Here is a 57671-nt window from a genome sequence, read left to right as displayed (position 1 = left end):
CCCGGCGGGGTCGTGCTCTGCGAGACCGAGCGCGAGGCCGACCTGCCCGAGCAGGCGGGCGCTCTGACGCTGGTGAAGCAGTACAACTACGGCAAGATCAAGGTCAGCCGCTATGAGAGAGGGGAAGAGGTATGAACGTTGAAGAACTGTTGGAGATGATGGAAGAAACGCTGGAGGCCGGGACGATAGTTCCGTTCTCCGCTTCCAAGCGCATGGTCGATGTGGACCGTATGCGCGATATTATCGATGAGGTGCGCAACAATCTGCCCGACGAGATCCGCGAGAGCAAAAAAATCGTGAATGACCGCGAGCAAATCATGCAGAACGCCCGCATTGAGTCCGAAAACATCATTCAGCAGGCAGAGGAGCGCGCCCGCGTCCTGACCAGCGAGCAGGAGATCGTCAAGCGCAGTCAGCAGCACGCGGCGGAGATCCTGTCCGCTGCCCAGAAGAGCGCCAAGGAACTGACCCGCAAGGCGACCCTGTACTGCGAGACGATCCTGAAGAACTCCGAGGAGGTGCTGGGCCGAAGCATGGCGGACATCAAGAACACCCGTATGAATCTGCGCAGCGCCGCCCGCCCCAAGAATAATATGCCCAAGTAAAAAAATGCAGAGGTGTTGTTATTCACGGCACATTTCTGCCCATGGCAACACAATATGAAAAAACAACGCCGCACCGTGCAATATGGTGCGGCGCATTTCTTTGCCCGGGGGCAGGAATTTTGCCGCGTGCGCATTTGCTGCAAACTGCTGACCTGTATCCCGATCCCTTTGTACAAACTGTGAAAAATCAATTCATGGCGCAGTTTTTCCCCGCCTGCCCTTGCTTTTTGCTGAATAAAATGGTACTATTATTTTACCACAGGTGGGTAATTGTGGTGTGAATAACAACAAAAGTGGGGAAGAATGGGTAGTTTTCCACGTTCTCCACAGAGTTATTAACAAACTGAACGCAGCGACGTAAAAAATCTTGCCGAAGATTTGTGCAGTATGACGAAGGGAGGGAAAGCCGGATGCTCGTCGGTCAGTATGATTACGCAATCGACGCAAAAGGACGTCTGAACTTTCCCGCCCGCTTCCGGGACGCGATGGGGGAGACCTTCATCGTGACCCGGTGGCTGGATCACTGCCTGGCCGCCTTCCCGGCGGAGGAGTTCGAAAAGGTCGCCGCCAAAATTGAGGAAAAGGGCCTCGTCAAGGGCCGCAAGGTCAGCCGTATGCTCTACGCCTCCGCCGTCGAGGTCACCCCGGACAAGCAGGGCCGCATTCAGCTGCCCGCCAAGCTGCGGGAGTACGCGGGCCTCGACCACGATGTGACCATCATCGGCAGCCGCAGCTTTGCCGAGATCTGGAACACCGAGGCGTGGAACGCCAACCAGGAAACGAGCGATGAGGACTTCACCGCTGCGATGGAAGACCTTGATTTTTAACAAAACAGGACGATAACACATGGAATTTTCACATATCCCCGTACTGCTGCAGCCCTGTCTGGACGGGCTGAACATCGACCCTGCCGGTATCTATCTGGATGGCACCGCCGGCGGCGCCGGTCACAGCAGAGAAATCGCCAAACGCCTGACCACAGGACGTCTGATCTCGCTCGATCAGGACCCGGATGCGGTGGCAGTCGCCACCGAAAGGCTCAAGGGTCTGCCGGCGCAGGTGGTGCAGGTCAATTTCCGTGAGGCCGCCCGGGTCCTTGCGGAGCTTGGCATCCCGGCGGTCAATGGGGCCCTGCTCGATCTCGGCGTGTCCAGCCACCAGCTGGACGACGCGGCCCGCGGCTTCTCTTACCATGCCGACGCGCCGCTCGATATGCGCATGAGCCAGCAGGGCCCCACCGCCGCGGATCTGGTCAACACGCTGGATCGTGAGGAGCTGACCCGCATCCTGCGTGACTACGGTGAGGAGCCGTATGCCTGGCAGATCGCGGGCAAAATTGTCGCCGCGCGGGCGGAGCAGCCCATCCTGACTACGCTGCAGCTGGCCGAGATCGTCGCCGCCGCCGTGCCCCCGGCAGAGCGCCGCAAGGCGAAGAATCCGGCGCGCCGCACCTTCCAGGCCATCCGCATTGCGGTCAACTCCGAGCTGGACGCCCTGAACGAGGGGCTCGACGCCATCTTTGACTGTCTGGCCCCGGGCGGGCGGCTCTGCGTCATCACCTTCCACAGCCTGGAGGATCGGCTCGTCAAGAACAAGTTCCGCCGCTGGGCACAGCGCTGCACCTGCCCGCCGGAGCAGCCCATCTGCACCTGCGGAGGTGTGGCCAAGGCCAAGCTGATTACCCGCAAGCCCATTGAGGCTGACGCCGCGGAGCTGGAGACCAACCGTCGCAGCCGCAGCGCCAAATTGAGAGTGTTGGAGAAAGCATAATAGGCATTATTCATGACAACTGTTTTGCTGCACGAGGGCTCGGCAGCACCGAAACTGGAGCCCCCGCCGCGCCCGCAGGTGCGTGCGGTGCGCGGCGGCAACCACGGCCTGAACCGCGTCCGCCATGTGATGCGGACTGCCGTGATCGTGCTGATCCTTGCCGTGTTTGGCGGGCTGGCAATCAGCAGCCTGATGAGCGGTGCAACGCTGATGGAACTGAACGCGCAGGTCGATGAGGTCAGCGTCCAGCTGGCCGAGGCCCAGAGCGAATACGACTACCTGAACACCCGGATGAACGACATCACGAGCCGCGCCAGTCTGCAGCAGGTGGCCGAGGGTGAGCTGGGACTGGTCAAGGCCGATCCCAGCCAGATCACCTACGTCCAGCTGGAGGACCAGAGCATCATTGAGCGGAACACCGGCGCCGCGGGCCGCCTGTTGGATGAGGTGCGCACGGCAGCGCTGAGCCTGCTGGACAGCCTGAATCCGTAAAACAACCAGAAATATGCAGCTACGAGCCTTTTTGCTGCACGGCCTTGCTGCCGTCGGCAAAAAGGCTTTTGAAATAACAAGGTGTATCCATGACAGAGCAACGACCCAACCATTCCCCCCGGCATCGTCCCCGGGCAAGCAAGCGCATAAAATACTGGACGCTGTTTTGCATGATAGCATTTATCCTCGCCTGCTACGGCGTGCTGGTCTACCAGCTGTATGTGTGGCAGGTGCGTGATGCCGAGAGCTACCGCGCCGAGGCTGTGACCCAGCAGCTGAAGGACACAACGCTGCCCGCTGTGCGCGGCTCAATCTACAGCGCCAACGGCAAGCTGCTGGCCAAGAGCAGCACGGTATGGAACATCGTGGCCGACCCGTCCTCCATTTTAGAGAGCGGGGCGACGGAGGACCAGATCCGCACAGCGGCAGAGCACATTGCCGAGCTGCTGGACGACGGCACAACGGCGGATACTGTGTACAAGGCGCTGACGGCGTCCAACAAGGATACCGGTGAGCCGTACCAGTACCGTGTGGTGAAAAAGAGTGTCGAAAAGCCCGTGGCGGATGCTATCCTGGCCTATGCAGACAGCTACCGCCTCAAGGACGGCGCTGCGGTGGACACGAGCCTGCAGACCGAGGAAAAGGAGGATAAGGAGGACAAGAAGGACGGCGAGTCCAAAACCAGCAAGGCAACCCGTATCCTCTACCTGACCAGCGAACAGGCAGCCTCCCGCACTTACCCCTATGGGGAGTTCCTGGCCTCGGTGCTGGGCTTCTGCAATGAGGACGGCTCGGGTGCCTACGGACTGGAAAAATATTACGACGAGACGCTGGCCGGTACGCCGGGCCGCAGCGTGGCCGAAACGGACGCCTACGGTGACCCGCTGGCCAGCGGTCAGGCCGACGTGCATGAAGCCATCGACGGCAGCAACCTGAACCTGACCATCGACGAGAACGTACAGTCCATCGTCGAGGAGTACCTGACCGAGGCGATGAGCACCTTTACGGTCCATGGCCGCGGGAGCGCCATTGTCATGAATGTCAAGACCGGCGCGATCCTGGCGATGGCGTCCCTTGAGCAGTTTGACCCCAACGACCCCAAGACGATCACCGACCCCAAAATGAACGAGATCCTGGCCAAAACAGAGATCGACGCGGAGGACATTGACTGGCTGGAAAGCCGTCTGGGCGAGAAGGCCGTCAAGGACATCATTGCAGACGGAATCATCAGCCATGAAAAGACGACGAACGAGAAGGGCGAGGAGGTCTCCAGCGAGGCTACCCAGCTGCAGGGTATGATGCGCGAGGCCCAGTGGAAGAATAAGAACATTACCGAGCTGTATATGCCCGGCTCGGTGTTCAAGCTCATCACGGCCTCGGCAGGGCTGGACTCCGGTGTTATGAGTGCGGAGCAGACCTTCTACTGCAACGGAAGCCTGACCGTCAACGAGGGCAGCGAGCTGTGGGAGCACACCTACCGCTGTGCCAACGGCGAGGTCCACGGCCTGCTGGATATGGCAGGTGCGCTGAACCACAGCTGCAACCTCTGGTTCATTCAGGCGGCAGAGACGCTCAAGCCGCAGATCTTCTACGACTATATCCAGGCGTTCGGCTTTACCCAGCCCACCGGCATCGACCTGCCCAACGAGACCCGCTGGACCAGCGTCTACAACGCCGAGCAGATGGCAGAGGTCGATACAAACCTGTACACGGCGGCCTTCGGCCAGAACGAGTCCATCACCCCGATGCAGATGGCTACCGCCGTAGCGGCCATTGCCAACGGCGGCTACCTTGTTACGCCCTATGTCGTGGATTCCATCTCTGACAAGGACGGCAACATTATCTCCCAGACCGAGACGAACATCCGCCGCCAGGTCATCTCCGAAGAAGTCAGTCGGCAGCTGCTGTCCATGATGGAAAACAACGTCTACGGGGCAGGGGACTACCACTCCTGCGCCAACGCCTACGTGGCGGGCTACCGCATCGGCGGCAAGTCCGGTACGGCAGAGCGCACGGACCGCCATCTGCGCGGCGACGGCGACTATTATAAAATGATGAGCTTTGCCGCTGTGCTGCCCATCGACGATCCCGAGATCGAGGTTTTCGTCCTGCTGGATGACCCGCGCTGGGTCAAGGACTATGCCAGCCAGGTCGTGGCCCCCGTCGTTGGCAACATCATCAGCGAGATCGCGCCCTATCTGGGCATCGAGCAGGACGCTGACTACAACCCCACCGGCACTGTGACCGTGCAGACCTGCCTGGACTACACCTGGACGAACGCGCAGGTCACGCTGAACCGCCTGGGCCTCAAGCATAAGCTGATCGGCCCCAGCAGCGGCAATATCGTCTACCAGTACCCCGTCGGCGGCAGCGTGGTGCCCGCGGGCTCCACCATTTACCTGTACACGGCTACCGACCAGAACTCGATGACCACAACGCCCGACGTCGTCGGCAAGACCGGCACCTTTGCCGAGCAGATGCTCAAGGCCGCCAACCTGAACGTGCAGTTCGCCGGCGACAGCAGCGGCAAGGTCGTGGCGCAGGACGTCGAGGCCGGAACCTCCGCTGCCTACGGCACGATCATAACGCTGACGATGGACAGCGGAGAGGATACCACCAATGACGCCCCGACGGTGACCGAGGAGATCGACCCGGCAAACGAGGAGGGGTAAGCATCCCCGCAGGGGCACCCGGGCTTTTGCAAAACGCTGCATTTCTGTATAGGAGGTCTTTTTCATGCAAACCATTCCTGCCAATCAACTGCTGGCCGGACTGACGCTGGCCGAGCCGGTCACCATCCGCGCCGTTGTGACCGACAGCCGCAAGGTCGAGCCGGGCTGCGTTTTTGTCTGCTTCCCCGGCGAGCGTGTTGACGGCCATGACTACGCCGCCGGTGCCTACCGGAGCGGCGCAGAATATATCGTTGCCAACCATCCCGTCGAGGGCGTGCCTGCGGACCGCACGGTCATTGTGCCGGACAGCGGCAAGGCCATGATCCGCATGGCGTCCAACTACCGGATGCTGTTCAACCCCAGAATGATCGGCGTCACGGGCAGTGTCGGCAAGACGACGACGAAGGAGTTCTGCTACGCGGTGCTCTCCGCCTTCGGCAAGACCCTCAAGACCGAGGGCAACCAGAACAATGACATCGGTGTGCCCAACACGCTGTTCCGCCTGACCAACGACACCGAGTACGCCGTTGTCGAGATGGGCATGGACCACGCGGGCGAGATCGAGCGTCTGACCCGCTGTGCCCGGCCCAGCGCGGGCATCATCACGATGATCGGTGTCTCACATCTGGAAAATCTCGGCACGCGCGAGAATATACTGAAGGCAAAGCTGGAGATCTGCACCGGCCTGCCCGACGGCGCACCGCTGGCCCTGAACGCGGACAACGACCTGCTGCCCACGGCAAGCATCCCCAGCCGCCTGCGGCCGGTCTGGTTCGGCATTGACGCCGCGAATGCCGATGTCCGCGCGGTGGATGTCGTCACCGGCGCAAACGGCACGACCTTCAAAATCATCGATACGCAGTATGGTACGTTCGATGCCGCCATCCCGACAGCGGGCATCCACACGGTCTACGACGCGCTGGCCGCCTACGCCGCCGCGACCCGCCTGGGTCTGGACGCTGCCCGCTGCGCTGCTGCGCTGGCGACCTACCGGACGACGGGCATGCGCCAGCATATTGTGGAAAAGGGCGGCATCACCTTCATTGAGGACTGCTACAACGCCAGCCCCGACAGCATGAAGGCTGCGCTCTCTGTCCTCAAGGCACTGCCCAATGCCCGGAAGATCGCGCTGCTCGGCGATATGCTTGAGCTGGGCGGTGCGAGCGAGGAGGGGCACCGCCATACCGGCGAGTGGGCTGCTGACGCGGGCGTTGATGCACTCATCGCCTACGGCCCGCGCAGCGCCGCCATGGCCGAGGCCGCAAAAGCGCGCGGGGTTGCAGCGGTGCATTGCCAAACGGCGGAAGAAGTGCTACAATATGTACGGCAATTCGTGCGCCCCGGTGACGCTGTGCTGGTCAAGGCCAGCCACAGCATGGGCCTGGAGCAGCTGCTGCAGGAATACTATAAGGAATTGCCGCAGGGGTAAGCACCCCAACACACGTTTGGAGGAATCAACGGCATGGAGCAAATCTCATCCCTGTTGGCGGCGGCAGCCGTCGGCGGCTTTGCCATCACGGCGGTGGCGGGCAAATTTATGATCCCGGCGCTGCACCGGCTGCACTTTGGCCAGACCATCCGCGAGGAGGGCCCCACATGGCACAGCAAGAAAAACGGCACCCCCACCATGGGCGGCCTCTGCTTTATTCTGGGCATTCTGGCCACACTGGGCATCGTCTGGGTCATGTACAGCCCCAAGCTGCCGGAGGTGCTTGGCATGCCGCAGCTGCAGGCCGGTATGCTGGTGCTGTTTCTCGCGTTCGGCTCGGGCCTCATCGGCTTTCTGGATGACTTTATTAAGGTCGTCAGGCATCGCAACCTCGGCCTGACCGAGGCACAGAAGATGATTTTGCAGATCGCGCTGACCTTCGGGTTCATGTTCGGCCTGCACAGCCTCGGTCTGCTGACCACGCAGGTCCAGTTCCCGATTTTTGGGCTGGTGGATATGGGCTTGCTCTACTATCCCATCGCCTTCTTTGGCATCATCTTCCTTGTCAACGCTGTCAACCTGACAGACGGTCTGGACGGCCTGTGCACCGGCGTGACCTTCGTGTCGATGATCGGCTATCTGCTGGCCGGCAGTCTGCTGGGCTTTGTACATGTTTCGCTGATCGCCGCTGCCACGGCGGGTGCCTGCGCGGGCTTTCTGGTCTGGAACTTCTACCCGGCCAAGGTCTTTATGGGCGACACCGGCAGCATGTTCTTCGGCGGCATCGTTACGGCGCTGGCCTTTGTGATGCAGCGCCCCGAGCTGGTGCTCTTTTTCGGCATTGTCTACATCTGGGACGCGATGACCGTCGTCATCCAGCGCACGTATTTTAAGGCGACCCACGGCAAGCGCATCTTCCGCATGACGCCGATCCACCACGCCTTTGAGATGCGCGGCTGGCGCGAGGTAAAGATCGACGGCTTCTTTGCGCTGATCGCTGTCATCGGTGTGGCAATGGGAATTTTTTACATCTGCGTGGCATAAGCAGCGGGGCCGGGCCTACCCGGCCTCTGCCTGTTTCTGCCCCTAAGGGAGGTGACCGCCCATGAGCACTGCCGTGAGCATTGTGCGTACACTGCTGGGCCTTTTGTTTGACCATACCATCGGAAATATTGTGCGCATGGTACCCATCATACGCCTGCCCAAGCTGGAGCGGGGGCCGGTCTCCCGGGGCTTTCTCGCCCTGCTGCTGGGCATTTTGTTCTTCGGGCTGACGATGCTGTTCTCGGCCAGTTATTCCAGCGCTTACGCCAGCAGCGGTAAACTGTACAGTATCATTAAACCGCAGGTCATGATTGCAATTGTAGGGCTGTTCTTTATGTGGGTCCTGTCCAACATCAACTACCGCGCACTGCGTTTGATGAGTGAGAGTCTGTACATCATCACCATTGTGCTGCTGATCCTGGCGCTGCTCAGCCCGGAGGACACCAACGGTACCTACCGCTGGGTGTATCTGCCGGGCGGTGCCTCCTTCCAGCCGTCGGAGCTGGCAAAATTCTCACTCATGATCTGGACGGCAGATATGCTGGACCGCGACTATGACAAGAAGAACAGGCTGTGGTACGGCGCGATAAAGCCTGCGCTGCCGCTGCTGCCCATCCTGTATCTGTTGCACAAGGAGCCGCACAACTCCGCCATGATCCTGCTCTGCCTGATTTTTGCCACGATGCTCGTCTGCACCCTCTCACCTGGCCGCTGGCTGCTGCCGCTCATTCCGGCGTGTGCAGTAGCCGGCAGCTACTTCCTGAAGGGGCTGGCCAGCGGGGAAGGCTACGCCGCGGGCCGTATGGACGCTGCCTGGGGCCTTGCGCCGCTGGATACTGCCGGTATGGGGTGGCAGACCCTTCAGAGCATCTATGCCATCTCCACAGGCGGCATGTTCGGCGTGGGCATCGGCGCGAGCGTGCAGAAGCACCAGTGGCTGCCCTACGCCGAAAACGACTTTATCTTCGGCGTCATCGGTGAGGAGCTGGGCTTCTTCGGCTGTGTTATCCTCATCGGTGCGTTTGCGGTGCTGCTGATCATGGGCATTATGATCGCCCTGCGCGCGCCCGACCTGTACGGCACGGTGCTGGGCATCGGCATCATCTCGCAGATCGCCTGGCAGGTGTTTCTGCATATCGCCGTCGGCACGGCACTGATCCCCAACACCGGCATCAGCCTGCCATTCTTCTCCTCCGGCGGCACTAGTCTGCTGCTGCTGCTGAGCGAGATGGGCGTGCTGTTGAGTATCTCGCGCGCCGGAAATGCCCGGGAACAGCGCTTGGCAGAGCAGCACCGCGCCGAGACAGAACGGATGCTGCAGCGCACCCGCTACCGCAGCAGAGCCGCGCGGTAAGGGGGACGCCCGGCGCCCGCGGCACGGCGGGCACAGCCTATATTTTATTCTCATGGAGGTCCATCATGCGCGTTTTAATTGCTGCCGGCGGTACAGCCGGTCACATCAACCCGGCGCTGGCGATTGCCGGTGCCCTGAAGGCCGCGGACCCGACGGCGGAGATCCACTTTGCTGGCCGCCGCGAGGGGATGGAGTACGGCCTTGTCACCAAGGCAGGCTACCCCTTCCATCACATTGAGATCAACGGATTCCAGCGCCATTTGAGCCTGGAAAACATTGGCCGCAACATCGTAGCCATCTGGCATCTGGCGCTGTCTGGCCCGCGCACCCGAAAGATTCTGAACGAGGTCAACCCCGACCTTGTCATCGGCTGCGGCGGCTACGTCAGCGGGCCCATCGTCCGCGCGGCAGCCCGGCGCGGCATCAAGACAGCCATCCATGAGCAGAACGCCTTCCCGGGCGTGACCAACAAGCTGCTGGCGAAGGAGGTCAACATTGTGCTGGCCGCCAGCGCGGACGCGGTTGAAAAGCTCGGCGCGCCGGAAAAAACCACCGTCGTGGGCAACCCTGTCCGCCCCGAGGTGCTGACCGCGGACCGCGCCGCAGCGCGCGCCAAGCTGAACGCCGGAAACCGCACCGTGATTTTGAGCTTCGGCGGCAGCCTCGGTGCGGACCGCATCAATCAGGTCGTGGCCGACCTTTGCGCCTGGGAAAAGCAGACGCACCGGAACGTGCTTCACCTGCACGCCACCGGCAGCCGCGGCGTCAAGCTGTTTGAAGGGCTGGAAAAGGAAAAGGGCTTTGCCCCCGGCGAGAACCTCGTCGTGACGGAGTATATCAACAACATGCCCCAGCTGCTGGCCGCGGCAGATCTCGTCATTGCCCGCTCCGGCGCACTGACGCTGGCCGAGCTTGAGGCCGTGGGCCGCGCATCGGTGCTGATCCCCAGCCCGAACGTGGCCGAAAACCACCAGTATTACAATGCCCTTGAGCTGCAAAAGGCCGGTGCGGCAGTCGTCATCGAGGAAAAGAACCTGACCGGTGACGGTCTTGTCAAAACTGTCGAGACCCTGCTGACCACCCCCGGCAAGCTGGCCGAGATGGGCGCCAACGCCAAGACCCTCGGCAACCCGCACAGCCTTGATTTGATTACCGAAAAGCTGCTGAAGCTGGTCAACGGCTAAGCAAGGCTGCATACACCCTGTAGGGGCGCACATCGTTCGCCCGTCCGCTGCGACGAGCGTCGCCGGGGCACACCTCGTAGGGGCGCATTCTATATGCGCCCGCCCAACGTACCATCCACCCACGGGCAGCCGCCCCAAAATTCACCGGAAAGGAGCCGCTTATGGACCGCAACCAGCGCAGCCGCAGGCAAAAATCCGCAAACGGCTCCTACGCCCAACAGCCCCGCCGCAGTATGGGCAGCCGCTTGGGCCTTGAAAAAAGGAACGCCCCGCGCCCCAAAGCGCCGCCTGAAAAGGCCGCGCCTGCTCTGCATGCGCCCCCGCGGCAGCGCCCTGCGCAGGAGATCAATCCCCAGAAGGCAGGCTACCGCCCCGGCACGCCAAGGCGCACGCGCCGCGTCACACAGGCGGAGATCATACGGGCAAAGCGCCGCCGCCGTCTGCTGGGGGCACTCGGCGTGCTGGCCGTGCTGGCCGTGGGTGCGTTTGTGTCGATCAACCTTCTGTTCAAGGTCACGATCTTCCGGGTAGAGAGCTATGACCGCTCCCAGCCCGTCGATACCGGCATCTACACGTCCGACGAGCTGATCGAGGCGCTGGGCATCGAGAAAAACTCCAACCTGTTCGCCTTCTCCACCGCGGAAAAGACCCGGCAGCTGGCGCTTCAGTTCCCGTATTTGGAGCATGTCGCTGTGGAGATTCAGCTGCCCGCCGCGGTCATCATCAAGGTCGAGCCCGCCACGGAGAGGTTCGCCTGTATGTACTCCGGCGGGTGGATGGTCTTGAGCGACTCCCTCAAAATTCTGCGCACCGACGTCAGCCAGCCGGACGGCCTGATTCTGCTGACCATGTCGCTGCCCACAGATTTCTCCCCCGTGGTGGGGCAGAACATTGAGCCCAAGAGCTATAACTCACTCCTTAGCGAGACCCAGCAGGCCACAGCGGAGACAGCGGGTCTGCAGGCCAGCGCACTGCAAACGCTGACCGAAATGCGGGACGGCCTGCAGGAGAACAACCTGTTTGACGGCACGACGGCGCTGAACATCCAGGATCTGAGTGATATTGAGTTCACCTACCAAAACCGCGTTCAGGTGCTGCTGGGTAGTGAGACGAACCTCGCCTACAAGCTGCGGCTGGCCGCTGCCGCGCTGACCGACCCGGAAAAGGGTCTGGCTACCGGTGATAAGGGCGTGCTCGACATCTCGACCCAGCGCAGCGACGGCGACATCCGCGCCTACTTCGACCCCGATATCCCTGAACCGACACCCGCCCCGGAGCCGACCCCGTCCCCCGAGGAGGAGACCGACCCCGAAGGGCCCACAGAATAACCCCAACGCCCCGACAAACCGTCGGGGCGTTTTTTGTACAAGCCGACAGAAAAAATCGTATAAAAAACACCCCGCAGCGCCTTACACATGAGCTACCTTGGGGATTGTTGTTGTTCACCGATTCAGAAAAATCCGCAACGCACATGTGTCTAACACATCCAAATTCTTTCTCCGTTTGTGATGAATTCAAACAGGCGATATTTCTGCGCATTATTGGTCGGCACCAGCCGAGGCCCTGCCCGTTGCAAAGTTGCCGTCTGTGGTCAAGGTGGCATTGTAGCAGTTGATGGCAGCAGTGTCGTGTTCGTACATCGTGGCGAGAGTAAGCGAAAACCAAAAAGGGCAGAGCGAAATTAGCGCGGATGCTATCAGACTATTGTGGAGAATGCAGGAAACTATATTAAGATAATAAGCAAAAAATCAAGGAGTTAACATAAAGTAGTCATAAAAGTGCTTGAAAGTATGCGACGAATTTGATTTAATTAGTATTAGAAGAAGATAATAGAAAGGAGATGTGTAGTGCATGTTGTCGGGAAAACAAATTGCCGAGGCAAGAAAGCGAAAAGGACTAACGCAAGAGGCCTTGGCGGCAGAACTTGGAGTATCGAGACAAACGATTGCAAAATGGGAACAAGAAATTTCAACACCCAGTGTTACAAATGCACATAGACTGATAGATATTCTAGGCCTACAGGAAATGGAGAATAAATCGTCTACCGAAGATGAAGGCAATGCAAGAACTATTTGTAAAAAGAGATTAACAAAGAGATTGTTGATTGAACTTTGGGCAGTATATGTTGGGATAGCATTTCTCTGCTTTTTTTCTATTGGAATTGTGGCATTGTTTTTTATCCCTGCAATATCGGTTGTCCTAATATTAGTTGCTATTGTAGTGCAGGAAGTAAGGGGAAAGAAGACAGATTCACCGATGAAGATTCTTCTCGGCGGAATATGCTTTATTGGGCTTGCCATACTGGCAGTAGTTGCTATACTTGCAAGTGGGTTTGTTCTAAGAGAAAATTATCAACATAAAGCTTTTTATTCTGTTCCTGCTATACAACTAAAAAAATATTCGGCAATTAATGAGTGGATTGATGAATGCAAAACGATAGGACCTGATATTTATGGGCAATGTATTGAATTGCCGTCAGATAAGACAATCTGTCTCTATATTGTATATAGACATCAGGTGACGGACGCATCGGATGCAAGCCTCGTTTCAGATCCGCTACATATGCGATTCATTGCAAAATACCGTGGTGGTACTGAATATGATGGGGTGGATTTGTATTTTCTCCAAGGGAGAAGTAGTTATCAGATGCTTTTCTCTATTGACGGAAGTGAACCTTATTATAACAGTATGGCAACTGTTAATCCAATGCTTATAGATGATGTGAAGGCACTATTTAACAATCTGCAAGGAGATGAAAAAAATGCTTAAAAAGGTTAAAAAGATAGTTGCACTGATGATGTGAACTGCACCCCATTTGTTAGACAGTATGGTATACTATCTAACAAGTGGGGTGTTTTGCTATGCCAAAAGGAGTACCAAACAAACGATATACGCCAGAATTCAAAAAATGAACAGCACCCCATTTGTTAGACAGTATGATATACTATCTAACAAGTGGGGTGCTGTTCAACAAAAGACGCTGCGGGGCTTTTACTATGTTGTAGGGGGCGATGCTTGTCATCGACCTGCGGGCGGATGCAAACATTCGCCCCTACAATTTACGATGCAATCAATCAGACGTTCAGCTCCACATGCTGGCCCAGGTCCTCTTTGTTGGCGTCCAGCACGGGCTGGATGACGTCGCGCAGGAACTCGGTGACCTGCTCGGCGCTGCGGCCCGTAAAGGCTTCGGGGGAGAGCTCGGCCTCGATTTCCTCGCGGGTCAGGCCGAACGCGGGGTCAGCCTCGACGCGGGCAATCATGTCGTTGGGCTTGCCCTCCTGCTTGACAACGGCAGCGGCGGCCACGGCGTGCTCACGCAGACGCTCGTGCAGCTCCTGACGGTCACCGCCCTTCTTGACGGCCTTCATCATGATGTTCTCGCTTGCCATGAACGGCAGCTCGGCCATGACGCGGGCACGGACGACCTTCGGGTAGACGACCAGCCCGTCGGAGACGTTCAGCAGGATGTTCAGGATGGCGTCAGCAGCCAGGAAGCCCTCGGCCATCGCAATGCGTTTGTTGGCGGAGTCGTCCAGCGTGCGCTCAAACCACTGGGTACCGGCAGTGATGGCGGGGTTCAGCACATCCACCATCAGGTAGCGGCTCAGCGCACAGATGCGCTCGCAGCGCATGGGGTTGCGCTTGTAGGGCATAGCGGAGGAACCGATCTGGTTCTTCTCAAACGGCTCCTCCATCTCCTTGAAGTTCGCCAGCAGGCGGATGTCCGTTGCCATCTTCATGGCGGACTGGCCGATGCCCGCCACGGCGGACAGCACATTGTAGTCCACTTTGCGGCTGTAGGTCTGGCCGCAGACCGGCACGACCTTGGTAAAGCCCATCTGGGCGCAGACGTCGGCCTCGACGGCCTTGATCTTGGCGGAGTCGCCGTTGAACAGCTCCACAAAGCTGGCCTGGGTGCCGGTGGTGCCCTTAACGCCGCGCAGCGCCAGCTGGGAGATCTGGTGGTCAAGCTCCTCCAGATCCATGTACAGCTCGTTCATCCAGAGTGTGGCGCGCTTGCCGACGGTGGTCAGCTGTGCGGGCTGGCAGTGGGTGTAGGCCAGGCAGGGCATGGCCTTGTACTCGTCGGCGAACTTGGCCAGATTTGCCAGCACGCCGATGACCTTTTTGCGCACGAGCTGCAGGCCCTCGCGCATGATGATGACGTCGGTGTTGTCACCGACATAGCAGCTGGTCGCGCCCAGATGGATGATGCCCTTTGCCTTGGGGCACTGCAGGCCGTAGGCGTAGACGTGGCTCATCACGTCATGGCGGACGAGCTTCTCGCGCGCAATGGCGTCCTCATAGTTGATGTCGTCCTTGTGTGCCTCCAACTCGGCAATCTGCTCATCGGTGATGGCCAAGCCCTGCTTCTGCTCGGCCTTAGCCAGCGCGATCCACAGCCGGCGCCAGGTGCGGAACTTGTTGTCGTCAGAGAAGATGTACTGCATCTCATCCGACGCATAGCGGGTAGAGAACGGCGAAATATATTTGTCGTGTTGTGCCATTGGGTCAAATCCTCACAATCTTTTAAGCTGATAGTTCCAGTATAGCAGAAACTTCCCGAAATATCAAAGCTTGAAATAATTCACGCCGCCCTCAAAGATCGGCTGGTATTTGTCACCGGTGACGTTCTTATAGAGCTGCTCGCCGCTGCGCTCGCTGTGGCCCATCTTGCCAAAGACACGGCCATCCGGGCTCGTGATGCCCTCGATTGCCAGCACGGAGCCGTTCGGATTGTAGCGCATGTCCATCGTCGGGCGGCAAAGCAGGTCAACGTACTGGGTCGCAATCTGGCCGTTGTCGATGAGCTGGTTCAGCAGCTGCTCGTTGCAGACAAAGCGGCCCTCGCCGTGGCTGATGGCGATCAGGTGCTCGTCGTTGATGTCGCATTTGCTCAGCCAGGGGCTCTTGTTGCTGGCCACGCGGGTACGCACCAGCATGGACTGGTGGCGGTGGATCGTATTAAACGTCAGCGTCGGGTCGCTTTCGGTGATGGGACGGATCTCGCCGTAGGGGACCAGGCCCAGCTTGATGAGTGCCTGGAAGCCGTTGCAGATGCCCAGAGCCAGACCGTCGCGCTGGTTCAGCAGACGGTTGACTGCGTCGGCCACCGACGGATTGCGGAAGAACGCCGCAATGAACTTGGCGCTGCCGTCCGGCTCGTCGCCGCCGGAGAAGCCGCCCGGCAGCATCAGGATCTGCGCCTCGTCCAGCTCCTTCACCAGCGCCTCGCAGCTCTCGGCCACGTTGGCGGGGGTCAGGTTTTTCAGCACCAGAACATGCGGGTCGCCGCCTGCGCGGCGGAACGCGCGGGCCGTGTCGTACTCGCAGTTCGTGCCGGGGAATACGGGGATGACGACCCGCGGCGTCGCCAGGCGCACAGAGGGAGCCACGCGCTTGTTGGCGGGGCAGTCATGCTCCAGCGCGGGGACGAACTCACCGGCCTTGCGGTAGGGGAATACCGGCTCGAGCTTTTGCTCCCACAGCTCCTGCAGACGGGCCAGGTCAATGGCCTTGCCCTCGGCCTCCAGCGTGTAGTCCACGGTGGTGAAGCCGAGGAACTCACCGGCGGAGGCATCAAGCAGCTCCAGAATGACCGCGCCGTAGGCGGGCTTGAACAGATCGTTCAGGTCGATGTCATTGGACAGCTGCAGACCCACATGGTTGCCGACGCACATCTTGAACAGTGCCTCGGCCACACCGCCGTAGCCCGGCGTGGCGGCAGCCAGCACCTTGCCCTCGTCGATCATCTGCTCGACGGTCTTGTAAATGGAAATCAGGCTGCCGATCTCGGGCAGACCGTTCTTGTAGTTGGGGCGCAGGATGACAACGGAGCTGTTGGCCTTCTTGAACTCGGGGCTCTGCACGTCGCGGGTGTTGCCGATGGCCGTCGCAAAGCTGACGAGCGTCGGGGGCACGTCCAGTCCCTCAAAGCTGCCGGACATCGAGTCCTTGCCGCCGATGGACGCAATGCCCAGACCCATCTGGGCATCCAGCGCACCGAGCAGGGCGGCCAGCGGCTTGCCCCAGCGCTCGGGCTTATCGTTCATATGTTCAAAATATTCCTGGAACGTCAGGTACATATCCTCGTGGTGGAAGCCCGCGCAGACCAGCTTGGTCACGCTCTCGACCACGGCCATATACGCGCCGCGGTAGGGGTCAGCCTCGGTCAGGTAGGGGTTGAAGCCCCACGCCATGCCGGAGCAGGTCGTCGTCTCGCCGTCCACGGGCAGCTTGGCGGCCATGGCCATCGTCGGGGTCAGCTGGTACTTGCCGCCGTAGGGCATCAGCACGGTGGCTGCGCCGATGGTGGAGTCGAACCGCTCGCCCAGGCCCTTCTGGCTGCATACGTTCAGGTCGCTGACCATGGATTCCAGCTTCTGCTCAAACGTGGCACCGGCAAACTGGGGCTGCCAGACATGGCCCGGCAGGATGTGCGCATCAGCGTGGCGCTCGGCACCGTTGGAGTTCAGGAACTCGCGGGAGAGGTCAACGATGGTCTTGCCGTTCCAGACCTCGCGCATACGCTTTTCTTCGGTGACGGTGGCAACGATCGTCGCCTCGAGGTTTTCCTCGGCGGCGTACTTCATAAAGGTCTCGGCGTCCTCGGCAGCGACGGCCACGGCCATGCGCTCCTGGCTCTCGGAGATGGCCAGCTCGGTGCCGTCCAGACCCTCGTATTTGCGGGTGACCTTGTTCAGGTCGATGTGCAGACCGTCGGCCAGCTCACCGATGGCAACGGAGACACCGCCCGCGCCGAAGTCGTTGCAGCGCTTGATAAGGCGGCAGGCGTCCTCGCGGCGGAACAGGCGCTGCAGCTTGCGCTCGATGGGCGCGTTGCCCTTCTGCACCTCGGCACCGCAGGTCTCAAGGCTTGTCAGCTTGTGCGCCTTGGAGGAACCGGTGGCACCGCCGACACCGTCGCGGCCCGTGCGTCCGCCCAGCAGGATGACGACATCACCCGGGGCGGGCTCCTCGCGGCGGACATGGCTGGCAGGCGTCGCGCCGACAACTGCGCCGATCTCCATGCGCTTGGCGGCGTAGCCGGGGTGGTACAGCTCTGCGACCTGACCGGTGGCAAGGCCGATCTGGTTGCCGTAGCTGGAATAGCCCGCGGCAGCCGTCGTGACCAGCTTGCGCTGGGGCAGCTTGCCGGGCATTGTCTCGGAAACAGGCTTCAGCGGGTCAGCCGCACCGGTCACGCGCATGGCCTGATAGACATAGCTGCGTCCGGACAGCGGGTCACGGATGGCACCGCCAATGCAGGTCGCCGCGCCGCCGAAGGGCTCGATCTCGGTGGGGTGGTTGTGGGTCTCGTTCTTGAACAGGAACAGCCAGTCCTGCTGCTCACCGTCCACGTCACACTTGATCTTGACGGTGCAGGCGTTGATCTCCTCGCTCTCGTCAAGGTTCTTCAGAATGCCGCGCTGCTTCAGCGCCTTGGCACCGATGGTCGCGCAGTCCATCAGGGTGCGGTTTTTCCTGTCGCGGCCCGTCTCGGCGCGCAGTGCCATGTAGCGGTCAAATGCGGCCTGCACCAGCTCGTCGTCGATCTTCACGTCGTCCAGGATCGTGCCGAACGTCGTGTGGCGGCAGTGGTCGGACCAGTAGGTGTCGATCAGACGGATCTCGGTGATGGTCGGGTCGCGGTGCTCGGATTTGAAGTAGTTCTGGCAGAACACGATGTCCGCATGGTCCATCGCCAGGCCCTTCTCATTGCGGAATGCTTCCAGCGCGTCGTCGTCCAGTGCGGTGAAGCCGGTCAGCGTCTCGACCTCCGTCGGGATGGCAAACTCCATTTTCAGGGTGCTGCGCTCGTCAAGGCTTGCCTCGCGGGCCTCGACGGGGTTGATGACATACTTCTTGATGGCGGCCAGGTCGGCGTCGGTCAGGTCGCCGTCCAGCAGATAGACGCGGGCGGAGCGGACCGCGGGGCGCTCGCCCTGGCTCAGCAGCTGGATGCACTCGCTGGCAGAGTCGGCGCGCTGGTCAAACTGGCCGGGCAGGTACTCGACGGCAAAAACGGTCTTGGCGTCGGGCAGCTTGTCGTAGGTCACGTCAACAGGCGGCTCACTGAACACGGTGGGCACAGCCTGCTGGAACAGCACTGCGTCGATGCCCTCGACGTCATAGCGGTTCAAAAGGCGCAGACCGGTCAGATTCTGGATGCCGACCAGATCGACCAGCTCATGCAGAAGCCCCTGTGCCTCGCCGTCAAAGCCGGGCTTTTTCTCAACATAAATGCGATATACCATTGTATTTCCTCCTGAGAGTTGAATTTGCAGGAAGTGACGGACGGAAAGCCTTCCCCCTGGGGGAAAAAAGGTGGCCGAGGCCCCGTCCGAGGTCGGATGAGGGGAAAGTGCACCGCTGTATCCCGTTGACGGATCGCTGCGGGAAGTTTGCCCTCATCAGTCACCTTCGGTGACAGCTTCCCCCGATGGGGAAGCCTTTTTACTGCGTTGCTGCCAGCGCTCTTGCCCCAATGTCACTGCGCTTGTGCAGCTTGTCAAAATGGATGCTCTCCGTGGCAGCATACGCCTTTTTCAGCGCCTCGGGCAGGGTGTTGGCCGTGGCGGTCACGCCCAGCACGCGCCCGCCGTTCGTGACGAGGCTGCCGCCCTTGATGGCCGTGCCGGCGTGGTAGACCGTCACATCGGCGGCGTCCAGCTGGCCCGCGGTCAGGCCGGTGATTTCCTTGCCCTTCTCGTAGGCGAGGGGGTAGCCGCCGCTGGCTAAGATGACGCAAGCCGCCGCGCCGTCGCTGAATTTGACATCGGTCTTGTCCAGCGTGCCGTTCGTTGTGGCCTCCATCACGGTCAGCAGGTCGCTTTCCAGCAGGGGCAGCACGACCTGCGTCTCGGGGTCGCCGAAGCGGCAGTTGTACTCGATGACCTTCGGGCCGTCGGGGGTCAGCATCAGGCCGAAATACAGGCAGCCCTTGAAGGGGCAGCCCTCGGCCTGCATGGCCGCAACCGTGGGCAGGAAAATCTCCTGCATGCAGCGCTCGGCGACTGCGGGCGTGTAGTAGGGGTTCGGGGCCACGGTGCCCATGCCGCCGGTGTTCAGGCCCTCGTCGTGGTCGAGAGCACGCTTGTGGTCCATGCTCGAGACCATCGGTTTGACGGTCTTGCCGTCGCAGAAGGACAGAACGCTGACCTCGGGGCCGGTCAGGAACTCCTCGACGACCACATGGTTGCCGGATGCGCCGAACTTTTTGTCCAGCATGATCTCCTTGACGCCGTCGGCAGCCTCCTGCTCATTCTGGCAGATCAGCACGCCTTTGCCCAGCGCCAGACCATCCGCCTTGATGACGACGGGGTATTTGCCCTCGGCTTTGATGTAGTCCATGACCTTCTCTGGGTCGTCGAACGTCTCATATTTGGCCGTAGGAATGCCGTATTTCTTCATCAGGTCCTTGCTGAACACCTTGCTGGCCTCAATGCGGGCCGCGGCCTTGTCGGGACCGAATGCCGGGATGCCCACAGCGGCCAGCGCATCGACCATGCCCAGCGCCAGCGGGTCGTCCTGGGCGACGACGACATAGTCAAAGGCTTCTTCCTTGGCAAATTTGACCATGGCGTCCACGTCGGTGGCCGGGATGGCCTTGCAGTGGGCGTCATAGCTGATGCCGCCGTTGCCGGGCGCACACCAGATCTCGGAGCAGCGGGGGCTTTTTTTCAGCGCGCGGATGATGGCGTGCTCACGCCCGCCGCCGCCGACAACCAGAATTTTCATAAGCGTCCTCCTTGACAGCACAACAGCCCGCGACGAAAAATCGCCGCAGGCGAGTTGTTTTTTGCGTTTAATGATGGAACAGCCGGATGCCGCAGAACGCCATCGCAATGCCGTACTTGTTGCAGGTGTCGATCACCTGTGCGTCGCGGATGGAGCCGCCCGGCTGTACAATGGCGGTCACGCCGCTGCGGCGCGCGCGCTCGATGTTATCGCCGAACGGGAAGAAGGCATCACTGCCCAGGCTCACACCGGTCACGGCATCCAGCCAGGCGCGCTTTTCCTCGGCGGTCAGCGGGGCCGGCTGCTCGGTGAAGGTCTCGGCCCAGACATCGTCGCCGATGACATCCTCCGGCGTGTCGCCGATGTAAACATCAATCGCGTTGTCGCGGTTCGGCTTGGCAATGTCAGCGCGGAACGGCAGGTCCAGCACCTTCGGCATGTGGCGCAGCTGCCAGTTGTCGGCCTTCTGGCCCGCCAGACGGGTGCAGTGCACGCGGCTCTGCTGGCCCGCACCGACGCCGATGGTCTGGCCGTCCTGCACGTAGCAGACGCTGTTGGACTGGGTGTATTTCAGCACGATCAGGCTGATGATGAGGTCGCGGCGCTGCTCGTCGCTGATGACCTTGTTCTCGGTCACAACGTTCTGCAGCATCGTCTCATTGGAAATGTCCAGGTCCTGACGGCCCTGCTCGAAGGTCACGCCAAAGACCGTGCGGGTCTCCAGCGGCTTCGGCTCGTAGTCGGCGTCGATCTGGACGATGGCGTAGCCGCCCTTCTTCTTGGATTTCAGCACCTCCAGCGCGTCGGCGTCGTAGCCGGGCGCAATGATGCCGTCGGAGACCTCGTGCTGAATCAGCTTCGCGGTGCTCAGGTCGCAGACATCGGACAGCGCGATCCAGTCGCCGAAGCTGGACATACGGTCCGCACCGCGGGCACGGGCGTAGGCGCAGGCCAGCGGGGAAAGCTCGGTCTCCGGCGCAATGTGGTACATGGCGCGCAGGGTCTCATCCAGCGGCAGACCGATGGCCGCACCGGCGGGGGAAACGTGCTTGAAGCTGGCGGCAGCGGGCTGGCCGAGTGCCTTCTTCAAATCGCGCACGAGCTGCCAGGAGTTGAACGCATCCAGAAAGTTGATGTAGCCCGGGCGTCCGTTCAAAATCTGCACAGGCAGGTCACTGCCGTCCGCCATGTAGATGCGGGCGGGCTTCTGGTTGGGGTTCGTGCCGTATTTCAGCTGAAATTCGTTCATATTAACCCTCCACAGCGGTGTATTTATTCAGGATAATGTCCTCGTACTCGCCGGTTTCCAGCTCGATGCTGCGGACAAACAGGCTGACCTTATTGTCCTCGTTCAGGCTCGCCCACAGCTTGTCGGCAAACTTGTCCGCGTTGTTCGTGTCGATGGCGACGCGCAGCGGCTCACCCGCAAAGCTGGGAATCGGCGCACCGTTCTTGACGTAAGTGCTGATGAAGTGTCCCTCACCGGCCACAGGCTGCGGGTAGTCGAAGGTCTGGCGCTGCACGCTCTCGGCGTTGCCCTCGTCGGACTTGACAATGGACAGCTTGTAGCCGCCGCGGCGCATATCGACGACGCCGGAGATGCGCGGGGTAAAGTTCGGCGCGTCGTCCTCATAGGTGCGGGTCGCCAGCGCAGCCTCAAAGCTGTAGCCGGGGAAAAGGTTGCCGTTCATGAAACGGGCAATCGTGTCGGTCTGGTCGCCGTTCGTGACCACGGTGGTCTCCCGCAGGGTCAGCACAGCGTTGTAGATAATGAGGTGCGGGTCCTCGAGCTTGGCCGGGTCAGCGGCCACCGTGCGGATGCCGCCGTCGATAGGCTCAAACACACGGTTGCGGCTGTTGGCGCTGCGGCCCATGATCCAGTAGGCGACGAACGCCTTCTGGCCGTCGGGGCTTTTGCCCAGCACAATGCCGCGCCCGGGGTAGTCATTCCCGGCAAGATATTTGTAGATGTTTTTTTTCATAATTGACCTCGTTTTGGTGTATAGAAAAACATAAAACGGGATGTGGTGGCAAGGCTCTCTCCCTCAGTCCGCTGCGCGGACAGCTCCCTCGCAGAGGGAGCCTGGAAGCCTTGGCCCCCTCTGCGAGGGGGCTCCGCCCGCAGGCGGTGGGGGAGAGAACTTTGCCATTGTTGCGATTTTACACCTCGTCACTGCACACCATAGCCAGCGCCTTGGGCAGCAGCTGCCACTCGGCCTCGACCATGACGCGCTTCTGCAGCGTCTCGGGGGTGTCGCCAGGCTCCACAGCCACGGCCTTCTGCAGCAGAATGGGCCCGCCGTCACATTCCTCGTTTACAAGGTGGACGGTAGCGCCGGTCAGCTTCACGCCGCGGGCCAGCGCAGCCTCGTGCACGCGCAGTCCGTAGAAGCCGGGGCCGCAGAAGCTGGGGATCAGGCTGGGATGAACATTGATGATTTTATTGCGGTAGGCCGCAATGACCTTTTCGCCCAGCACGCTCAAAAAGCCTGCCAGCACGACCACGTCAATACTGTGCTTCTGCAGGGTGTCCAGCAGGGCGGCGTCAAACGCTGCGCTGTCAGCGTAGTCCCTGCGGCTGACAACAGCAGATTCTACACCGAAATTGGCGGCGCGCTCCAGCGCGTAGACGCCGGGCTTGCTGGCAACGACCAGCTCGATTTTGCCGTTCGGGTTCTCGCCGCGGCGCTCGCTTTCCAGCAGGGCTTGCAGGTTCGTGCCGCCGCCCGATACCAGTACCGCTACACGCTTCATACCAGCTCGACCCCGTCGCCCTCGACGATGGTGCCCAGACGGTAGGCGTCCTCGCCGTGGGCCTTCAGAATGGCAATGGCTTTGTCCGCATCCTCGGGCGCGACGGTCAGCACCATGCCGACGCCCATGTTGAAGGTGTTGAACATATCGTGCTCGGAGATGCCGCCCTCGCGCTGCATGACGTCGAACAGGGCAGGGATGCGCACATCGGCCTTGGCGATGCGGGCCGCACAGCCCTTCTTCAGGCTGCGGGGAATGTTCTCATAGAAGCCGCCGCCGGTGATGTGGGACACGCCCTTGACCGTGATCTCGTCCATGACAGCCAGCACGGGCTTGACGTAGATCTTCGTGGGGGCCAGCAGGGCCTCGCCCAGGGGCTTGTCCATGCCGTCGAATGTCTTTTTCAGCACATCGGGGTTGTTGTCGATGTCAAAAATTTTGCGCACCAGCGAGAAACCGTTGGAGTGTACGCCCGTGGAGGGCAGTGCGATGATGACATCGCCCGGCTGCATCGTGGAGTTGTCCAAAATCTTTGCCTTGTCCACGACGCCGACGGTGAAACCGGCCAGGTCGTACTCATCCTCGGGCATCATGCCGGGGTGCTCGGCGGTCTCGCCGCCCACGAGGGAGCAGCCCGCCTGGACGCAGCCCTCGGCCACGCCCTTGACAATCTCGGCAATCTTCTCCGGGATGTTCTTGCCGCAGGCGATGTAGTCGAGGAAAACCAGCGGCTTGGCACCGGCGCAGATGACGTCGTTGACGCACATGGCCACGCAGTCGATGCCGATGGTGTCGTGCTTGTCCAGCAGCATGGCAATGCGCAGCTTGGTGCCGACGCCGTCAGTGCCGGAAATCAGAACGGGATGCTCCATGCCGGTGCAGTCCAGCTCAAACAGGCCACCGAAGCCGCCCAGACCGCCGATGCAGTTCTCGGTCATCGTGCGGGCCACATACTGCTTCATCAGCTCAACAGAGCGGTACCCGGCGGTAATATCCACGCCTGCAGCGGCGTAGCTGGCAGAATAGCTTTTTTCCATGTTGAACTCCTAAATGTGTTACATTACTCGGAAAATCGGGTGGCAGCGGCAAGCTCTCTCCCTCCGGCGCTGCGCGCCACCTCCCTCGCAGAGGGAGGCAAGGAGGCTTGGCCCCCTCTGCGAGGGGGCTCCGCCCGCAGGCGGTGGGGGAGAGAAGTTTGCGCTACTGCTGCGCTTCCGTCGTTATGATTACAGCTTTTTATTCGTCTTAGACTGGCTCAGCGGCTTGTCGTAGACAATGTCCATCGTCTCGGTGGGCGGGGCGACGGGGTATTTGCCGGTAAAGCAGCCCGTGCAGAAGCCGCACTTGCTGTGGATGGCCAGCTGCTGCACATGCTCAATGCTCAAATAGCCCAGCGTGTCAGACCCGACCAGCTCGTTGATCTCCTCCACCGTGTGGCCGGTGGCAATCAGGTCCTTCTCGTCGGGAATGTCGGTGCCGAAGTAGCACGGGTGGGCGAACGGCGGCGCACTGATCCGGTAGTGTACCTCGGCAGCACCGGCCTCGCGCAGCAGGCGGATGGTGCGGGCGCTCGTCGTGCCGCGGACGATGGAGTCATCGACCAGCACAACGCGCTTGCCCTTGACCGTGGACGTGATGGCGTTCAGCTTGATGCGCACGCTGCTCTCGCGCTGGGCCTGGCTGCCCTGAATGAAGGTGCGGCCTACATATTTGTTCTTGATAAAGCCCACGCCGTAGGGGATGCCGCTCTCCTGCGCATAGCCGAGAGCTGCATCCAGACCGGAGTCCGGCGCGCCGATGACGACATCGGCCTCCACGGGATGTTCCTGCGCCAGGAACCGGCCCGCCTGCAGACGGGCCTCATGCACACAGGTGCCCTCGATGACGGAATCCGGGCGGGCAAAGTAGATGTACTCAAAGACGCACATCGTGTGCGGCGCGGCGCCGCAGTGATCCTCCATCGTGCGCAGGCCGTTGCGGTCGGCAATAACGATCTCGCCGGGGCGCACGTCACGGACGAACTTCGCACCCACGGCGTCCAGCGCACAGCTCTCGCTGGCAAAGGCATAGCCGTTGCCGTCGGGCAGCTCGCCGATGCACAGCGGGCGGAAGCCGTTGGGGTCGCGCGCCGCGATCAGCTTGGTGTGGGTCATAATGACGAGGGAGTATGCACCCTCGATGTCGTCCATCGTGCGGCTGACGGCCATCTCAATGTTCGGCGTCAGCAGACGGTTCTGGGTCAGCAGATAGGCGATGACCTCGGTGTCCGACGTGCCGTGAAAGATCGAACCGCTCATCTCGAGCTTGCGGCGCAGCTTCGGCGCGTTGACAAGGTTGCCGTTGTGGCAGACCGCCATAGCGCCCTTGCAGTGATGCAGAACCATCGGCTGCGCGTTGGAACGGCTGCGCTGGCCCGCCGTGGCATAGCGGACATGGCCGGTAGCCATCTTTGCGCCGCGGGGCAGCTCCTCCAGCACGCGCTTGGTAAAGACCTCGCTGACAAGGCCCAGATCGCGGTAGCCGGACAGCACGCCGTCGACGTTCAGCGCAATGCCGCAGCTCTCCTGGCCGCGGTGCTGCAGGGCGTACAGCGCACTGTAGACGGCGCTGACCATATCGGTCTCGCCGGTCTTGTCATACATACCGAACACGCCGCACTCCTCGTGCAGGGACTCGGTGTATTGGGAAATTTCGCTCATTTATTTGCTCCAATTGTCGGAATGGTAAAGCCGTAGGGGCGGATCCTATATCCGCCCGTGGGTCGGTTGCCTCTTGCGGGCGCATAGGGAATACGCCCCTACGGGAAAGCGCACGGTAAATTATGCGGGTGCAATCAGCCCAGCAGGCGCTTCATGACTTCCTGGTAAGCGTCGGCTTCGCCGCCCATGTTGCGGCGGAACAGATCCTTGTCCAGATGTGCGCCGGTGGTGGCGTCCCAGAAACGGCAGGTGTCGGGGCTGATCTCGTCGGCCAGGATGATCGTGCCGTCGGACAGGCGGCCAAACTCGAGCTTAAAGTCCACCAGACGGATGTTGGCGTCCAGCATGATCTTCTTCAGCACCTCGTTGACCTTGAAGGCATACTTCGCGATGGTGTCCAGCTCCTCCTGGGTAGCCAGGTCGAGGGCCAGGGCGTAGTAGTGGTTGATGAACGGGTCGTGCAGATCGTCGTTCTTGTAGCTGTACTCGAGGATGGGGGTCTTAAAGACCTTGCCCTCGGGCACGCCCATGCGCAGGCTGAAGTGACCGGCTGCAACGTTGCGGACGATGACCTCCAGAGGCACGATCTCGACCTTCTTCACAAAGGTGTCGCGGTCATTGACCTCCTGCACGTAATGGGTGGGGATGCCCTCCTTCTCGAGCTTCTGCATCAGAGCGTTGGACAGCTTGTTGTTGACAATGCCCTTGTCGCGAATGGTGCCCTTCTTCTCACCGTCACCGGCAGTGGCGTCATCCTTATAGTGGACCATGACGATCTCGGGATCGTTGGTAGCGAAAACCTGCTTGGCCTTACCTTCGTACAGCTGCTCTTTGACTTCGTAATTCATGAGAAACGCTCCTTTTTATAGTATAATATAGTAAAGTATGTATGTGTACCTGTCTTTGGCTTCCCCTTTTGGGGAAGGCCCTTTTACAGTGCTGCGGCTTCGGCGGCAATGGCGGCGTCCTTCTTGGCAATCGCGGCGGCGGTGTCGGCGCGGAAGCTGTCAAGCTTCGCGGCCAGCTCGTCGTCGGCCACGGCCAGAATCGCCACAGCCAGATACGCGGCGTTCTTCGCGCCGTTCAGCGCTACGGTAGCCACGGGAAAGCCGCTGGGCATCTGCACAGTGGCCAGCAGGGCGTCCAGACCGTCCATGGCGCCGCCCTTCATCGGGATGCCCACAACGGGCAGGGTGGTGTTGGCGGCAAAGGCACCGGCCAGGTGCGCGGCCATGCCGGCAGCGCAGAGAATGACGCCGTAGCCCTCGGCACGGGCGCTCCTGGCGAACGCGGCGGCGGCCTCCGGTGTGCGGTGGGCCGAAAGAATGTGCGCCTCATACGGCACGCCGAAATCCTTCAGCACCGTGCAGGCACCCTTGACCACCGGCCAGTCACTGTCCGAGCCCATGATGATCGCAACTTTTTTCATACGTTTTGAAACCTCCCTTACAAAGCAAACAGCGCAGTGCTCCGCATCAGGATACACTGCGCTGTGGTGTCGACGTAAAAAGGGTATGATGGTACAGAACACCCGCGAAGAAGCCAATACGCTGCATTGCGTTTGCCACGGAAGATCCCCCTTTAATAAAAGTAAGATGTGCCCTGTACTTGTAGTGTAAACGCTGGACAAAAAAAATGCAAGCGCCCGGCGGACATTTCAGCCAAAAAACGGTGCAAAAGGGTTTTGACCGTCGCTTTTTGTCGTTTTTGATGGGTCTTGGGGGGCAGTTGTCATACTTTAAAACGGCCTGTAAAATTATGCTGGTACAGGGCACAAAAATATGATAAAATAGAAAAAATACATAAACAAGGAGCTTTGTATGATTGCACCCAAACGACGCCTGACAAATCACGCCCTGCACGGCAGGGAGGAATGGTTCAAGCGCATCTTCCGCGACCAGATCGCCGAGGCTGCGGGCATCCTCGAAGTCGTGCTCTCCGGCATTGTGCTGGTGGCCCTGCTCATGAGCATTGTCCCGCTGGTGGAGCTGATGCCCGGTCTGCTGACCGATGCCGACAGCCTGGAGATCCGCACCTTTCTGGAACGTGCGCTGGACATCGTCATCGGCATCGAGTTTATCAAGATGCTGGCCAAGCACAGCCCCGGCAGCGTGCTGGAGGTACTGCTCTACGCCATTGCCCGCCACATGATCGTCGGCCATGAGGACGCCGTGCAGAACCTGGTCAGCGTGGGGGCCATCGCGCTGATCTTCATCATCCGCAAGTATTTCTTTGTGCCGTCCTTCGGCTACAAGATGCCCGGCGGTAAAATTGCCCCGGACATGGAGCAGAAGGCCGCAGAGACCCCGGAAGCAAAAGCGGGAGACATGGCGGAATAACGCCGGCCTGCCCCCGGGGACAGCGCCGCATGGTATGCCGGGACCATTGGTGCGAACGGCGAAAATTTGTAAGCCTGTGTGATAACTATCAATAAGAATCCCCCTTCCGGGAACTCTGTAGGGGCGGATGCTCGTCATCCGCCCCTACAGCCTCCCGGAAGGGGGATTCTCTATTTTACGATTTTACCAAATTTACCAATCAGAAAAGACCCGTGATCTTCCCGTGTACATCCACGTCAATGTCCATGGCGGCGGGGTGCTTGGGCAGGCCGGGCATCGTCATGATGCTGCCGCAGACAACGACCACAAAGCCCGCACCGGCGCTCAAACGCACCTCGCGCACATTCAGCGTGTGACCCTCGGGCGCACCCGTCAGTTTGGCGTTGTCGCTGAAGGAATACTGCGTTTTGGCAATGCAGACCGGCAGCTTGCCATAACCCAGCGCGGTCAGCTCGTCCAGCGTCTTTTTTGCGGCGGCGGTGTAGCTTACGCGGCCCGCGCGGTAGATCTTCGTGGCGACGGCCTCGATCTTATCCGTCAGCGGCGCGTCCAGCTCGTAGGTGTATTGCACCTCGGCACCGTCGTCCAGGATGGACAGCACGGTCTCGGCCAGCGCCTTGCCGCCCTCGCCGCCCTTGGCAAAGACCTCGCTCAGGGCGCAGGGCACACCGGCCTTGTTGCAGACGTCATAAATAACATCCATCTCCTCCGCAGTGTCGGTGGGGAAGGCGTTGATGGCAACGCAGACCGGCAGACCAAAGCCCTGCAGGTTCTCAATGTGGCGGGCCAGATTAACGCTGCCCGCACGCACGGCCTCGGCGTTGGGCTTGCCCAGATCGGGCTTGGCCACGCCGCCGTGGGACTTGAGCGCGCGCACCGTGGCCACCAGCACAACGGCGGCGGGGTGCAGCCCGGCATAGCGGCACTTGATGTCAAGGAACTTCTCCGCACCCAGATCCGCGCCGAAGCCGGCCTCGGTCACAACGTAGTCGGCCAGCTTGAGGCTCAACCTGGTGGCAATGGCACTGTTGCAGCCGTGGGCAATGTTGGCGAACGGACCGCCGTGGATGATGGCGGGGTTGTGCTCCAGCGTCTGGACAAGGTTCGGGTCGAGCGCGTCCTTCAAAAGCGCGGTCATCGCGCCCGCCGCGCCGATCTGCCCGGCGGTGACGGGCTGGCCGTCGTAGGTGTAGGCGCAGACGATGCGGGACAGGCGGGCCTTTAAGTCCTCCAGATCGGTGGCCAGGCAGAACACCGCCATGACCTCACTGGCAACGGTGATGTCAAAGCCGTCCTCACGCGGGGTGCCGTTGACCTTGCCGCCGAGGCCGTCCACGATGAACCGCAGCTGGCGGTCATTCATGTCCATGCAGCGCTTCCAGGTGATGCGGCGGGGGTCAATGTTCAGCGGGTTGCCCTGCTGGATCGAGTTGTCGATCATGGCAGCCAGCAGGTTGTTGGCTGCGCCGATGGCATGGATGTCGCCGGTAAAGTGCAGGTTGATGTCCTCCATCGGCACGACCTGGGCATAGCCGCCGCCGGCAGCGCCGCCCTTGATGCCGAACACGGGGCCGAGCGACGGCTCACGCAGACAGAGCATCGTTTTTTTGCCCAGCGCGTTCATGGCGTCCGCCAGACCGACGCTCGTCGTGGTCTTGCCTTCGCCCGCGGGCGTGGGGCTGATGGCGGTGACTAAGATCAGCTTGCCCTCGGGCTTGTCAGCCTTGGCCAGCTTGTGGTTCAGCTTGGCCTTGTAGTGGCCGTAGGGGATGACGTCCTCGCCCTGCAAGCCCAGCTTGGCTGCGATCTCGGTGATAGGCTTCATTTCGGCGGCCTGTGCAATTTCGATGTCGCTCAGCATAGTAATTCCCTCCGTTTTAAAACAAAATGGGCTGCACACACTCATTCCCCAGTGTATGCAGCCCAGACGGTCGGCTTAAGCAGCAAGTTGTGGTGCCGCGTCCCCCGTGGTGAACCCCACGTATTTCCGTCGGTCAGCGGCCTTGCTATGGATTAAATGTACCACAGGTGAGGACAAATGTCAATACCCCTGCGGCGTTACACGCTGCCTTTCCCACAGCCCCACTTTTTGAAATACCGTCCCATGCTGACAAGCTGCATCTTGAACTTGCCTGCGTCGCGCATGGGGGCGCGGTGCCACGCATGAATGGCGGAAAACTGCGGAGCCAGCCAGACGGTGCCCTTCTGCAGCACCTTCTGGGTCAGGTCGGCGTCCTCCACATACATGAAATACCCGGGGTCAAACCCGCCGATTTCCTTGAACACATCGGTGCGCACGGCCATAAAGCTGCCGCTGCAGAACTCGATGCGGCGGGGCACGGTCAGATCCTCATCCTGCATCGTGTAGTGGTCGTCGGCCTTCTTAAAGCAGCCGCCGAGCTTCGGGGCCAGCTGCCGCGCCAGCAGCAGCCAGGGCGTCGGCTTGCGGCGGGGCAGGTGCTGCAGCTTGCCGTCCGGGTAGCGCAGCTGGGGCGTTGCCATGGCGGCCCCGGGCCGGGCCAGCAGCCACGCGGCCATGTCCTCCAGCACGTCGCCGGTCAGCAGGATGTCCGGGTTCAGAATAAAGTGTACGTCGCTGGTCAGACGATCCAGCACATAGTTGTGGCCCTTGCCGAAGCCGATATTCTTTTCCAGCGGAAGCACGGTCACGCGGCTGTCGCCGAAATCCGTCTCTGCCAGCTGCCTGCCGCAGCCGTCGGGACTGCCGTTGTCCACGACATACAGGGCAAGATCCGGGGCAGGGGTATAGTGCAGGATGCTGCGCACCGCGGCGCAGACCTCGTCATAATCACAGTACGCCACAATGCAGGCGCTGATTTTGGGCATAGTAAGCTCCTTGAGACAAAATTCTACTATCGGGGAACCTGTAGGGGCAGATGCAGGCATCCGCTCCTACAAATGGGCTATTACTTCTCCAACGCTTCCAGACGGCTCAGATCATACGGCGTGTCCTGATACACGTAGTAGTTCAGCCAGTTCGTGTACAGCAGATACCCGTGGGCGCGCCAGCGGAACAGCGGGTCGCGGCTCGGATCGTCGTCGGGGTAGTAGTTGCATGGGATGTTGATGGGCTTGCCGGCCTTCACATCGCGCTTATACTCCCTGTCCAGCGTATATTTGTCGTACTCGGGGTGGCCGATGACAAAGATCTGCCGCCCGGACTCGGTGGAAAGCAGCATCGGCCCGGCAATGTCGCTCTCGGCCAGAATGCGCAGGTCGCCGCAGGCGTCGATGGCGGCGCGGTCCAGCCCGGCCCAGCGGCTGTGCGGGGCGTAGAATACCTCGTCGAAGCCGCGCACCAGCGGGTTGGAGGGGCGTGTCACACGATGCTCAAACACGCCGAACATCTTCTTGTCCAGATGCACCTTGGGGATGCCGAAGTGGTAGTACAGCCCCGCCAGCGCACCCCAGCACAGGTGGATGGTGGAGTAGACGTTCTCCTTGGTGTAGTCCATGATGCGGCAGAGCTCGTCCCAGTAGTCAACGTCCTCGTAGTCCAGGTCCTCAATCGGCGCGCCGGTGATGATCATGCCGTCAAAGCGCTCGTTTTTAATCTCGTCAAACGTCTTGTAGAACGCCTTCATGTGCTCGGGCGCGGTGTGGGTCGTGCTGTGGGTCGCTGTCTGCAAAAAGGTGACCTGCACCTGCAAAGGGCTGTTTGCCAGCAGGCGGGCCAGCTGGGTCTCGGTCACGATCTTGGTCGGCATCAGGTTTAAAATCAGGATGCGCAGCGGGCGGATATGCTGGCTCATCGCGCGCTCCTGGTGCATGACAAATACATTTTCCTGCTGCAATTCCTCGTAAGCAGGCAGGTCTTTCGGGATGATAAGAGGCATAGGGAAGGACTCCTTATTCAGAATACCTTTATTATAAAGGTTTCCCCCGCAAAAAGCAACAAAAAAGCACTCCCGGTGCAAAACCGGGAGTGCGGCGGCGCTTACCGCTTATTCGTACTTGACGTTGTCGATCAGGTTCTGCATGACGTCGCTCTGCAGAACGTTCATCTTGATGTAGTTCTCACCGTAGGCGGAGACATACTGGCTCGGGTCGGTGGTGCCGTAGTAGCGGCCAAAGTCAGCGTTCATGGTGGCGGTGTCGCACTTGAAGCCCGTTTTCTCGGCCACGGCCTGCATCAGCAGGGCCTGCTGGGTGATGGACTTGATGCTGTCGTTGGCATCTGCCAGATAGGCATCCACGCTGTCATAGCTGCTGCCCATCATGCCGGAGGAAAGCAGGGCGTTCATGTCGGTGCCGTATTTCTGGGCGTTGGTGTAAATGCGGTACAGCAGCACATCGCGGTAGTAGTCCAGCGCGGTCTGCGGCAGCTCGTCCGCGTAGCTGGCCTTGTCATGCAGGGCGGTGTAAACGTCACTGGCCTGGTTGTCATAGAGCATCGTGGACTTGACGAAGGCTTTCAGCTCATCGACGCTGTTCAGGCTCATGCTCTTGCCGAGATTTTCCTTGACCCAGTCGTCGGTCAGCTCGGGGGTGACGGACTCCTTGATGTAGTTCAGGGTCGTCTCAAAGACGGCTTCCTTGCCGTTCAGGTCCTCATTGCCGTAATCCTCGGGGAAGGTGACCGTGACGTCAAAGGTCTCGCCAGGGGTATGGCCGACGATCTGATCTTCAAAGTTGTCAATGTAGGTGCCGCTGCCCAAAGTCAGGTCAGCGCCGCTGCCCTTGGTGTCGCCGCCGTCGAAAGCAACGCCGTCGATGCGGCCCACATAGTCAATGTTGACCGTATCGCCGTCCGCGGCCGCGCGGTCCTTGACCTCATTCGTGGTCGCAAAGTTGGACAGCACGTTGGAATCAATATAATCATTGATGTCGTCGTCGCTGACCTGGCCCAGGTCGGCGCTGATCGTGATGTCCGCGTAGTCGTCGGGCAGGGTGACATAATCGGCGGCGGTCACGCCCTTGAGATAACCGTTCTCGTCAAACGCATCGGAAAAGCTGAAATCAGCCAGATAGGCGTACTCGGCGTCCGCGGTCTCAGCGCTGGCCTCCTCGGCGGTGTCAGCCGTCTCGGCGGTAGATTCAGCGGCCTCGGAAGAGGCGGTGTCAGCGGTATTGCCGCAGGCCGCAAGCACAGCAGTCATGCCGACAGCCATGCCAAGGGCTGCCACACGGCGGAAATTCTTCAGTTTCATGGAATTCTCCTGTCTTTTTCAAAATTGCATACTTTCTTATTATACACGCTTTTTCGGAAAAGTAAAATGAAATTGCTGTGAAAATGTGGTATAATGGTAAAAAACAAACAACAAGGAGACATACACCATGGAAAAATCCAAAATTGACCGCATCAACGCGCTGGCAAAAAAGGCCAAGGCCATCGGTCTGACCGAGCGCGAAACCGCCGAGCGCGACGCTTTGCGCAAGGAGTATCTGGCCGATATGCGCGCGGCTTTCAAACAGCAGCTCGACAGCACCTATGTCCAGACTGCGGACGGCGCAAAGATCCCCTATGCCGAGTACGCGAAGCTCTCTAAGCATTGATCTGCCCCTGCAACTGCGCCAATGGAAACATTTGAATCTTGTACAAAACAGCTATAGTATTCTCTTGACAAATATGGTATAATACAGAACGGCAGCGGATCCCGGAGATTCCGGAAAAGGCTGAAATGCCTATTTACTTACAAAAGAGGTAGAAACGTATGCTTACTTCCATTACCGGCATCAACTGGGGCGACGAGGGCAAGGGCCGCATGGTCGACCTGCTCAGCCAGGACTATGACATTGTTGCGCGCTATCAGGGCGGCGACAATGCAGGCCACACCGTCAAGACCGAGCGCGGCAAATTCGTCCTGAACCTGATTCCCTCCGGCATTCTGCGCCCCGACGTTGTCTGCGTTATGGGCGGCGGCATGGTCATCGACCCCGAGCACCTCGAGAAGGAAATCGCCTCCCTGACCGAGAAGGGTGTTGAGATCAGCCCCAAAAACCTGAAAATCTCTGACCGTGCGACCATCACCATGCCGTTCCATGTCGCACAGGACGGCCTTGAGGAGGAGCGCCTGTCCAAGACCGGCGCTCAGTTCGGCTCCACCAAGCGCGGCATCGCCTACAGCTACGGCGACAAGTACATGAAAAAGACCCTGCGCATGGGCGACCTCGTCCACATGGACGCCAGTGTCAGGAAGCGTCTGGAGACCATCGTTGAGTCCAAGAACCTGACCATGGAGAAGATCTACGGCCAGAAGCCCGTCAGCGTTGACGAGATGTGGGCCTGGTGCGAGAAATATTCCAAGATGTTTGCCCCCTATATCTGCGATGTGGGCGACTATCTGGACAAGGCTGACCGCGAGGGCAAGAAGATCATGTTCGAGGCCCAGCTGGGCGCTCTGCGTGACATCGACTTCGGCATCTATCCTTACACGTCTTCCTCCAACACCGTGTCCGCCTATGCACCCATCGGTGCGGGCATCCCGGGCCACAAGCTGAGCCTCTCCATCGGCATTATGAAGGCTTATTCCTCCTGCGTCGGTGAGGGCCCCTTCACCACGGAGCTGGCTATGACCGAGGCGGAAAAGGATGTGCTGCGTGAGCACGGCCATGAGTACGGCGCCGCCACGGGCCGTCCCCGCCGCGTCGGCCCGTTCGACGCTGTGGCAAGCCGCTACGGCGTGCAGTGCCAGGGCTGCGATGAACTGGCCCTGACCCTGCTGGACGTCCTCGACTACATGGAGGAAGTGCCCATCGTCACCGCCTACAAGCTGACCGACGGCAGCACGACCACCCGCTTCCCCATGGGCAAGACGCTGGACGATGCTCAGCCTGTTGTGGAGACCGTGCCCGGCTGGCACTGCGACATTACCGGCGTGCGCAAGTTTGAGGACCTGCCCAAGGCTGCTCAGAACTATGTCACACGTCTGGAGGAACTGGTCGGCTGCAAGATCAAGTACATCTCCGTCGGCCCCGAGCGCGATGCCTGCATCGTGCGGAAGTAATTTTTCTCCTTGGCCCCCTCCCAGAGGAGGCAAGAACTTATAACCAACCAAAAGGCAGACCCTTACAAGGTCTGTCTTTTTCTAAAAGAGGGGGTATTCCCACTGATTCAGCTTTTAATACGGACTTTCGTCAAAAATTATAAAAGCACCGCGGATCGCGCCGTCCGCACGGCTTACGGAAATCTGGCCTGCATCGTCAGCGTGGTGTGCAACCTACTGCTGGCGGGCGGCAAGATCGCCGTTGGTGTACTGACCGGCAGCGTTGCCATCACCGCCGACGGCATGAACAACCTCTCCGATGCCAGCTCCAATGTCGTCAGCCTCGTCGGCTTCAAGCTCGGCGCGCGCCCGGCGGACTCGGAGCATCCCTACGGCCATGCCCGGTATGAGTATCTGGCCGGGCTGGCGGTCTCTGTCATGATCCTGGTCATCGGCGTGGAGCTTTTGAAGGAGAGCTTTGCCAAGGTTCTGCACCCGACGGAGGTCGCTTTCAGCTGGCTCATGGTTGCAGTACTGATTGCGTCCATCCTCGTCAAGCTCTGGATGAGCAGGCTGAACCGGCAGATCGGCACGGCCATCGACTCGGAAACGCTGCTGGCCACCGCCGCCGATGCCCGCAACGATGTCATCACGACGGCAGCGGTTCTGGCAGCCACGATTCTGACAAAGCTCACCGGCTTTGCCCGCATTGACGGACTGATGGGTATCGGTGTGGCGGCGTTCATTTTGTACAGCGGTGCAATGCTCGTCAAAGACACCATCAATCCGCTGCTGGGTGCAGCGCCTGACTCGGATCTGGTCGAGCATATCGAGAAAAAGGCCCTGAGCTATCCCGGCGTGCTCGGCGTGCACGATCTGATGATCCACGACTACGGCCCCGGAAGCCGCCTGGTCAGCTTCCATCTGGAAATGGATGCTAAGGATGACGTCATGCACAGCCACGATGTCATTGACCGCATTGAGCGGGACCTGCTTGTGGAGGACGGGCTGATCGCGACGATCCACTTTGACCCCGTCGTGACCGGTGACCCCCACGCGGACGAGCTGAAGGCGTTTTTGCAGCGTGAGGTCGAGGAGCTCGCGCCGCTGGCCAACATCCACGACCTGCGCATTGTGCCCGGCCCGACACATACGAACGTGATTTTTGACTGTGCCGTCCCTGCTGAGTACATGACCGACAAGCAGCACCGGGGCGTCAAGCTCGTCAATGCCCTGCGCAATGCCGTACAGGCCAAGTGGCCCGACCATTTCTGTGTCATAAAGCTGGAACCGGACTATGCGCCGGTACACCACGAATAAAAGAAGCAACCCTGTAGGGGCAGGGCATGCCCTGCCCTCAACGTAAAATCCATAGCGATTTGGCGGCAAGGCTGCGGGCCGGACATGTCCGGCCCCTACCGGGCACCATTACGGAAAGTAAAACTATATAAAGGAGAGGTATCCCCATGGACTACAACAAAGCTGCTCTGGAACTCCACAGCAAGTTCCCCGGCAAGATCGCCGTGCAGAGCCTTTGCGAATGCAAGGACCGCGACGCGCTGTCCACCGCCTATACCCCCGGCGTGGCCGAGCCGTGCCGCAAGATCAAGGCAAACCCCGATGACGTCTACACCTACACGATGAAGGGCCGCACCGTCGCCGTCGTCACGAACGGCACTGCCGTGCTGGGTCTGGGCAACATCGGCCCCGAGGCCGGTCTGCCGGTCATGGAGGGCAAGTGCGTCCTGTTCAAGGAGTTCGGCGGCGTCGATGCTTTCCCCATCTGCCTGAACGCCAAGACGAAGGAGGAGGTCATTGCTGCGGTCAAGGCCATTGCCCCGACCTTCGGCGGTATCAACCTGGAGGACATCCGCAGCCCCGAGTGCTTTGAAATCGAAGCCGAACTCGAGCGTGACCTCGACATCCCCGTGTTCCACGACGACCAGCATGGCACAGCCATCATCGTGCTGGCGGGTGTGCTCAACGCCCTGAAGGTCGTCGGCAAGCGCATTGAGGACGTCAAGATCGTCCAGAACGGCCCCGGCGCGGCGGGCACGGCCATCATCCACATGCTGCAGGTCGCGGGCGCTAAGAACATCGTCGCCGTTGATGAGCACGGCATCCTCTACCCGAACCGCCCCGCGGGCCTTGAAGGCCACAAGGGCAGGCTGGCCGAGGAGACGAACCCCGAAAAGCTGACCGGCGGTCTGGCCGAGGCCATACGGGACGCGGACATCTTCATTGGTACGTCGATTGCGGGCGCACTGACCCCCGAACTGGCCGCCACGATGGCGAAGGACGCGATTGTGTTCGCCATGGCGAATCCCACGCCCGAGATCATGCCCGACCTCGCTAAGCAGGCGGGCGTCCGCGTCATCGGCACGGGCCGCAGCGACTTCCCGAACCAGGTCAACAATGTGCTGGCGTTCCCCGGCATCTTCAAGGGTGCGCTGTCCGTCCGTGCGCGGGACATCAACCCCGCTATGAAGATGGCCGCCGCTAAGGCCATCGCGGGTCTCATCCCCGACGACGAGCTGAACGAGGAAAACATCCTGCCCAAAGCATTTGACCCCCGCGTGGCCGATGCCGTCGCCGCTGCCGTCGCACAGGCCGCGAGAGAAAGCGGCGTGGCGCGCGTATGAGCATCCGTGAAATTCCCGCCGCCGCCATCACCGACGCAGTGGAGGCTCTCTGCATCGAGGCCAACACCCGGCTGCCCGCCGACGTAAAGGCTGCACTGGATGCCGCCGAAGCCGCCGAGCCGTGGCCGCTGGCAAAGGAGACACTGGGCTTATTGCAACAGAATCTCTGCGTTGCGAAAGAGAAAGACCTGCCCATCTGCCAGGACACCGGCATGGCCTGCGTCTTTATCGAGCTGGGCCAGGATGCCCACATTGACGGCGACCTGACCGATGCCGTCAACGAGGGTGTGCGCCGCGGCTACGAGAAAGCATTCTTACGCAAATCCATCACTGCCGACCCGCTGCAGCGCGTCAACACGGGGGACAACACCCCAGCGTTCCTGACCGTGCATCTTGTGCCGGGCAGCGGCTGCAAAATCACCGTCGCCCCCAAGGGCGCAGGCAGTGAGAACATGAGCCGCCTTGCCATGCTCAAGCCAGCCGACGGTGTCGAGGGCGTGAAAAAATTCGTGCTTGACACGGTGGAGCAGGCCGGAGCCAACCCCTGCCCGCCCATTGTGCTGGGTATCGGCATCGGCGGCAGCTTCGACCACTGCGCAGCGCTGGCCAAAAAGGCGCTGCTGCGCCCGCTGGACGAACCCAACGCCGACCCGTATTATGCAGCGCTGGAAAAGGAACTGCTGGACGCCATCAATGCCACAGGCTTTGGCCCGCAGGGCTTTGGCGGTGCCACGACCTGCCTGGGGGTTGCCATTGAGCAAAAGCCCACCCATGTGGCATGCCTGCCCGTGGCCGTCAACATCAGCTGCCACGTCACCCGCCGCGCCAGCCGCACGCTGTAAGGAGGCGCAACGATGCAATATGTACTGAAAACGCCCCTCTCCAAGCAGGACCTTGCGCCGCTGAAAGCAGGGGATACCGTGCTGTTGTCGGGCGTGGTCTACACCGCCCGTGACGCCGCCCACGCCCGCATGATGGAGCTGCTGGACAAGGGCGAGCCGCTGCCGTTCCCCATTGAGGGCGCGGCCATCTACTACGTCGGCCCCACGCCGGAGCGCCCGGGCTGTGCCATCGGTGCGGCAGGCCCCACGACCTCGGGCCGTATGGACGCCTACACGCCGCGGCTGCTGGATCTGGGACTGGCCTGCATGATCGGCAAGGGCAAGCGCACCGATGCCGTCAAGCAGTCCGTCGTCAAAAACGGCGCGGTCTATCTGGCCGCCATCGGCGGGGCCGGTGCCCTGATGGCCGGCAGTGTGCAGAGCTGTGAGATCATCGCGTGGCCGGACCTCGGCTGTGAGGCGGTGCGTAAGTTGGTGGTTAAGGACTTCCCGTTGACGGTCCTGCTGGACACCCACGGCGGCGACCTGTACCGGAGCGGCCCCGCTGCTTACCTCGCAAGCCGGGAGCACAACGCATGAGCCGCAAACGGATGGCAAAGTGCCTGGCCCTCTGCGCATTGGCGCTGGCCGTCTGCGTCGGCATAGCGGCGGCGCTGGTCATCTCCAAAAACCGGCAGAGAGCTGCCGAAGCTGCCGCTGCGGCCAGTGCCGCTGCAGCCAGCGAGGCCGCCAAAGCCGCCGAGGAGGAGGCTGCCCGCGCCGCCAGTGAAGCCGCCGAGGCCGCCCGTCAGGAGGAAGAACGCCTGGCCGCCGAAGCAGCCGCCGCGAAGCGTGCCGAGCAGGTCACCGCTGCGCAGGCCGAGCACGACAGCGTGCAGTACGGCGATAAGCTGGGCCGCATCTGGGTCGAAGGCACAAACGTGGACTGTGCCCTCTATTGGGGTGACAGCGAGGGCCAGTTTGGCCGCGGTGCGGGCTGCCGCGCCGAGAGTGACTGCGTCCTGCCCGGCGAGAACGGCACAGTCTTTATCGGCGGGCATACGGGCACGTACTTCTCGGACCTTGGCTCGACGCAGCTCGGTGCCATCATTCATCTGGAGACCGACTGGGGCGACTTTACCTATAAAGTCACCGACATGCAGGTCATTCAGGAGACCGACGTCGATAAGGTGCGCTGGGGTGCCGAGGAGCCCAGCTGCATCCTGTACACCTGCTACCCCTTCGGCATCCTGACCCACACCCCCCAGCGCTACGCCGTCTATGCAGACCCCGTCAGCGCCGACGAGTACGGTGTGGTACCGGCAGAGACGACCGAAAAATAAAAATGACCGAGGTACATCCCCCCGCAGGGGATATACCTCGGTCATTTCCTTGATCATCTGCTGGAACTCCGGACGGTTGTCTGTCTTGGCAGAGATGGCACGGTCAATGTAGTGCTTGACGATGGTGATGCCATTCTTTTCCGCATAGGCCATATCGCTATCGTCTGTGGCTTTTGGCAGGGTGCGTCCGGGTGGACGCACCCTGTTTTTGTTTCATCGTGGTTGGGTGTACATCAAACCGTATCACCGCAACTCCTTATAGGTTTCATCCGGCATCGGCTCGCACCACTCGTTAGAGGTGCCCTCACCGGGCACTTCCACTGCCAGATGAGAGAACCAGCAATCGGGTGCAGCACCGTGCCAGTGCTTGACCTCCGGGGGAATGTTCACCACATCGCCCGGATGCAGCTCCAGCGGAGCTTTGCCCCATTCTTGATAGTAGCCCCGGCCTGCCACGCAGACAAGGATCTGCCCGCCACCCTTTGCGGCATGATGGATGTGCCAGTTGTTCCGGCAGCCCGGCTCAAAGGTGACGTTGTAAATGCCAACCTGTGCGGTGGACAAGGGTGCCAGATAGCTTTTTCCGCTGAAATATTGTGCAAAACCGTCGTTGGATGCACCGATGGGAAACACCATTTCACTCTGGTGCTTTGCCTTGGCATCCTCTGCAGATTCCTTTGCCCAGACTTCCTTGGCCATGCGGAAAGCCGCCCAAGCCTTGGGCCAGCCTACATAAAACGCCGCATGGGTCAGGATCTCTGCAATCTCAGTCCGGGTAATACCGTTGTTTTTCGCTGCCGTCAGGTGATACCGAAACGAGGAGTCCGTCAGTCCCTGCGCCATCAGTGCTACCACCGTCACAAGGCTACGGTCCCGGAGGGAGAGTTTATCCTCTCGGCTCCACACCTGCCCGAATAGTACCTCATCGTTAAGTTCTGCAAATTTTGGTGCAAATTCGCCCAGAGCATCCCGCCCTGCTGTCTGTTTCACTGCCATTATACGTTCCTCCCCATCTCGTAAGCCTGTGCCATGGCAGAGGTGTTTCGCACCGCACCCGGCTCATAGACACCGCCTGCTACAAGGACTCCCTTTTCCACGGCTCCTTCCACGCAGTCTGCATAGCCCCGGAAGCAGGCCAGCGTAGTGTCCGCAGAGGATTTTTCCTCGTCTGCCATAGTGGTGATATAGTAGAACTCTTTGTCTTTAACCTCCTGCCACCGTGCCACAGTGCGGTCAATGACCGCTTTCAACTGGGCGCTGATGGAGTAGAAGTATACCGGGCTTGCCAGCACAATGACATCGGCATCGATCATCTTTTGCAGGATGTCTGCCATATCATCCTTGCGGACGCAGGCTCCGCCGTGGGTGCTGCAGTAGTAGCAGCCGGAACAGGGAGCCACCTTTTTCTCAGCGACCCGGATCTTTTCTGCTTTGTGCCCGGCATCCTGTGCTCCACGCAGAAATTCATCGCATAGAATATCAGAGTTGCCGCCCTTCCGGGGACTGCCAGACAAAATCAATACCTTCTTGCTCATAGGAACCTCCTTGACAGCAGAGTGCATCCGCATTATGTTGTTGATAAAGTTTGATTTTATCATACAACTTAAAGCACACTTTAAGTCAAGGGCTTTTTGAAAAAACGGAGGTTTCAGATGATCTATACCGTAGGTGAAATGGCACAAAAGCTGGGCGTACCTGCCTTCACCCTGCGCTACTACGACAAAGAAGGGTTACTTCCCTTTGTGGAGCGTTCCTCCGGCGGCATTCGGATGTTCCGGGAAACCGACTTCGAGTGGCTGCAGGTCATCCGCTGCGGGCTGTTCTGGCGCCGCTGCAAGCGGCAGGGAATGCGTATATATTCGGCGGCGAAAAGCCGCTGACAGGCTGCGCATACAAGCGCAGATGGGCATATTACTGCAAGGATTTGGGCATGGTGCAATCGGGCTGTTTTTTACGACACTTTTACGACATCTTGAAAAAATAAAAGCGTTTACGACGGTTTTACGACGCGAAAAACAACATGCTTGAACGTGTAGAGACAGTATAAAACATAGAAAAAGAGCGTATCTACGTTCACGATTCGTAGATACGCTCTTTTTGGAATGGTGCGAGTAGTGATACAGAACTTTTCAAAAACCATCGTAGTACAATTCGTTTTCAAGGTCATCGGATAGCAACTTGCTTGTATCGCACCCCGATGGGCAGCCGTGTTTGAAATATAGTTGCCTTTTATATACCACACAACCTAAAAATTATCAAGTACGCGCAGCGTTCACTTCTCCCATCACCGAGAGCAAATGAACGCTGCTTTTTTTGTTTACAACGAAAGGAGGCATCCGTGAAATGGCAGTTTTTCGGGTAGAAAAGAACAGCGGCTACACGGTCATGTCAAACCACCACCTGCGGAACCGGGCCTTGTCCCTGAAAGCCAAAGGCTTACTCTCCCAAATGCTCTCCCTGCCGGAAGATTGGGACTACACCCTGCAAGGGCTGGCCCGTATCAACCGGGAAAGCATCGACGCGATACGGCAGGCCATCCGGGAACTGGAACAGGCGGGCTACATCCAGCGTTCCAGAGAACGGGACGAGAAAGGGCGGCTGCGTGGTGCAGACTATGTGATCTTCGAGCTGCCGCAGCCCGTTCCTGCATCGGTTTCACCTACATTGGAAAATCCAACGTTGGAGAATCCCACGCAGGAAAACCCTACGTTGGAAAATCCAATGCAATTAAATAAAGATAAACTAATTACAGAAAAACAAAAGAAAGAGGGATTAAATACCGATTCCATTCCTATCCATTCCCCAAACCCCTTGCCTTTGGACGAGGATGAGACAGCGGCACCGCCGCCGGAGCGAACCGGAAGCCGAAAGGAAGCGGCCTATCAAATCTACCGGGACCTGATTTTGGAGAACATCGAGTATGACACCCTCATCCAGAATCCCCGGATAGACCGGGAGCAGCTGGACGAGATCGTGGACATCCTGCTGGAAACGGTCTGCACTTCCCGCAAGTCCATCCGGGTGGCCGGGGACGATTACCCGGCAGAGTTGGTCAAGGCCAAGTTCTTGAAACTGGACAGCCATCACATCGAGTTCGTCATGGACTGCCTGCGGGACAACACCACCAAAGTCCGCAACATCAAGCAATACCTGCGGGCTATGCTCTTTAACGCACCCAGCACCATCAACAGCTACTATGCGTCCCTTGTGGCGCACGATATGGCACAGCCCGATTGGGGCCGCCCGTCCAACACCTGACCGAAAGGAGCGTCCACCCATGAGAACCCTTTACCTGCGGCGGCTGGTGGTTCCACCCTAGCTGCCGCTCTGAATTTTCTGCAACAAGGAGGGATTCATATTGCAGGAAGAAGTCACCCAGAAAACCATTGCCCTGTCCATGAAAACAGGCAAACTTACCGCCCAAGCGTTGCAAGCTGCCCTGAAAAAATATTTGCAGCACCGGGCCAAGGGGCCAAAGCTGCATCACGGCAAGCAAAGTCTGAAACAGCTGAAAGCCCATGGTGCGGCCCTGACCAACATTGAAGTCACGGAGGCGAACATCGGGGCGTTCAAGCCCTGCGCCAAGAAGTACGGCGTGGACTTTACTCTGCGCAAGGACAAGACCACCCAGCCGCCCCATTACATCGTGATCTTCAAGGCCAAGGATGCGGACAATCTGGAACAGGCGTTCCGGGAGTTCACCGCCAAAACGCTCTCCAAGGAGCAGCGGCCCTCTATCCGCAAGGTGCTGGCAGCAGCCAAGCAGAAAGCCGCCCAGCAGCCGAAACGCGCCAAAGAAAAAATCAAGCAAAGGGGGCTGGAACGATGAAGTCTGAACTAAAAAAGCTGCTGGTGCTGAATCTGCCGTATCTGCTGTTCGTGTACTTGTTCGCCAAATGCGGGCAGGCATACCGTCTGGCGGCGGGCGTGGATGCTTCGGCAAAGCTGCTCCACCTGACAGACGGCATCTCCGCCGCCTTTGCAAACCCGCTGCCCAGCCTGCATCCGTTTGACCTGTGCGTGGGCGTTGCCGGGGCGGTGGCTGTCCGGCTCATCGTGTACAGCAAGGGCAAGAACGCCAAGAAGTACCGCAAGGGCGAGGAATACGGTTCTGCCCGGTGGGGCACCGCCAAGGACATTGCCCCCTACATCGACCCTAAGTTTGAAAACAACATCCTGCTGACCCAGACCGAACGCCTGACCATGACCGGGCGGCCCAAAGACCCCAAGACGGCCCGGAACAAGAATGTGCTGGTGATCGGAGGCTCCGGCAGCGGCAAGACCCGCTTCTATGTGAAGCCCAACCTCATGCAATGTTTTCCCACTTCCGACTATCCCACCTCATTTGTGGTCACTGACCCGAAAGGTACTCTGGTTCTGGAAACTGGCCAAATGTTCCAGCGGGCGGGCTACCGGGTGAAAATCCTGAACACGATAAACTTTTCCAAGTCTATGAAGTACAACCCCTTTGTTTACATCCACTCGGAAAAGGACGTGCTGAAACTGGTGAATACCCTTATCGCCAACACCAAGGGCGAGGGTGAGAAATCAGCAGAAGATTTTTGGGTGAAGTCGGAACGGCTGTTCTACACCGCGCTTATCGGCTACATCTGGTATGAGGCCCCGGCAGAAGAAATGAACTTCACCACCCTGCTGGAAATGATAAATGCCAGTGAAGCCCGCGAGGACGACCCGGAGTTTCAAAGCCCGGTGGACCTCATGTTTGAACGGCTGGAACAGAAAGACCCGGACCACTTCGCCGTCCGGCAGTACAAAAAGTTTTTGCTGTCGGCCGGCAAGACCCGTTCCTCCATCCTGATAAGCTGCGGTGCCCGTTTAGCCCCATTTGACATCCGGGAGGTGCGGGAGCTGATGGAGGACGATGAAATGGAGCTGGACACCATTGGGGATGAAAAGACCGTGCTGTTTTTGATTATGAGCGACACGGACACCACATTCAACTTCATTCTCGCCATGCTTCAAAGCCAGCTTATCAATCTGCTGTGTGACTGTGCGGATGATAAATACGGTGGTCGGCTGCCTGTCCATGTACGGCTGATTCTGGACGAGTTCGCCAACATCGGGCAGATTCCCAACTTCGACAAGCTGATTGCCACCATCCGCAGCCGGGAAATCTCGGCATCCATCATTTTGCAGAGCCAGTCGCAGCTGAAAGCTATCTACAAGGATGCGGCCGAAATCATTTCGGACAACTGCGATTCTGTTCTCTTTTTGAGTGGGCGGGGCAAAAATGCCAAAGAGATCTCCGATGCGCTGGGGAAAGAAACCATCGACAGTTTCAACACCAGCGAGAACCGGGGTTCTCAAACCTCTCACGGACTGAACTATCAAAAATTAGGAAAGGCGTTGATGTCAGAGGACGAAATCGCAATCATGGACGGCGGCAAGTGTATTTTGCAGCTGCGGGGCGTGAGGCCGTTCTTCTCGGAGAAGTTCGACATTACAAAGCACCCGCACTACAAGTACCTTGCGGACGCGGACAAAAAGAATACCTTTGAGGTGGACAGGTTCTTATCCACCCTGCGCCGGAAACGGCAGCAGGTAGTCGCACAGGACGAAAGTTTTGACCTGTACGAAATCGACCTGTCGGATGAAGATGCAGCCGCCGAATGAGGCGGCATTTTTTGAAAAAATTTTTGAGTGCCGCAGAACAAGCGGCAGAAAGTGAGGACCTTATGGAATTTTTCAACAGCGCAGTTGATACTTTGCAGACGATTGTGGTCGGTCTGGGCGGTGCCCTGTGTGTCTGGGGCGGCATCAACCTGTTGGAGGGCTATGGACAGGATAACCCCGGCAGCAATGCTCATGTACGGTAAAGAAGCAAGCAACCGAAAACAATAGATAGACCGCCAGCACTACACTATTCCGAACCAAAGACCAAAAGATAAGCATTTTGAGAAAATCTAAACTTTTGGATTTTCCTACAATGCCGACTACGGCGGAATCCCTCCCACTCCTTATATATTTCTTTCTGTATACATTGAATTTGTATTTAGTAAAATGCAGACAACACCACGGATCGGCTTTTGGCTGGACAATTCCAACCAAACACCGCAGCAGACAGTAGAAACCATTCTGAACGTTAGGAAGCCGGTATGATTGTTACATATAAGGGGAAGAAAAATTTCTTTTAGATACTTGTTTTCCTAAAACTGATGTGATATAATAATTCAATTCCAGAAAAGGAGTAAAAAATATGCGGCAAGGTATTCTTAAATAAAACTATAATCAAATAGTGGGAACAAAGGATTATGATAGTCCCTTTTGTAGGGGCTTAGTTTTTTGTACCCAATTTAAGAATACTTTTGCCTTATCAATTTTGACATATCCCCAAAAACAGCACTCACAAACAGGTGTATGCTGTATATGTGTATGTCCGCAAATTATCATCCCCAGTGGTAAAAGTATTTTACTGCTGGGGATTTTTATGCCCTTCGGGGCAGTAAAGGGAGGACAATCACATGAAAATAATCAATATTGGAATTCTTGCCCATGTAGACGCTGGAAAGACGACCTTGACGGAGAGCCTGCTATATGCCAGCGGAGCCATTTCAGAACCGGGGAGCGTCGAAAAAGGGACAACGAGGACGGACACCATGTTTTTGGAGCGGCAGCGTGGGATTACCATTCAAGCGGCAGTCACTTCCTTCCAGTGGCACAGATGTAAAGTCAACATTGTGGATACGCCCGGCCACATGGATTTTTTGGCGGAGGTGTACCGCTCTTTGGCTGTTTTAGATGGGGCCATCTTGGTGATCTCCGCTAAAGATGGCGTGCAGGCCCAGACCCGTATTCTGTTCCATGCCCTGCGGAAAATGAACATTCCCACCGTTATCTTTATCAACAAGATCGACCAGGCTGGCGTTGATTTGCAGAGCGTGGTTCAGTCTGTTCGGGATAAGCTCTCCGCCGATATTATCATCAAGCAGACGGTGTCGCTGTCCCCGGAAATAGTCCTGGAGGAAAATACCGACATAGAAGCATGGGATGCGGTCATCGAAAATAACGATAAATTATTGGAAAAGTATATCGCAGGAGAACCAATCAGCCGGGAAAAACTTGTGCGGGAGGAACAGCGGCGGGTTCAAGACGCCTCCCTGTTCCCGGTCTATTATGGCAGCGCCAAAAAGGGCCTTGGCATTCAACCGTTGATGGATGCGGTGACAGGGCTGTTCCAACCGATTGGGGAACAGGGGAGCGCCGCCCTATGCGGCAGCGTTTTCAAGGTGGAGTATACAGATTGCGGCCAGCGGCGTGTCTATCTACGGCTATACAGCGGAACGCTGCGCCTGCGGGATACGGTGGCCCTGGCCGGGAGAGAAAAGCTGAAAATCACAGAGATGCGTATTCCATCCAAAGGGGAAATTGTTCGGACAGACACCGCTTATCCGGGTGAAATTGTTATCCTTCCCAGCGACAGCGTGAGGTTAAACGATGTATTAGGGGACCCAACCCGGCTCCCTCGTAAAAGGTGGCGTGAGGACCCCCTCCCCATGCTGCGGACGTCGATTGCGCCGAAAACGGCAGCGCAAAGAGAACGGCTGCTGGACGCTCTTACGCAACTTGCGGATACTGACCCGCTTTTGCGCTGCGAGGTGGATTCCATCACCCATGAGATCATTCTTTCTTTTTTGGGCCGGGTGCAGTTGGAGGTTGTTTCCGCTTTGCTGTCGGAAAAATACAAGCTTGAAACAGTGGTAAAGGAACCCACCGTCATTTATATGGAGCGGCCGCTCAAAGCAGCCAGCCACACCATCCATATCGAGGTGCCGCCCAACCCGTTTTGGGCATCCATCGGACTGTCTGTTACACCACTCCCGCTTGGCTCCGGTGTACAATACGAGAGCCGGGTTTCGCTGGGATACTTGAACCAGAGTTTTCAAAACGCTGTCAGGGATGGTATCCGTTACGGGCTGGAGCAGGGCTTGTTCGGCTGGAACGTAACGGACTGTAAGATTTGCTTTGAATACGGGCTTTATTACAGTCCGGTCAGCACGCCGGCGGACTTCCGCTCATTGGCCCCGATTGTATTGGAACAGGCATTGAAGGAATCAGGGACGCAACTGCTGGAACCTTATCTCTCCTTCACCCTCTATGCGCCCCGGGAATATCTTTCCAGGGCTTATCATGATGCACCGAAATACTGTGCCACCATCGAAACGGTCCAGGTAAAAAAGGATGAAGTTGTCTTTACTGGCGAGATTCCCGCCCGCTGTATACAGGCATACCGTACTGATCTGGCCTTTTACACCAACGGGCAGAGCGTATGCCTTACAGAACTGAAAGGGTATCAGGCCGCTGTCGGCAAGCCAGTCATCCAGCCCCGCCGTCCAAACAGCCGCCTGGACAAGGTGCGCTATATGTTTCAGAAGATAATGTAACGTCTTGCGCAATGCAAGCGTTCATTGCTGGCTATTGCGAAATATCATTGATAAAATCAGTATCAGAGAGGAGAAACTATTTTGAACCAGGAACAGACGAATATTACAACAGGAAAGCAAATACGTCATCTGCGAACACAATTGGGAATGACACAGGAAGAACTAGCCGGGGAATTGAATGTTACCCGGCAGGCACTATCGAATTGGGAGAGAGATGTTAATGAACCCGATTTAAATATGTTGAAAAAAATTTGCTTTCTTTTTGGAGTCAACATGGACGATTTTGCGAAGGAGGTAATAACAAAGATGGAAACATATGAAAAAAAGGAGAAACGACAATTTAATAAGTACGATATGGCAATTGGACTTTTTTATGGTGTTGGTATATTTCTTGGCATTGGTATTTTCTTTGTTGGCGGTTTTATGACAATGTCAGGTGCAGGGTGGGGAGCATCACTATTTGGCGGTGGCTGTTTTTCTCTTGTATTTGGCTTGATATGCCATGCAGTTATTACATTGAGAAGAAATGACAAATGATGACATATCCTGCTTTCTATACTTTTCGGTAATACCGAGTAAAAAAAGCCGCTGCTTTTGGCTTTCCAATAGCGGCGGCTTAATGCAAGCGGCGGCAAAGGGAAATATCCTTTGAATACCTTACAGAAGAAAAGTTTTGCAGCATTACAAAAATAAAAGCCTATACCATTTTGGAAAGAAAAGATACATAATAGTCAAGACGACAACAATCAGAAGTTATGGAGGGTAACAATGGAATATAGTAAGGAAGATTTAATGGAAGCAAAAAAGCAAATTTTGGGAGTGGGAGAGAACATGGGAACAGAGGAAAGTAAAAAAATCTGGGAGGAGAACGCACAATTTTGGGATAATGCAATGGGTGACGAATCTAATGAATTTCACAGAGAGGTAGTGCGCCCCAAAGTAACGGAACTTCTATCTCCTAATCCTGCGGATTACATTTTGGATATTGCGTGTGGCAATGGAAATTATTCTTCGTATCTTGCACAAAGAGGTGCTTCGGTTGTCGCTTTTGATTACAGCAAAAAAATGATAGAATTGGCTAAAAGACGGCAATCACAATATGCAAAACAAATTGAATTTTGTGTGGCGGATGCGACCGATAGAAAAAGTATATTAGAATTAAAAAGAAATCGAGCCTTTACGAAAGCAGTTTCTAATATGGCAATTATGGATATTACGGACATTGAACCACTTCTTATGGCTGTTTATGAACTGTTGCAGGAAAGCGGAATTTTTGTCTTTGCAACGCAACACCCTTGTTTTGTCACGTTGACTGAAAAATATATGACACCGCACAGTTACTATGATATAGCGATTGAAGGGCAACCGAAAGAGCAGATTTATTATCATCGTTCCATACAAGATATTTTTAACCTTTGTTTTAGAGCTGGATTTGTCATTGATGGATTTTATGAAGAATGTTTCAAAACCAACAAAGAAATTCCTATGGTAATGATAGTAAGGCTTAAGAAGGTAAAACGTGATAGCTTAAAATAAATTCAAGTTTGTCGGGTAAATAGCAAACCCAGCCGAGCCAGTCAACGATAAAATGAACGCCGCTTCGCGCCGTCGTTGACAGCCCCGCCCGTCTTTGCTGGTAGGCAATCAAGGGGCGACAGCAAGGAGTACTGCCGCCCCGCACTATTATTCAGAGAGGGGGAATTTCCATGACCGAAGATGAAGCCTACAAGGTGCATATCCAGTACACATTCAATGCCTTTTGCAAGGTAGTCATTCGTCACGCAGCCATAGATAAAATCTTGAAGCTGCGCCGGAGGTGGGAACGGGAAGTTTCCCTTGATTATCTGATGAGTGAAAAGTTTGTCCAGCTTGCCGAGCCGGAGTAGCTTGAAGAATATCTTTTTACCGCCTGCGGCCAGACCGCCGTTCTGTATCATGCGGAGCTTGCCGCCGCCCTTGCCCTTTTGCCGGAGCAGACGCAGGAAGAAATTTTTCGTTACTATTTCCTGCGCCAGCCGCAGCGAGTGATCGGCGTACATATTGGCCGGACACGCAGCACAGCGGGGCGGCATATCCGGCTTGCCTTGCAGCGGTTAAGGCGGCTCATGGAGGGAAATGACTATGAGTAAACTTCTCCCCTATGAAACAATCGTCAAAGCCCATGAGGGCGACCCGGACGCAATCGACACCATTCTTTCCCACTATGCCGGATATATCCGCTACTGTTCCAAAGTACACGGGAAAGTCAACGCCGAAGTTGAGGAACATATAAAGCAACAGCTCATTGCCGCCCTGTTCAAATTTCGCTTTGACCGATAAACAAAGAACAAACACTGGCTGTCATTAGCGGTTTCACTCCAGCCAGTTTACAATTCATCTATTCCTAAAGGAAGCAGGTCATAGTATAATAGAACCAACGACAAATATACTTTTAGGGGAGATATAGCAATATGAAAAGTAATAAATACTTAACTATTGGCTTATTAACAGGATTTATTGTCGGTGGTTGCATAGGTGTGTTGGCATGGGCGTTTTTGCAAAATCTTTTTGCTATTTCTATTTGTGCAGGTATCGGAATGTTGATTGGAATTGTTATAGGTACATTGATTGATTATGAAAAAAATAATCATCAAGAGAAATAGAAAAAATGCACAATGCCTTAAAGGGAAAACAGGAATTTATTGTGCTATCCATCATCGGGCCAACCTGACCTGAACTTTCAAAACTGAATATCCACCGCCCATCGGCGGCCAGCGAAAGCAGTAAGTCTGAAAAAGATTTGCTGCTTTTTTCTTTATCCGTTTGGCAAAATCGCAAAGTCATCCGTAGTAGGTAGGTGAAGCCGGAAACAAAAAATTTTCTGCGGCGGTAGCCAAATCTGCATTTTCTGTATTTCTAAGGCAAAGGAAAATTTGAGAAAATTCCCGGCAAGCGGGTAGCTGGCGGCCTTTGAAATGTATCTTTAGCGGAAAGAAAGAACTGCGGGTAAAAATCGCCCCACGCCGTAAGATTTTTGCAGAAATCCGGCCAAAACAGGCGGCAGCTATACGAGTAGTAAGTGCAAGGGGAAATCTACGGCTTACTTAGAGCAAGTTTCTACCACGGTGCCAAAATCCGCAATTCTGCGGTTTTGCCCCTCGCGGGAAACTTGTTGGGGAGTGCCTTCCCCAAACCCTGCTATGCGGCTTACGCCGCAAAAATATTTCTGTCCGGCAGACAGGAAATGCCCCGAAAATAGCTAACAGACCAGCCCATTTTTTGTGATAAGTGAAAGGAGGTTTACAGCCCATGCCGAAGCGATACAACACCCCCCACCGCAGCCATGTTGTGAAAACCCGGCTGACCGATGAAGAATACGCCGACTTCACAGAACGGCTTGCGCCCTATGGTATCAGTCAGTCCGAATTTCTCCGGCAGGCCATCCGGCGCACTACCATACGCCCCGTACTCCATGTGTCGTCAGTCAATGACGAGCTGCTCTCCGCTGTCGGGAAGCTCACAGCCGAGTACGGCAGGATTGGCGGCAATCTCAACCAGATTGCCCGCACCCTCAACGAGTGGCATAGCCCCTACCCGGCTATGGCAAAGGAATTGCGGGAAGCGGCCGCCGACCTTGCCGCCCTCAAGTATGAAGTCCTAAAGAAAGTAGGTGACGCCGTTGGCAACACTCAAGCATTTAGGCTCTAAGAACGCCGACTACGGAGCCGCCGAACAATACCTGCTCTTTGAGCATGACGAATTTACTATGAAGCCCGTCCTTGATGAAAACGGCAGGCTTATCCCCCGTGAGGATTATCGCTTGTCCACGCTGAACTGCGGCGGCGAGGATTTTGCCGTTGCGTGTATGCGCTCCAATCTCCGCTATGAGAAAAATCAGCGGCGGGAGGATGTGAAAAGCCACCACTATATCATCAGCTTTGACCCACGGGACGGGCCGGACAACGGCCTGACCGTAGACCGGGCGCAGGCGTTGGGGGAGCAATTCTGTAAAGAGCATTTCCCCGGCCATCAGGCCCTTGTCTGCACCCACCCGGACGGGCATAACCACAGCGGCAACATCCATGTGCATATCGTCATTAACAGCCTGCGGATAGAGGAAGTGCCGTTCCTGCCCTACATGGACAGGCCAGCGGACACGAAAGCCGGGTGCAAGCACCGCTGCACCGACGCAGCCCTACGCTACTTCAAGTCCGAGGTCATGGAGATGTGCCACCGGGAAGGACTTTACCAAATCGACCTCTTGAACGGCAGCAAGAACCGTGTCACAGACCGGGAATATTGGGCGCAGAAAAAGGGACAGGCCGCACTGGACAAGCAGAACGCCCCCATGATTGCAGGCGGTATCACGCCCCGGCAGACCAAGTTTGAAACGAACAAGGAGAAGCTGCGGCAGACCCTACGGAAAGCCCTTGCCACCGCTGCCAGCTTTGACGAGTTTTCCTCTCTGCTGTTGCGGGAGGGTGTGACCGTCAAGGAGAGCCGGGGGCGGCTGTCCTACCTCACGCCAGACAGGACGAAGCCTATCACCGCCCGGAAGCTGGGCGGCGACTTTGACCGCACCGCCGTCCTTGCCGTTTTGGAGCAGAACGCCCAGAGGGGCGTAACGGTTCGCTACACCCCGCAGCACCAAGCCGCCAGAGCCGCCGAACAGACCGCAGCCATACCCGAATACCTACACGCCGGGAAAGGCCGCTTACAGGGCGAAAAGACAGGGAAAATCGACCCCAGACAGGACAGTGTGCAGCGGCTTGTGGACATTGAGCAGAAGATGGCCGAGGGCAAGGGCAAAGGCTATGAACGATGGGCGAAGATACACAATCTGAAACAGGCCGCCAAGACCCTGACCATCTACCAACAGTACGGCTTTTCTTCCCCGGAACAGCTTGAAGCCGCCGTTGCTACCGCCTATCAGGAAATGCGCCAGACCAGCGGCGAACTGAAAGCACTGGAAACGAAGCTGCAAGGGAAAAGGGAGTTGCGGCAACAGGTACTTGCCTATGCCAAGACCAAGCCCATCCGCGAGGGGCTGAAAGCGCAGAAATCCGAGAAAGCCCGCGCCGCATACCGCCAGGCAAACGAGAGCGATTTTATCATAGCCGAAGCCGCCGCCCGGTATTTCAAGGCACAGGGGCTTACCAAGCTGCCCGGCCGAAAAGCGTTGCAGGCCGAGATCGAGCAGCTTATCTCCGAGAAAGACGGCCTGTACAACACCTATCACGAACAGAAGCAGCGGTTCAGGGAGTTGCAGACCGTCAAGCGGAACATCGACCAGATTTTGCGCCGGGAAGAGCCGCACCGCAGAAAGGAGCAGAGCCATGAACGATAAGCCGTCCCGCATGGACTACCGCCAGCACCAGGCAGCCCGCCGCCTTGTGCATGAGTGCTGTAACTACGACGAGGGGAACTGCCTGCTGTTAGACGACGGGGAGCCTTGCGTGTGCGTCCAGAGCATTTCCTATTCCCTCATGTGCCGCTGGTTCCGTGTGGCTGTCCTGCCCCTTGACGGGGAGCTGGCCGCAGCCCTCTTGTACCGGGGGAGCCGGAAACGCTGCGCGGTCTGCGGGGCGGCCTTTGTCCCCAAATCCAACCGGGGGAAATACTGCCCCGGCTGCGCCGGGTGCATGAAGAAACGCAAAGCCGCCGAGAGAAAGCGGAAACAAAGGCAGAAATGTCACGCTTTAGAGCCTTTCAAACCCGCATAAATCAAGGCTTTTTTCGTGGGTGTCAAAGGGTATGCGATACATTTATCCTTTCCCCCCGGAAATGCCGTCCTAATGCGTGACAAAGCCCAAAAACGACACAACACAGAGGGAGGTGATACTATCGCTGATTATATCAGGGCAGACACCACGCTGCCCGCCTATCTTCCATACCCCCGTTTCCTGCTGAAAATGGAGATTTCACAGACCGCCAAGCTGCTGTATGCGCTTTTATTAGACCGCTCCACCCTGTCACAGAAGAACGGCTGGCAGGACGGCGAGGGCAGGATATTCATTGTCTACCCCGTTGCGGAGATAGCGGAAATGCTGGACAAGGGTTGTACCGCCATCAAGGGAGCCTTGAAAGAACTGGACGCAGCCGGGCTTTTAGAACGGGAACGGCGGGGCTTCTCCGCACCCAATCGGCTTTATGTGAAAGTGCCGCCTGTCCCAGTGGTACGGTTTTCCGACCAACTGATGGCCGGAAAAGCGACCCTCATACAGTCGGAAAAGCGACCTTATGACGGTCGGAAAACCGACCCTATGATGGTCGGAAAACCGACCCCTAACAAAACTAATATAAACAACTTAATAGAGAACCAAACAATGAGAGCGAGTGGGGAGCCGCCCACAGCTTATGGCCGATATGAGAATATTTTTCTGTCAAAGGACGAATATGACGAGTTACAGGCAGAATACCCGGACAGGCTGGAACGGCTGATTGAGGAAATGAGCCATTACCTTGCCGCCAGCGGGAAAGCCTACCAGAATTATGCCGCCGCCTTGCACAGATGGGCGGCCAATGACAAAAAGGGAGCCGTAAAACAGGGCATCCCCGACTATACCTGTATGGAGGGAGAAAGCTTATGACAAGTGAAATCAAAGATATTTTGGAGAACATGACAACCGCCGCCCCGGAGATGGAGGACTATATCGGCGAGGACGGACTGCTTTACTGCGGAAAGTGCCATACGCCGAAAGAAGCCTACTTCCCGGAGGGTAAGGAGCTGTTTGGCCGTGACCGCCACCCGGCAGAGTGCGACTGCCAGAGAGCCGCCCGTGAGCAGCGGCAGGCCGCCGAGGAACACCGCCGCCATGTGGAAGCCGTGGAAAATCTGAAACAGAGGGCTTTTGCCGACTCAGCCATGCAGCAATGGACATTCGAGAACGACAACGGCAGAAACCCGCAGACCGGGATTGCCCGGCGGTATGCGGAGCATTGGGAAGAAATGCAGGCCGAAAACATCGGCTGCCTGTTCTGGGGGAACGTCGGCAACGGGAAAAGCTACCTTGCGGGCTGTATCGCAAACGCCCTCATGGAGAAAGAAGTCCCCGTATATATGACGAACTTCGCCGTTATCCTGGGCGACCTCTCTCCCGGCTTTACAGGCCGGAATGAGTATATTTCCCGCCTTTGCCGCTATCCGCTGCTTATCATTGACGACTTCGGCATGGAGCGTGGCACCGACTATGGACTGGAACAGGTATTCCATGTGATTGATACCCGATACCGCAGCAACAAGCCGCTGATCGCCACCACCAACCGCCCGCTGGACGAGTTGAAAAAGCCGACAGACACGGCCCATTCCCGGATTTATGACCGACTGCTGTCCATGTGCGTCCCGATACGCTTTACTGGCGTCAACTTCCGGCAGGAAACCGCAAAGCGGAAAATGGAAACCATGAAGAAACTGCTGGCTGAATGAAAGGAGTATTGCCTATGGAGAATATCAAGCAGCACGACCACCGTACCACCCGCCGCCCCGACTGCGTGACGGAAATCCGCATGGGGAATACCGTTCTTGTCGTGTCCGGCTTTTTCAAGAAAGACACCACCAGCACCGCCGCCGACAAGATGGCGAGGGTACTGGAAGCGGAAGCCGCTGCTACACAAAAAAAGGCGATTTGACAAGCTGTAAAGAAGCAGATTTATCACTTTTACCGCTGTACAGCCGCCCCTGTTCCGTGGTACAATGAAACCACGGAATAGTGGGGCTGGCTGTCGGAAACGGAGGATTTTATGTTAAGACAAGCCACCCAAAACCTCATTACCGCCCTTTATCCGAGATTGTCCCATGAGGACGAATTGCAAGGCGAGAGCAATTCCATTTCCAACCAGAAACGGATTTTGGAAGCCTACGCCAAGCAGAACGGCTTTACCAATCTGCGCTGGTACACCGACGACGGCTACTCAGGTGCGAACTTCCAGCGGCCCGGATTTCAAGCCATGCTTGCAGACATTGAAGCCGGGAAAGTCGGCACCGTCATAGTCAAGGACATGAGCAGGCTGGGGCGTAATTACTTGCAGGTGGGATTTTACACGGAAATGCTGTTCCCTCAAAAGGGCGTGCGTTTTATCGCTGTCAATGACAACGTGGACAGCGCAAACGGCGGCATGGACAATGATTTTACCCCTCTGCGGAACTTATTTAACGAATGGCTGGTGAGAGATACGAGCAAGAAAATCAAGGCAGTAAAGAAAGCAAAAGGCATGAGCGGCAAGCCTGTAACCAGCAAGCCAGTCTATGGCTATCTCATGGACAAGGACGAGAACTATATCGTTGACGAGGAAGCCGCCCCGGTTGTCCGGCAGATTTACCAGCTTTGCCTTGCGGGAAATGGCCCGACCAAGATTGCCCGTATGCTGACGGAGCAGCAAATCCCCACGCCGGGGACGCTGGAATACCGCAGGACGGGCAGCACCCGACGCTACCACCCCGGCTATGAGTGCAAGTGGGCGACAAACACCGTCGTCCATCTGCTGGAAAACCGGGAGTACACTGGCTGTCTGGTAAACTTCAAGACGGAGAAGCCCTCTTACAAGGTCAAGCACAGCGTTGAGAACCCCATCGAGAAGCAGGCTATCTTCCCAAATCACCATGAGCCGATTATCGACACGGAAACATGGGAGCGTGTGCAGGAGTTACGCAAGCAGCGAAAACGCCCGAACCGCTATGATGAAGTGGGGCTGTTCTCTGGTATGCTGTTCTGCGCCGACTGCGGCCATGTGCTGTATCAGCAGCGGTATCAGAACAAGAACCGCAAGCAGGACTGTTATATCTGCGGCAGCTACAAGAAGCGTACCCGTGACTGTACGGCACACTTTATCCGCACCGACCTTTTGACGGCGGGCGTGCTTTCCAATCTCCGGCAAGTGACGGAATACGCCGCCAGGCATGAGAGCCGCTTTGTAAAGCTGCTCATCCAGCAGAACGAAATCGGCGGCAAGAGAAAGACCGCCGCAGCCACGAAGCAGCTTGAACAGGCCCAGACACGCATTGCCGAAGTGAACCGCATTATCAAGCGGCTGTATGAGGACAATGTAAGCGGCAAAATCAGCGACGAGCGTTTCATGGAGCTGTCGGCGGACTATGAGCAGGAGCAGCGGGAACTGAAAGACCGGGCTGCCGCTTTGCAGGAGGAACTTTCCAAGTCGCAGGCCGCCACCGTCAACGCCGAGAAATTCATGGGGATTGTGAGAAAGCACCTTGCTTTTGAAGAATTGACCCCCACCCTCTTGCGGGAAATGATTGAGAAAATCGTCGTGCATGAGTGCAGCTATGACGAGAACGGCACCCGCAGGCAGGACATTGAGATTTATTACAGCTTTGTCGGCAAGATAGACTTGCCGGAAGCCTAACGCCTGACCTATCCGACACAGCCCTAAGTGCCGGATAGGAACGGCAAAATTTTTTACACTTCTATTACTTCTTTATCGCACATTAGCAAAG

General features: G+C 57.9%; 54 protein-coding genes, 1 pseudogene and 1 riboswitch (1 of these 56 running past the window's edge). Of the genes and pseudogenes, 37 read left to right on the top strand and 18 right to left on the bottom strand.

The features are described 5' to 3' along the window. The 12 genes from rsmD to B5D32_RS05955 form a co-directional block, all read left to right on the top strand. Positions 1–135: the end of a 16S rRNA (guanine(966)-N(2))-methyltransferase RsmD gene (rsmD, locus tag B5D32_RS06010; protein ID WP_078784177.1), read on the top strand. Its footprint begins 414 nt before the window's first position; only the last 135 of its 549 coding nucleotides appear in the window; the start codon falls outside the window, past its left edge; it ends in the stop codon at positions 133–135. Beyond that, positions 132–605, top strand: a complete 474-nt coding sequence (locus B5D32_RS06005) for an ATPase (protein ID WP_078784176.1) — start codon at positions 132–134, stop codon at positions 603–605. Before rsmD ends, B5D32_RS06005 begins: the two co-directional genes overlap by 4 nt. A 410-nt stretch (positions 606–1015) precedes the next feature. Next, positions 1016–1432: a division/cell wall cluster transcriptional repressor MraZ gene (mraZ, locus tag B5D32_RS06000; protein ID WP_078784175.1), complete on the top strand. Its 417-nt coding sequence runs from the start codon at positions 1016–1018 to the stop codon at positions 1430–1432. Between the two features lie 19 nt (positions 1433–1451). Next, positions 1452–2375: a 16S rRNA (cytosine(1402)-N(4))-methyltransferase RsmH gene (gene rsmH, locus B5D32_RS05995; protein WP_078784174.1), complete on the top strand. Its 924-nt coding sequence runs from the start codon at positions 1452–1454 to the stop codon at positions 2373–2375. A 12-nt stretch (positions 2376–2387) separates the two neighbouring features. Continuing rightward, on the top strand, positions 2388–2867 hold the full coding sequence (locus B5D32_RS05990) for a hypothetical protein (RefSeq protein WP_078784173.1): 480 nt from the start codon (positions 2388–2390) through the stop codon (positions 2865–2867). A gap of 170 nt (positions 2868–3037) precedes the next feature. Then, entirely contained in the window at positions 3038–5539 is a 2502-nt protein-coding gene (locus B5D32_RS05985) for a penicillin-binding transpeptidase domain-containing protein (RefSeq protein WP_159446993.1), read from the top strand. 64 nt (positions 5540–5603) lie between these two features. Continuing rightward, positions 5604–6968 (top strand): UDP-N-acetylmuramoyl-tripeptide--D-alanyl-D-alanine ligase, encoded by a 1365-nt coding sequence (locus B5D32_RS05980; RefSeq protein ID WP_078784171.1) that lies wholly within the window; start codon positions 5604–5606, stop codon positions 6966–6968. Between the two features lie 33 nt (positions 6969–7001). Next, positions 7002–8012, top strand: coding sequence for a phospho-N-acetylmuramoyl-pentapeptide-transferase (gene mraY, locus B5D32_RS05975; RefSeq protein WP_078784170.1), 1011 nt, complete (start codon positions 7002–7004; stop codon positions 8010–8012). A 61-nt stretch (positions 8013–8073) separates the two neighbouring features. Further along, positions 8074–9366, top strand: coding sequence for an FtsW/RodA/SpoVE family cell cycle protein (locus B5D32_RS05970; RefSeq protein WP_078784169.1), 1293 nt, complete (start codon positions 8074–8076; stop codon positions 9364–9366). 65 nt (positions 9367–9431) lie between these two features. Continuing rightward, positions 9432–10550, top strand: a complete 1119-nt coding sequence (gene murG / locus B5D32_RS05965; RefSeq protein WP_078784168.1) for an undecaprenyldiphospho-muramoylpentapeptide beta-N-acetylglucosaminyltransferase — start codon at positions 9432–9434, stop codon at positions 10548–10550. A gap of 161 nt (positions 10551–10711) precedes the next feature. After that, on the top strand, positions 10712–11878 hold the full coding sequence (locus tag B5D32_RS05960) for a cell division protein FtsQ/DivIB (protein WP_078784167.1): 1167 nt from the start codon (positions 10712–10714) through the stop codon (positions 11876–11878). Between the two features lie 523 nt (positions 11879–12401). Continuing rightward, positions 12402–13319, top strand: a complete 918-nt coding sequence (locus B5D32_RS05955; RefSeq protein WP_078784166.1) for a helix-turn-helix transcriptional regulator — start codon at positions 12402–12404, stop codon at positions 13317–13319. Between the two features lie 305 nt (positions 13320–13624). Here the strand turns inward: B5D32_RS05955 and purB are convergent, their stop codons facing one another. From purB to purE, 10 genes are all read right to left on the bottom strand, one after another. Further along, the gene (gene purB, locus B5D32_RS05950; RefSeq protein ID WP_078784165.1) at positions 13625–15061 is read right to left on the bottom strand and encodes an adenylosuccinate lyase; all 1437 of its coding nucleotides are present in this window, start codon (positions 15059–15061) and stop codon (positions 13625–13627) included. Between the two features lie 63 nt (positions 15062–15124). Beyond that, on the bottom strand, positions 15125–18811 hold the full coding sequence (locus tag B5D32_RS05945) for a phosphoribosylformylglycinamidine synthase (RefSeq protein WP_078784164.1): 3687 nt from the start codon (positions 18809–18811) through the stop codon (positions 15125–15127). Between the two features lie 199 nt (positions 18812–19010). Continuing rightward, entirely contained in the window at positions 19011–20294 is a 1284-nt protein-coding gene (gene purD / locus B5D32_RS05940; RefSeq protein ID WP_078784163.1) for a phosphoribosylamine--glycine ligase, read from the bottom strand. Positions 20295–20361: 67 nt separating this feature from the next. After that, complete coding sequence (locus tag B5D32_RS05935) at positions 20362–21543, bottom strand: phosphoribosylaminoimidazolecarboxamide formyltransferase (protein WP_078784162.1); 1182 nt, start codon at positions 21541–21543, stop codon at positions 20362–20364. Position 21544: 1 nt separating this feature from the next. Further along, on the bottom strand, positions 21545–22276 hold the full coding sequence (locus B5D32_RS05930) for an IMP cyclohydrolase (RefSeq protein WP_200805167.1): 732 nt from the start codon (positions 22274–22276) through the stop codon (positions 21545–21547). A gap of 178 nt (positions 22277–22454) precedes the next feature. Continuing rightward, positions 22455–23048 carry a phosphoribosylglycinamide formyltransferase gene (gene purN, locus B5D32_RS05925; RefSeq protein ID WP_078784160.1) on the bottom strand — a complete coding sequence of 198 codons (594 nt, stop codon included), beginning with the start codon at positions 23046–23048 and terminating at the stop codon, positions 22455–22457. Then, positions 23045–24085 carry a phosphoribosylformylglycinamidine cyclo-ligase gene (gene purM, locus B5D32_RS05920; RefSeq protein ID WP_078784159.1) on the bottom strand — a complete coding sequence of 347 codons (1041 nt, stop codon included), beginning with the start codon at positions 24083–24085 and terminating at the stop codon, positions 23045–23047. Before purM ends, purN begins: the two co-directional genes overlap by 4 nt. A 189-nt stretch (positions 24086–24274) precedes the next feature. Next, on the bottom strand, positions 24275–25738 hold the full coding sequence (gene purF / locus B5D32_RS05915) for an amidophosphoribosyltransferase (protein WP_078784305.1): 1464 nt from the start codon (positions 25736–25738) through the stop codon (positions 24275–24277). A gap of 143 nt (positions 25739–25881) precedes the next feature. Beyond that, positions 25882–26595, bottom strand: a complete 714-nt coding sequence (purC, locus tag B5D32_RS05910) for a phosphoribosylaminoimidazolesuccinocarboxamide synthase (RefSeq protein WP_078784158.1) — start codon at positions 26593–26595, stop codon at positions 25882–25884. Between the two features lie 83 nt (positions 26596–26678). Then, positions 26679–27176, bottom strand: coding sequence for a 5-(carboxyamino)imidazole ribonucleotide mutase (gene purE / locus B5D32_RS05905; RefSeq protein WP_078784157.1), 498 nt, complete (start codon positions 27174–27176; stop codon positions 26679–26681). A gap of 391 nt (positions 27177–27567) precedes the next feature. Between purE and B5D32_RS05900 the strand changes: the two genes are divergently transcribed. Further along, positions 27568–28086 (top strand): transporter, encoded by a 519-nt coding sequence (locus B5D32_RS05900; RefSeq protein WP_078784156.1) that lies wholly within the window; start codon positions 27568–27570, stop codon positions 28084–28086. A gap of 199 nt (positions 28087–28285) precedes the next feature. Here the strand turns inward: B5D32_RS05900 and B5D32_RS05895 are convergent, their stop codons facing one another. From B5D32_RS05895 to B5D32_RS05880, 4 genes are all read right to left on the bottom strand, one after another. Further along, complete coding sequence (locus tag B5D32_RS05895) at positions 28286–29947, bottom strand: formate--tetrahydrofolate ligase (protein WP_200805166.1); 1662 nt, start codon at positions 29945–29947, stop codon at positions 28286–28288. Positions 29948–30000: 53 nt separating this feature from the next. After that, positions 30001–30094: riboswitch (ZMP/ZTP riboswitch) on the bottom strand. A gap of 50 nt (positions 30095–30144) precedes the next feature. After that, positions 30145–30933 (bottom strand): glycosyltransferase family 2 protein, encoded by a 789-nt coding sequence (locus B5D32_RS05890; RefSeq protein ID WP_078784155.1) that lies wholly within the window; start codon positions 30931–30933, stop codon positions 30145–30147. Between the two features lie 80 nt (positions 30934–31013). After that, positions 31014–31943, bottom strand: coding sequence for a homoserine O-acetyltransferase MetA (gene metA / locus B5D32_RS05885; RefSeq protein ID WP_078784154.1), 930 nt, complete (start codon positions 31941–31943; stop codon positions 31014–31016). Between the two features lie 108 nt (positions 31944–32051). Further along, positions 32052–33257: an FKBP-type peptidyl-prolyl cis-trans isomerase gene (locus B5D32_RS05880; RefSeq protein WP_078784153.1), complete on the bottom strand. Its 1206-nt coding sequence runs from the start codon at positions 33255–33257 to the stop codon at positions 32052–32054. Between the two features lie 127 nt (positions 33258–33384). Between B5D32_RS05880 and B5D32_RS05875 the strand changes: the two genes are divergently transcribed. From B5D32_RS05875 to B5D32_RS05845, 7 genes are all read left to right on the top strand, one after another. Next, positions 33385–33603 (top strand): DUF896 domain-containing protein, encoded by a 219-nt coding sequence (locus tag B5D32_RS05875; RefSeq protein ID WP_078784152.1) that lies wholly within the window; start codon positions 33385–33387, stop codon positions 33601–33603. Between the two features lie 158 nt (positions 33604–33761). After that, a complete protein-coding gene (locus tag B5D32_RS05870; protein WP_078784151.1) occupies positions 33762–35054 on the top strand; it encodes an adenylosuccinate synthase in 1293 nt (430 codons plus the stop codon). Positions 35055–35063: 9 nt separating this feature from the next. Then, the gene (locus B5D32_RS05865; protein ID WP_338108537.1) at positions 35064–36353 is read left to right on the top strand and encodes a cation diffusion facilitator family transporter; all 1290 of its coding nucleotides are present in this window, start codon (positions 35064–35066) and stop codon (positions 36351–36353) included. 146 nt (positions 36354–36499) lie between these two features. After that, positions 36500–37675, top strand: a complete 1176-nt coding sequence (locus B5D32_RS05860) for an NAD(P)-dependent malic enzyme (protein WP_078784150.1) — start codon at positions 36500–36502, stop codon at positions 37673–37675. A gap of 2 nt (positions 37676–37677) precedes the next feature. After that, positions 37678–38517, top strand: coding sequence for a fumarate hydratase (locus B5D32_RS05855; protein WP_078784302.1), 840 nt, complete (start codon positions 37678–37680; stop codon positions 38515–38517). Between the two features lie 12 nt (positions 38518–38529). Continuing rightward, positions 38530–39096: a Fe-S-containing hydro-lyase gene (locus B5D32_RS05850; RefSeq protein WP_078784149.1), complete on the top strand. Its 567-nt coding sequence runs from the start codon at positions 38530–38532 to the stop codon at positions 39094–39096. After that, positions 39093–39839: a class D sortase gene (locus tag B5D32_RS05845; protein WP_078784148.1), complete on the top strand. Its 747-nt coding sequence runs from the start codon at positions 39093–39095 to the stop codon at positions 39837–39839. The genes B5D32_RS05850 and B5D32_RS05845 overlap by 4 nt, the downstream gene beginning before the upstream one ends. 45 nt (positions 39840–39884) lie before the next feature. Here B5D32_RS05845 and B5D32_RS05840 read toward each other — a convergent pair. The 3 genes and pseudogenes from B5D32_RS05840 to B5D32_RS05830 form a co-directional block, all read right to left on the bottom strand. Beyond that, a pseudogene (locus tag B5D32_RS05840) lies at positions 39885–39989 on the bottom strand (recombinase family protein); the annotation flags it as partial. A 93-nt stretch (positions 39990–40082) separates the two neighbouring features. Further along, positions 40083–40835: a carboxymuconolactone decarboxylase family protein gene (locus B5D32_RS05835; protein WP_078784147.1), complete on the bottom strand. Its 753-nt coding sequence runs from the start codon at positions 40833–40835 to the stop codon at positions 40083–40085. Next, a complete protein-coding gene (locus B5D32_RS05830; protein ID WP_078784146.1) occupies positions 40835–41374 on the bottom strand; it encodes a flavodoxin family protein in 540 nt (179 codons plus the stop codon). The genes B5D32_RS05835 and B5D32_RS05830 overlap by 1 nt, the downstream gene beginning before the upstream one ends. 117 nt (positions 41375–41491) lie before the next feature. On the opposite strand from B5D32_RS05830, the gene B5D32_RS05825 reads away from it, so the two are divergent. The 8 genes from B5D32_RS05825 to B5D32_RS05790 all read left to right on the top strand — a co-directional run bounded on the left by B5D32_RS05825 (position 41492) and on the right by B5D32_RS05790 (position 49777). Continuing rightward, positions 41492–41719, top strand: a complete 228-nt coding sequence (locus B5D32_RS05825; protein WP_420896756.1) for a MerR family transcriptional regulator — start codon at positions 41492–41494, stop codon at positions 41717–41719. 463 nt (positions 41720–42182) lie between these two features. Beyond that, entirely contained in the window at positions 42183–43097 is a 915-nt protein-coding gene (locus B5D32_RS05820) for a DUF6017 domain-containing protein (protein WP_078784145.1), read from the top strand. A 100-nt stretch (positions 43098–43197) separates the two neighbouring features. Next, the gene (locus B5D32_RS05815; protein ID WP_005933691.1) at positions 43198–43668 is read left to right on the top strand and encodes a PcfB family protein; all 471 of its coding nucleotides are present in this window, start codon (positions 43198–43200) and stop codon (positions 43666–43668) included. Next, positions 43665–45473, top strand: a complete 1809-nt coding sequence (locus B5D32_RS05810) for a VirD4-like conjugal transfer protein, CD1115 family (protein ID WP_078784144.1) — start codon at positions 43665–43667, stop codon at positions 45471–45473. The genes B5D32_RS05815 and B5D32_RS05810 overlap by 4 nt, the downstream gene beginning before the upstream one ends. 11 nt (positions 45474–45484) lie before the next feature. Beyond that, complete coding sequence (locus B5D32_RS05805) at positions 45485–45676, top strand: Maff2 family mobile element protein (RefSeq protein WP_049929605.1); 192 nt, start codon at positions 45485–45487, stop codon at positions 45674–45676. 645 nt (positions 45677–46321) lie between these two features. Then, entirely contained in the window at positions 46322–48241 is a 1920-nt protein-coding gene (gene tet(W) / locus B5D32_RS05800; protein WP_000691721.1) for a tetracycline resistance ribosomal protection protein Tet(W), read from the top strand. Positions 48242–48322: 81 nt separating this feature from the next. After that, positions 48323–48778 (top strand): XRE family transcriptional regulator, encoded by a 456-nt coding sequence (locus B5D32_RS05795; protein WP_001071126.1) that lies wholly within the window; start codon positions 48323–48325, stop codon positions 48776–48778. Between the two features lie 231 nt (positions 48779–49009). After that, a complete protein-coding gene (locus B5D32_RS05790) occupies positions 49010–49777 on the top strand; it encodes a class I SAM-dependent methyltransferase (protein ID WP_000456787.1) in 768 nt (255 codons plus the stop codon). A 41-nt stretch (positions 49778–49818) separates the two neighbouring features. Here B5D32_RS05790 and B5D32_RS15785 read toward each other — a convergent pair whose 3' ends face one another. After that, positions 49819–50280 carry a hypothetical protein gene (locus B5D32_RS15785; RefSeq protein WP_021659603.1) on the bottom strand — a complete coding sequence of 154 codons (462 nt, stop codon included), beginning with the start codon at positions 50278–50280 and terminating at the stop codon, positions 49819–49821. Positions 50281–50362: 82 nt separating this feature from the next. Here B5D32_RS15785 and B5D32_RS05780 point away from each other — a divergent pair, with 82 nt between their 5' ends. The 9 genes from B5D32_RS05780 (at position 50363) to B5D32_RS05740 (ending at position 57580) form a co-directional block, all read left to right on the top strand. Then, the gene (locus B5D32_RS05780) at positions 50363–50560 is read left to right on the top strand and encodes a helix-turn-helix domain-containing protein (RefSeq protein ID WP_001909500.1); all 198 of its coding nucleotides are present in this window, start codon (positions 50363–50365) and stop codon (positions 50558–50560) included. A gap of 131 nt (positions 50561–50691) precedes the next feature. Further along, on the top strand, positions 50692–50883 hold the full coding sequence (locus B5D32_RS15480) for a hypothetical protein (protein ID WP_000841357.1): 192 nt from the start codon (positions 50692–50694) through the stop codon (positions 50881–50883). Positions 50884–51529: 646 nt separating this feature from the next. Then, positions 51530–51928 carry a plasmid mobilization protein gene (locus tag B5D32_RS05770; RefSeq protein WP_001126628.1) on the top strand — a complete coding sequence of 133 codons (399 nt, stop codon included), beginning with the start codon at positions 51530–51532 and terminating at the stop codon, positions 51926–51928. After that, positions 51900–53567, top strand: coding sequence for a relaxase/mobilization nuclease domain-containing protein (locus B5D32_RS05765; RefSeq protein WP_009249723.1), 1668 nt, complete (start codon positions 51900–51902; stop codon positions 53565–53567). Before B5D32_RS05770 ends, B5D32_RS05765 begins: the two co-directional genes overlap by 29 nt. Beyond that, on the top strand, positions 53557–53943 hold the full coding sequence (locus tag B5D32_RS05760; protein WP_000998386.1) for a cysteine-rich VLP domain-containing protein: 387 nt from the start codon (positions 53557–53559) through the stop codon (positions 53941–53943). The genes B5D32_RS05765 and B5D32_RS05760 overlap by 11 nt, the downstream gene beginning before the upstream one ends. A 72-nt stretch (positions 53944–54015) precedes the next feature. Beyond that, the gene (locus B5D32_RS05755; RefSeq protein ID WP_001205019.1) at positions 54016–54810 is read left to right on the top strand and encodes a replication initiator protein A; all 795 of its coding nucleotides are present in this window, start codon (positions 54016–54018) and stop codon (positions 54808–54810) included. Further along, positions 54807–55646, top strand: a complete 840-nt coding sequence (locus B5D32_RS05750) for an ATP-binding protein (RefSeq protein ID WP_000200031.1) — start codon at positions 54807–54809, stop codon at positions 55644–55646. Before B5D32_RS05755 ends, B5D32_RS05750 begins: the two co-directional genes overlap by 4 nt. A 14-nt stretch (positions 55647–55660) precedes the next feature. Beyond that, positions 55661–55849, top strand: coding sequence for a transposon-encoded TnpW family protein (locus B5D32_RS05745; RefSeq protein WP_000427739.1), 189 nt, complete (start codon positions 55661–55663; stop codon positions 55847–55849). Between the two features lie 111 nt (positions 55850–55960). Beyond that, a complete protein-coding gene (locus B5D32_RS05740; protein WP_000945966.1) occupies positions 55961–57580 on the top strand; it encodes a recombinase family protein in 1620 nt (539 codons plus the stop codon). Positions 57581–57671 lie beyond the last annotated feature (91 nt).

The sequence above is a fragment of the Gemmiger formicilis genome, assembly GCF_900167555.1.
GTDB classification, from domain to species: domain Bacteria; phylum Bacillota; class Clostridia; order Oscillospirales; family Ruminococcaceae; genus Gemmiger; species Gemmiger formicilis.
Note: the sequence above shows the minus strand (reverse complement) of the source record. Positions and strands in the feature narration are given on the sequence as shown.

Excerpts from the sequence above, each read along its gene's own strand:
- B5D32_RS05985 (WP_159446993.1), top strand. The coding sequence starts at position 3,038 with ATGATAGCATTTATCCTCGCCTGCTACGGCGTGCTGGTCTACCAGCTG.
- B5D32_RS05980 (WP_078784171.1), top strand. The coding sequence starts at position 5,604 with ATGCAAACCATTCCTGCCAATCAACTGCTGGCCGGACTGACGCTGGCC.
- B5D32_RS05970 (WP_078784169.1), top strand. The coding sequence starts at position 8,074 with ATGAGCACTGCCGTGAGCATTGTGCGTACACTGCTGGGCCTTTTGTTT.
- B5D32_RS05740 (WP_000945966.1), top strand. The coding sequence starts at position 55,961 with ATGTTAAGACAAGCCACCCAAAACCTCATTACCGCCCTTTATCCGAGA.
- B5D32_RS05945 (WP_078784164.1), bottom strand. The coding sequence starts at position 18,811 with ATGGTATATCGCATTTATGTTGAGAAAAAGCCCGGCTTTGACGGCGAG.
- B5D32_RS05845 (WP_078784148.1), top strand. The coding sequence starts at position 39,093 with ATGAGCCGCAAACGGATGGCAAAGTGCCTGGCCCTCTGCGCATTGGCG.
- B5D32_RS15480 (WP_000841357.1), top strand. The coding sequence starts at position 50,692 with ATGAAAAGTAATAAATACTTAACTATTGGCTTATTAACAGGATTTATT.
- B5D32_RS05870 (WP_078784151.1), top strand. The coding sequence starts at position 33,762 with ATGCTTACTTCCATTACCGGCATCAACTGGGGCGACGAGGGCAAGGGC.
- B5D32_RS05850 (WP_078784149.1), top strand. The coding sequence starts at position 38,530 with ATGCAATATGTACTGAAAACGCCCCTCTCCAAGCAGGACCTTGCGCCG.
- rsmH (WP_078784174.1), top strand. The coding sequence starts at position 1,452 with ATGGAATTTTCACATATCCCCGTACTGCTGCAGCCCTGTCTGGACGGG.
- murG (WP_078784168.1), top strand. The coding sequence starts at position 9,432 with ATGCGCGTTTTAATTGCTGCCGGCGGTACAGCCGGTCACATCAACCCG.
- purE (WP_078784157.1), bottom strand. The coding sequence starts at position 27,176 with ATGAAAAAAGTTGCGATCATCATGGGCTCGGACAGTGACTGGCCGGTG.
- purC (WP_078784158.1), bottom strand. The coding sequence starts at position 26,595 with ATGAATTACGAAGTCAAAGAGCAGCTGTACGAAGGTAAGGCCAAGCAG.
- purB (WP_078784165.1), bottom strand. The coding sequence starts at position 15,061 with ATGGCACAACACGACAAATATATTTCGCCGTTCTCTACCCGCTATGCG.
- B5D32_RS05755 (WP_001205019.1), top strand. The coding sequence starts at position 54,016 with ATGCGTGACAAAGCCCAAAAACGACACAACACAGAGGGAGGTGATACT.
- B5D32_RS05750 (WP_000200031.1), top strand. The coding sequence starts at position 54,807 with ATGACAAGTGAAATCAAAGATATTTTGGAGAACATGACAACCGCCGCC.
- B5D32_RS05760 (WP_000998386.1), top strand. The coding sequence starts at position 53,557 with ATGAACGATAAGCCGTCCCGCATGGACTACCGCCAGCACCAGGCAGCC.
- B5D32_RS05875 (WP_078784152.1), top strand. The coding sequence starts at position 33,385 with ATGGAAAAATCCAAAATTGACCGCATCAACGCGCTGGCAAAAAAGGCC.
- metA (WP_078784154.1), bottom strand. The coding sequence starts at position 31,943 with ATGCCTCTTATCATCCCGAAAGACCTGCCTGCTTACGAGGAATTGCAG.
- B5D32_RS05895 (WP_200805166.1), bottom strand. The coding sequence starts at position 29,947 with ATGCTGAGCGACATCGAAATTGCACAGGCCGCCGAAATGAAGCCTATC.
- B5D32_RS05830 (WP_078784146.1), bottom strand. The coding sequence starts at position 41,374 with ATGAGCAAGAAGGTATTGATTTTGTCTGGCAGTCCCCGGAAGGGCGGC.
- B5D32_RS05780 (WP_001909500.1), top strand. The coding sequence starts at position 50,363 with ATGAGTAAACTTCTCCCCTATGAAACAATCGTCAAAGCCCATGAGGGC.
- purN (WP_078784160.1), bottom strand. The coding sequence starts at position 23,048 with ATGAAGCGTGTAGCGGTACTGGTATCGGGCGGCGGCACGAACCTGCAA.
- B5D32_RS15785 (WP_021659603.1), bottom strand. The coding sequence starts at position 50,280 with ATGTACGCCGATCACTCGCTGCGGCTGGCGCAGGAAATAGTAACGAAA.
- B5D32_RS05770 (WP_001126628.1), top strand. The coding sequence starts at position 51,530 with ATGCCGAAGCGATACAACACCCCCCACCGCAGCCATGTTGTGAAAACC.
- B5D32_RS05880 (WP_078784153.1), bottom strand. The coding sequence starts at position 33,257 with ATGAAACTGAAGAATTTCCGCCGTGTGGCAGCCCTTGGCATGGCTGTC.
- B5D32_RS05835 (WP_078784147.1), bottom strand. The coding sequence starts at position 40,835 with ATGGCAGTGAAACAGACAGCAGGGCGGGATGCTCTGGGCGAATTTGCA.
- B5D32_RS05935 (WP_078784162.1), bottom strand. The coding sequence starts at position 21,543 with ATGAACGAATTTCAGCTGAAATACGGCACGAACCCCAACCAGAAGCCC.
- B5D32_RS05990 (WP_078784173.1), top strand. The coding sequence starts at position 2,388 with ATGACAACTGTTTTGCTGCACGAGGGCTCGGCAGCACCGAAACTGGAG.
- B5D32_RS05860 (WP_078784150.1), top strand. The coding sequence starts at position 36,500 with ATGGACTACAACAAAGCTGCTCTGGAACTCCACAGCAAGTTCCCCGGC.
- B5D32_RS05820 (WP_078784145.1), top strand. The coding sequence starts at position 42,183 with ATGGCAGTTTTTCGGGTAGAAAAGAACAGCGGCTACACGGTCATGTCA.
- B5D32_RS05810 (WP_078784144.1), top strand. The coding sequence starts at position 43,665 with ATGAAGTCTGAACTAAAAAAGCTGCTGGTGCTGAATCTGCCGTATCTG.
- purM (WP_078784159.1), bottom strand. The coding sequence starts at position 24,085 with ATGGAAAAAAGCTATTCTGCCAGCTACGCCGCTGCAGGCGTGGATATT.
- B5D32_RS05790 (WP_000456787.1), top strand. The coding sequence starts at position 49,010 with ATGGAATATAGTAAGGAAGATTTAATGGAAGCAAAAAAGCAAATTTTG.
- purD (WP_078784163.1), bottom strand. The coding sequence starts at position 20,294 with ATGAAAATTCTGGTTGTCGGCGGCGGCGGGCGTGAGCACGCCATCATC.
- B5D32_RS06005 (WP_078784176.1), top strand. The coding sequence starts at position 132 with ATGAACGTTGAAGAACTGTTGGAGATGATGGAAGAAACGCTGGAGGCC.
- B5D32_RS05900 (WP_078784156.1), top strand. The coding sequence starts at position 27,568 with ATGATTGCACCCAAACGACGCCTGACAAATCACGCCCTGCACGGCAGG.
- B5D32_RS05825 (WP_420896756.1), top strand. The coding sequence starts at position 41,492 with ATGATCTATACCGTAGGTGAAATGGCACAAAAGCTGGGCGTACCTGCC.
- mraZ (WP_078784175.1), top strand. The coding sequence starts at position 1,016 with ATGCTCGTCGGTCAGTATGATTACGCAATCGACGCAAAAGGACGTCTG.
- mraY (WP_078784170.1), top strand. The coding sequence starts at position 7,002 with ATGGAGCAAATCTCATCCCTGTTGGCGGCGGCAGCCGTCGGCGGCTTT.
- B5D32_RS05930 (WP_200805167.1), bottom strand. The coding sequence starts at position 22,276 with ATGAAAAAAAACATCTACAAATATCTTGCCGGGAATGACTACCCCGGG.
- B5D32_RS05745 (WP_000427739.1), top strand. The coding sequence starts at position 55,661 with ATGGAGAATATCAAGCAGCACGACCACCGTACCACCCGCCGCCCCGAC.
- B5D32_RS05955 (WP_078784166.1), top strand. The coding sequence starts at position 12,402 with ATGTTGTCGGGAAAACAAATTGCCGAGGCAAGAAAGCGAAAAGGACTA.
- B5D32_RS05960 (WP_078784167.1), top strand. The coding sequence starts at position 10,712 with ATGGACCGCAACCAGCGCAGCCGCAGGCAAAAATCCGCAAACGGCTCC.
- B5D32_RS05890 (WP_078784155.1), bottom strand. The coding sequence starts at position 30,933 with ATGCCCAAAATCAGCGCCTGCATTGTGGCGTACTGTGATTATGACGAG.